Genomic DNA, 42,058 nt, shown 5'->3' with positions numbered 1-42,058 from the left:
CCGAGCGAGGTTCCCGCAGGAACCGAAGCGAGCGAAACAGGCTAGCCTGCGTACATTGAAAACTGAATAAAGAAGCAGATAGAACGAGAAAAAGAACTTTGTAAAGTTTTATTTTTAGTGAAATCTACAATTTCAAAGAACCAAGAAAAAACACATGGTCAAGCTACAAAGAGCGCAAGGGGAATGCCTTGGCACTGAGAGCCGATGAAGGACGCGACTAACTGCGATAAGCCACGGGGAGCCGTAAGTGGGCACTATATCCGTGGATTTCCGAATGGAGCAATCCGGCTGGAGTCATGTCCAGTCAACGTGCACTGAATTCATAGGTGTACGTGGGGAACCGCCTGAACTGAAACATCTAAGTAGGGCGAGGAAGAGAAATCAACCGAGATTCCGCTAGTAGTGGCGAGCGAACGCGGAAGAGGCCAAACCAGGGGTAGCAATACCTCTGGGGTTAGGACAGCAATATGTATGCAGCGATCTAGCAGAATGGTGTGGGAAAGCCAACAAGACAGTGTGAAAGTCACGTATGCGAAAGATCAAAGCAGCTAGCTGTATCCAGAGTACCGCCGGACACGTGAAACCCGGTGGGAATACGGGGGGACCACCCTCCAAGCCTAAATACTACTCAGTGACCGATAGTGTATAGTACTGTGAAGGAAAGGTGAAAAGGACCCCGGAAGGGGAGTGAAAAAGAACCTGAAACCTTGTGCTTACAAGCACCGAGAGCCCGTCAATGGGTGATCGGGTACCTTTTGTAGAATGGTCCGGCGAGTGTGTGTAACCGGCAAGGTTAAGGACTTCAGGTCCGGAGCCGCAGCGAGAGCGAGTCTGAATAGGGCGAATGAAGTCGGTTGTACACGACCCGAAACCGGGTGACCTACCCATGTCCAGGTTGAAGTGGAGGTAAAACTCCATGGAGGACCGAACCGACTCCCGTTGAAATGGTAGCGGATGAGGTGTGGGTAGCGGAGAAATTCCAATCGAACCCGGAGATAGCTGGTTCTCTCCGAAATAGCTTTAGGGCTAGCCTCGTATTAGATTACTGGAGGTAAAGCACTGAATGGTCTAGGGGCCGAGAGGTTACCAAAACCTATCAAACTCAGAATGCCAGATAATTGATGTACGGGAGTCAGACAGTGTGAGATAAGTTTCATTGTCGAAAGGGAAACAGCCCAGACCCACAGCTAAGGTCCCCAAATACTGTTAAGTGGAAAAGGATGTGGAGTTGCACAGACAACCAGGATGTTGGCTTAGAAGCAGCCACTCATTAAAAGAGTGCGTAATAGCTCACTGGTCGAGTGACTCTGCGCCGAAAATTTAACGGGGCTAAACAGTATACCGAAGCTTGGGATTCCGAAAGGAATGGTAGGAGAGCGTTGAACGAGGGGTGAAGTCATAGCGGAAGCGGTGGTGGACTTCGTTCAAGTGAGAATGCCGGAATGAGTAGCGCGAAATGTGTGAGAATCATATTGGCCGAATATCTAAGGTTTTTGGAGGAAGGTTCGTCCGCTCCAAGTAAGCCGGGAGCTAAGGCGAGGCCGAAAGGCGTAGTCGATGCACATACGGTGGATATTCCGTAGCCGCCAAAAGATTTAAGATGAGTGACACCCTGAAAAGGCATGACCCGGGCGATGGTAGCCCCGGGCGTAAGGGACCGAAATTAGAGTAGGGAAGCATGCTGGATCGGGGGCGAGAAAAGCTCATGGTACATCTGAGGCGCCCGTACCGCAAACCGACACAGGTAGATGGGAAGAGAATTCTAAGGCCAACGGGAGAAGGGTAGTTAAGGAACTCGGCAAATTGGTCCCGTAACTTAGGGATAAGGGACGCCACGGAGACGTGGCCGCAGTGAATAGGCCCAGGCGACTGTTTAGCAAAAACACAGGTCTCTGCCAAATCGAAAGATGACGTATAGGGGCTGACACCTGCCCGGTGCTGGAAGGTTAAGAGGAGATGTGCAAGCATTGAATTGAAGCCCCAGTAAACGGCGGCCGTAACTATAACGGTCCTAAGGTAGCGAAATTCCTTGTCGGGTAAGTTCCGACCCGCACGAATGGTGTAACGATCTGGGCACTGTCTCAATTACCCGCCCGGCGAAATTGTAGTACCGGTGAAGATGCCGGTTACCCGCGACAAGACGGAAAGACCCCATGGAGCTTTACTGCAGTTTAATATTGGGTTTTGATAATTTATGTACAGGATAGGTGGGAGACTGGGAAGTCAGCACGCCAGTGTTGGTGGAGTCAACCTTGGGATACCACTCTTAAGTTGTTGAAATTCTAACCTGCGGCCGTGAATCCGGCCGGGGGACATTGTTAGACGGGCAGTTTGACTGGGGCGGTCGCCTCCAAAAGAGTAACGGAGGCGCTCAAAGGTTCGCTCAGCACGGACGGAAACCGTGCCTTAGAGTGCAAACGCGTAAGCGAGCCTAACTGCGAGGGTGACGGCCCGAGCAGTAACGAAAGTTGGAGTTAGTGATCCGGCGGTATGAGAGTGGAATTGCCGTCGCTCAACGGATAAAAGCTACCCTGGGGATAACAGGCTGATCTCCCCCAAGAGTCCACATCGACGGGGAGGTTTGGCACCTCGATGTCGGCTCATCACATCCTGGGGCTGTATTCGGTCCCAAGGGTTCGGCTGTTCGCCGATTAAAGTGGTACGCGAGCTGGGTTCAGAACGTCGTGAGACAGTTCGGTCCCTATCTGTCGTGGGCGCAGGATATTTGAGGAGAGCTGTCCTTAGTACGAGAGGACCGGGATGGACGCACCTCTGGCGCACCAGTTGTTCCGCCAGGAGCACAGCTGGGCAACTATGTGCGGAACGGATAAACGCTGAAAGCATCTAAGCGTGAAGCCGACTCCAAGATAAGATATCCCATAGCGTAAGCTAGTAAGGCCCCTTGAAGACTACAAGGTTGATAGGCTGCATGTGTAAGCATGGTAACATGTTCAGCTTGGCAGTACTAATAGGCCGAGGGCTTGACCATATTTCTTGGTTCGAGACCTTTTTCAGATTTCGTTCTTTCCTGTATATCTTTATTCAGTTTTCAGTGTATGACTGAGTTTAAGACCCATCCAATTGGATGGGTCTTTTTTGATTTCTGTATCATAAAAAACATGTGAATGATATTGGCAATCTATAGACAGATGAGCGAAATTAATTTATATTTGTAATAACAGATGAGCGAAATTAATTTATATTTGTAATAAAAGAAGCGAATATATTGAAAGACAGAATAAGGAGGAAAAAATGTGCTCCCTCATGTTGACATCAGGTTACGATTTTGAAGGCTATAATATTGTTGAATATTTAGGATTCTGTTCAGGAGAATGTGTATTGGGTACAGGTTTTTTAAGCAATTTGGAAGCGGATATTTCTGATATACTTGGAATAGGAAGTACTTTCTATAAGGAAAAATTAGCAAAGGCAAAAGGATTTGCAGCGCAGAATCTGGAGCAGCAAGCCTTATCGCGTGGTGCAAATGCAGTTATTGGGGTAGATTTGGATTATACAATGTTTTCTTCTAATATGATCGGTGTTATGATGAACGGAACCGCAGTTAAAATAGAACGGGTGGAAGCTTCCTATAGAGGGAAGCTATTTGAAATCTATGTAGATACTTATAATCAAAACCTACCGTTTCGTTTTTTGAAAGTCGAAATCAGAGAAGATAAAAAAATGAGAGTCTTTTTTACTCCTTTTAAAAAGTATAAAATATCGGCGTTACATTTGGACATCTCGTTCAAAACAATATTTGGAGATATTGTCACCATTTCAAATGTGCCCTTTATAGATATTGATACCACAGACCAGATTTGTATGACTGAATATTATAAGGCGAATTTTCCCGATGAAGTTTTTGGACAATTTCGATCGGCGTCAATCCATGTGCGAAGGTATGTCATGAGTGAAAAAGTCTATTCTTCTAATGTACCGGATCAGATAATTGCAATGTCGGAATCTCATTTACAAGGGCTGCGCGCCTTATATGGGCAGGATGTAGTCGGTGTTTTTAGCTCCAATGTTCATGTATGGACATGCCTGTGCGGAAAGGAAAATAATTTGGCAGTGTCAAAATGCACGATGTGCGGCAGAGAAAATGATTCGCAGAAGATGCAAGAAAAAGGAAATACATATGAATTTTTAATGAATGTCTTTATGCAAAAAAACTCAGCTAGAGAAATTTATGAGTATCTGACGATATATAATGAAGAACACGACCATATTTTGCCTGAAGCAATATTAAATTTGGTCAAAGAGTCGGTTTCCCTTGAAAGGCTGTATGGCAATCAAAAAGAAAGTTGTATAAAAAAGATAAAAGAATATGCAAAGAGGTAAGAAAAGTCAATATAACTCGTATTTAAAAAGCGTAGGATCTGTTTTATTTGGAGGGGTTGTGTTATGAGTTATCTGAAAATGCTCTTTCAAAAGTTTTTTGATTACTACCACGGGAATCCGTTTATTGCAGCGATTGCTCCGCTTCTGATCCTGATTTCCTTCAGCTTTCCCGTTGGTTCTATCATTCGATACGTTCTGGTTGCGCTTGCCTTCGGCCTTTTCTGCGGCCAGAGCTTCAGGGTCCGCGAAAGATATGGAGAAGAAACGCAAAAAAAATGCTATCCCTTTGTTTCCTTTATTCCGCTGGTTTTGCTTTTGGCTTTTTTGCTCACCGGAGCGGTTTACTATTTTATTCTTATTGCGGCGGGGATCGTTTTTCTGTATGATATCGCCAGAGTGTATGTCATGGAGAAGCGGATCACAAAAGAGGATGAGGACGACGATCCGGGAAGTTTTGAAAAGCCGTAACACTAAAACAAATAGAAGCACAAAACCCTGAGAAATCGGGTAATGCCTGTTTTCTTTGTGGTTTTGTGCTTTTTTAAATTGCAGGGTGAATTTTATTGGACAGGCGTTGACAATACAGAGGAAAAGAAAGACAATAGAGTTGGAAGAATGATGCCGTGATGAGAGGGAGGTCTTTGCAATGAAATGGAGGGAAAAACTCCGCAAGTGTTGGGATCGAAGCTGCCTCTATTATTTGTATCTTCCATCCATTCTGCTGGGGATTTCGATTTTCAATCCGCACCGCACGATAAAAACGGTTTTTATGATTTTAGCAATCGTAACGGCTCTTTTTGATCTGTTTCGATACTTTTATAAAGAAAGAAAAGAGAAGCGAGTTTCCAATAAGCAAGATGAAAGCGGAAACATATAACAGAAAAATAATAAAGCTGCTGATTGAGGGCCGCATATGGAAAAGGGGAAGAAGAGATGGGTTCCATTTTAATGACTCCGGGCGTTGATCTGAAGGGATATCATATTATCGAATATCTGGGCTGCTGTACAGGGGAAGTCCTGCTGACGGAAGGCGACCTGTCCGGCGCTACAAAGGCCGCGATTGAGCGGATGGAAGAAGAGGCCGCACGGGTCGGCGCGAATGGTGTGATCGGCATGAATATTCAATACTCCAACTTTCGTGAGAACATGACCTTCGTGGTCGCAAACGGGACGGCGGTCAGGGCAGAGCCGAGCCGACAGGAGGCGGAGGCGTCGCCGGAAATCCTCTATGCCCTCCCGGTCACCAATTACAATACGGAGCTGCCATTTCAAATGCTCAAGGTCCGCATCCGTTCCGACAGCGCGGTGCAGCTTCTCTTTGCGCCGATCAAAAACAGCCAAATCACGGCGCTGAGCGTGCATCTTTATTTTGTAAATCTGTTTGGGGAAACGATTCTATTCAAACAGGTGCCATTTCTCGAGATCAAGAATACGGCGGGGGTCTGTTATACAGAGGCCTGTAAGCTGGATTTTCCCTATGGCGTACTGGGGCAGTTTACATCCGCGGTGGTAAGCGTGCGGAAATATGTGCGGAATGGGCTGGTTTATTCCTGTAAAAAAGAGGACAAAGACATATCATTGGACAGCACCCGCCTGCAGGAGCTTCGTATTCAATATGGGCAGGATGTCGTCAGCGGATATGTTGCGGGCGTCAGCACCTGGACCTGTTTGTGTGGAAAAGAGAATGCCTATTCCGCGGCAGTATGTGCGCGCTGCGGCAGGGAAAAGGGCCTGTTCCAGGAGGAAGTCAAGGAGAACAGCCTGCAAACGGTATTGGAGCAGGCGAGGAAACTGAATTCCGTCAAAGAAATCTGGAACTATATGCTGGAATACCAAAAGGGAAATGGTAACCCGATTCCGAATTCTGTCCTGACTTTGGTACGCGACAGCGCCGCTTTGGAACGGCTGTATGGAAACCAGAAAGAAGACTGTATTCGGAAGCTGGTGGAGTTGATCAATAAATGATGAAGGGCGGACCTGCGGTCAGCACGGCCCGCCCTTTTTCTTTTCCGGGGTCGGGTCCGCGCAGGTGCGGGACGGAAAAGACCCGCTCCCAGGGCTTTTTTAACCTTGCAGGTTATTTCTTAGATGTGTTTTTCCGCTTTTCTGGACCTCCGGTCGGGACGCGCCTACGGCGGTAACCATTTTTACCTTACAGACAATTTTTAAAATATGTTCTTCTACGGTTCTAAAAAGCGGCGATGGTCGTTTGGAGCATCGAGCGAGGCTTTAGCCTCTAGCGAGCGTACCGACCGGAGGTCCTCTTCCGGAGAAGAGCGAGTGGGAACGAGTGATATGGTTCTTTACGAAGCAGGGTGCTGTCTTTGGGGCTTTTCTTTTTCCCCGGCTTTCGCCGGGGGATGCGTCGCTTTGAAAAGCGACAGCAAAGACTGTTTTACTTTATATAAAGTAAAACAAATTTTATCAAAACAATCTTTTTGCATTGCGAAATCAATGGGATTCTTTGTTTTTGCAAAACAAGCAAAATGCCTTTGAATCTGGCTGTGAAAGGCCATTTTCAAAGATATTTTCTCTTATGGAAGATCGTTTCTTTGTACAGTTTGCCATTACTATTTCATTTTGCAACGGCTTCTGTTTTTCGATTTCCTCAAGTTTGCACTTGACAAAATGCGGGAAGCGCAGTATATTTTAATTACAGACAAGTGTATGTGCAACAGACGTTTTATTGTGTGAGGTGAAACAATTGAAAAAGCTGTCGGAATCCGAATTGGACGTCATGCTGGTGATCTGGAACGCCGAGGAGGCGCTGGACACCGGGGAGATTGTCCGCCGACTCGCGCCGCAGTACGATTGGAAGCTGCAAGCGGTACAGGTGTTTTTAAGCCGGCTGGTCAAAAAAGGCTTTCTCCGCTGTGAAAAGCTGGGCAGGCTGAATTACTACGCGCCTCTTGTTGCGGAATCGGCGTACCGTGCCCACGAAACCGCCTCCTTTGTGGAGAAGTTGTACCGCAATTCGCCCAAATCTTTGATCACCGCACTGGTGCAGTCCCAACCGTTGAGTGGGGAGGAGTTGCAGGAAATTCGGGAACTGTTGGACCGGGAGGAGGAAAAAGAATGATGGAAACTGTTTTGATCGGCGTGCTGGATGTTTCGCTGCAAATGTCGCTGCTGCTTTTGCTGCTGTTTGCGGCGGACAAATTTCTTTCCAAGCGTGTTTCCGCGCAGGCGAAATGCTGGATCTGGGCGATCTGTGGCATTCGCCTGCTGGTTCCGGCGACGTTTTCCTTCTCTGTGCCGCAGTCCGGTATAGTGTATGCACAGGAAACAGTAAACGCGGCGGTTCCCACGGCGGCAGCAGAAGCAGTAGCACAAGCGGTCTCCGCCGCACCTGCTGTGACGGAACCCGCCGCCTTTTTCCAGGCCCCGGTGGAGCGCCTGTATGCGCACATCACCGTGCTGGAGGTCCTTGCGATTGTCTGGATAGCGGTTGCCGTTGTTTTTTTGCTGGCGCATCTGGCATTGTATCTCCTGCAGGCCCGGTTTCTCCGGAAAAATGGAAAAGCGGTGGTGGACGGGGAGATTCTTGCCCAACTGGAACAGGTCAAAGCCGAATTGCATGTGACTCGCTCAATCCGATTGTTGGTATCCGAAAAGGCTGAAAGCCCCATGCTGATCGGTCTGTTTTGCAGCTCTTTAGTTTTGCCGCGGCTGGAGTTTACGCCGGAACAACTCTCGATCATCCTGCATCACGAGCTAGCGCACTGCAGGCGGTGCGACCTCCCCGTGAAGTGGCTGTTTCTGCTGGTGCGAAGCGTCCACTGGTTCAATCCGCTGGTGCACATTCTGGCAAAAAAGGCGGACTTTGATCTGGAGAGCGCCTGCGATGACACGGTGCTGCGGGGGAAAGACAAATCGTACCGGAAGCAGTACGGGAATACCCTGCTGCATGTGCTCGCGGCGCGGGGAAGAGGCCCGGCGCTGTCCACCCGGTTTTCCGGCAATACAAAGGAGATCATCCGGCGGTTTCAAAATATTGTGAGCGTTGAGCCGAAACGGAGGGGGATCGTTTTGCTCTGCTGTGTGCTGGCGGGAGCAGTGGTGCTCACCAGCGGTCTGAACCCGGCGACGGCGCGGACGCTGAGCGCAAATTTATTGTCGCAGGTACAGGCGGCGGAGTCCACGCCGCAGGAGCTGGCGGCGCTGAAGCAGAAGCTGGCGCTCTGTGTAAAAGACTCTGTCTTTGAAAGCTATCGTCCGTTCCGCGACTTATCTCTGGACGCGGAAGCGTATCAGCGATGCGAGCAGGCGGAAGCAGCCTACAGGGATTTGCTGTTACAATATCGTGAGGGCTGGCAGACGCGGGAGTTTGTGGAAAACGCTTTTTTTCTCGCGGTGGACAGCAACGCGCAGGGGCCGGTAACAACGGGGATATTCTGCTGCCAGAATGATAACCAGATGGAGGACGAGGACATCACGCTGATCTGGCTGGACTTTTCAAATGCAAACGATTTACAGGTTGTGGATATCGGCCACGTTTATCCGGGTGGAAACCATCTGAATGAAAAATTAAATGGCATGCAGGCAATCCAAAGAGAACAGAAACAGATTGCAGAAGCCTTCCAAATTGATTTATCTCAGTACGAAAAAGCGGATTCAGGCGTATATCCCATCGTGATTCGGAATCAGGCGTTTTTCATCAAATCATCGATTGAAAAACAATTGATGACAACCGGGCGGTATCAATTTGAGAAGTTCCATGTAAACCACGCGCGGGTGTATCTTCGGAAAGATGAAACAGGGGGCGTCCTGTTGAATCTGGACGACAATGGAATGTATGCGCACTTTTTTGCATTGGAATCCATCGATAGAAGAAACAGAAGAAAAAGCACGGAGAGCCAGTATCCTATTACAGAAAACCGCTGTATCTCCTGAAAAATCGGGATTTGCGCGGCGGTATACAAAGGAAAGTCCCCCGGCAGATGTGTGTATCATTCACATTTCCGCCGGGGTTTTCCATGCTTGTCCTTCTATTTCGGGAGCGTCTTGCGACTGTCCCGCCCCACCGGTTTATTTCATTTCCTGTCAGCTAATGGGCGGGCCGTGTTTACAGGTTCAACCTGTTTTCACAAAATCCATTGTTTTCTTCTTGACAAAACGGCGCGCAGCACGTATTATTGTATTAACATACTAGTACAAAGTGAGGGGTAGTTATGAATTATTACAGTCCAACGGAAGAAATGATCATTGCGCAGACGATGACGTTTATCATGACCCTGATTTTCGCCTGCCTGCTTTCCGTGGCGTCGCAGATTTTGCTGGCGTTTGCCACCTACAACGACGCAAAGGCGCGCGGCAATAGCGACCCGGTCATGTGGGCATTGCTGGTGGGCATCCTGGGATGGATTCCCGGCATTGTCTATCTCTGCCTGCGCAACAATACGGCAAACCGCCTGATGACCTGCGCGAAGTGCGGCTTCACGCACCGCATCGCGGAGCCGTTCTGCCCGCAGTGCCGGTCGGAGAACCCGTACAGCGCGCCGTTCCACAGCCCGCTTGCGCCGCGGCAGGCGCACAACGCGAAGTTGCTGCTGATCTGGGGCATCGTAACGTTTGCGGTTGCAATGGTGCTGATCGTCATCGGCGTGGTCGCGCTGGTCAATGGAATCATTATGGCGGGCGCATATTAATCAAAGAGAAAGCGGAAGCCGCCCGTGCTGCCGTGGCGCATAACGGGCGGCCCATAGACACCTGTGGGTGGGAGGGAAAACAATGCTGCAAGTAACGGATCTTTCAAAAGTGTATCACAATCTGGTGGCGAATGATCACCTGAATTTTACCGTCGAGCCGGGCGAGATCGCGATTTTGCTCGGGCCCAACGGTGCGGGTAAATCGACCGCCATCAAGTGCATCGCGGGGCTGCTGCGTTTCCAGGGAAATATTCAGATCTGCGGCCATCCGAATAAAACCAAAGAGGCAAAGCGTTGCTTCGGCTATATCCCGGAAATGCCCTCCCTGTATGAGGCGTTGACGGTGCGTGAGCATCTGGAGTTCATCGCGCGGGCGTACAAGGTGGAAAATTGGGAAAAGCGTGCCGACGAACTGCTGGTTCGCATGGAGCTGGACGATAAACAAAAAAAGCTGGGCAGCGAACTGAGCAAGGGCATGCAGCAGAAGGTGAGTATCTGCTGCGCGCTGCTCCCCCGGCCAAAGGTGCTCATGCTGGATGAACCGCTGGTTGGCCTGGACCCGCACGCGATCAAGGAGCTGAAGCAGATGCTTCTGGAGCTGCGGGACGAGGGCTGCGCGATCCTGGTCAGCACGCACATGCTGGACAGTGTGGACGAGTTCTGGGACAAGGCGCTGATCATGATGAAGGGCCGTATCGCCGCCGTGCGTACCCGCAGGGAAATTGAGGCGAGCGGCGAGGACCTGGAGCAGCTCTTCTTTTCCATTACGGAAGGCGGGCGGGACGGAGGCACGCTATGAGTGCGATCCTGTATATGGTCCGCAAGGACTGCAAAAACCGCATTTTAGCGCTGCTCCGCCATCCGGCAAAGCTGATCATGTATCTCTTTTTGGCAGCGTTGCTGGTCTTCTCGCTGCTTAATGTCGCGCTTGCCCCTATGCCGGAGCTCGGCGAGACCTTTGCGGACATTCGCATCCTGCACGGGGCGTATTTTGGTATCCTGCTGTTTTTCATGGGCATGCTGGTTCTGAACGCCCTGCAAAAGGGTACGACCTTTTTTGGCATGGCGGACGTCAACCTGCTGTTTGTCTCGCCGCTGTCGCCGCGTAAAATTCTGGCGTACGGGCTGGCAAAGCAGATGGGCCGCACACTGCTGATGGTCTTTTTCTTTTTGTTCTACGGCGCGATGCTGGCGCAGACCTTTGGCATCGTATGGACGGATACGCTGGCGCTGGTGATTGGGTCGGCCGTGGCGCTCTTTGTGGTGCAGCTGCTCTCGCTTTTGCTTTACAATGTAACCAACGGGTATCCGGGGCGGATTCGCACCGCAAAGGGCATTTTGTATCTGTATTTTGCAGTTGTGGTGGGCATCATTGCGCTGGAATTCATGGCGGGCGGGTCCACCATGGAGGCGCTGCTGGCGGGTGTTTCCTCCCCCAAGCTGGAATACCTGCCTCTGGTGGGCTGGATCAAAGCGGCGTGCTTCGGCTATATCGACGGGGACATGGGCAAGATGCTGTTGTATATCGCCCTGACGCTGTTGGCGGCGGTTCTGTGCATTGTGGTATTTGTGCGCGGCAAGGTGGATTACTATGAGGACGTGCTGCAAACGACGGAGCAGACGCAGGCGCAGAAGGACGCCATCAAGAAGCAGGGCAACGCCGGCATGGTCAACATGCCCGGCAAAAACAAGAAGCTCAAGGTGACGGTCACGGGCCTGAACCGGGGATGGGGCGCAAACGCGTTCTTTTACCGCCATCTGTGCGAGGCGCGCCGCAGGAGCAAGTTGGTGTTTGTGGATTCCACCACGGCGCTGATGATCGCGATCAATCTCGGAATGGCCTTCTTTTTGGGGCGCGTGTGGGAGGCCGACGGTGAAAAGATGGCGTCGGGCATGATGCTGTTGATCGCCACACTGTTCAGCACGTACCTGCTGTTCTTCTTCAACATGGCGGGGGCCTGGTCGCGCGAGCTGCTCAAGCCATACCTGTATCTGGTGCCGGAAAGCCCGTTTGCCAAGCTGATCTGGGCGGCGATGACGACGCTGCTCAAACCGGTGGTGGACGGTGCGATCCTGTTTACAGTGATGTGCGTATACTTGAAAGCAAACCCATGGACGGCGCTGCTGGGATTCCTTCTCTATGCCAGCATGGGTGCGGTATACATTGCGGGCGACGTACTGGCGGAGCGGGTGATTGGAAAGTCCGCGAACCGCGGCCTGATCATGATGCTCTACATGCTGTTCCTGATCCTGCTGATCCTGCCGGGCGTGGTGGTTTCCATTGTCCTGCTGGTGTTGTTCCTCGACGTGGCGCCGGCAATCCTGCTGGTCCTGCCGGCGGTGGTCTGGAACCTGATCGCATCCGCGGGCGTGTTCTATTTCTGCCGCAACATGCTCGACAACTCCGAGTTCATCAACGAGCTCTGACCTCCGGTCGGGACGGCGCGGGCGGACGTTGGGCAAAACGAAGTACCACGGATATCCGCGACGGAAAGGACTTGCTCCCGGACCTGCGGTCGGCGCGGGACCTGCGGTCGGCACGGCCCGCCCCATGGCTTAGAACAAATCGCTGCCCTGCGGTGGCGGGACGGAAAGGACTTACTCCCGGGGATGTAGAGACAGCGGCATACCGGATGATAAAAATAAGCTCCTGTTGGAGGACAGACAGATACGATCCCCCCGGCGGAAAATCCGCCGGGGGGATTTGTCGTTTAAAACGGATGCTATTCTTTTGCTGCGCCTGCATTTTGCCGGTACCAGCTCGGTGTGATGCCCTCGTAGCGCTTGAACGCGCGTGTCATTGTGACGGCGTTGGTATACCCGACCATCTCTGCGATGTCTCCAATGTTATACTTGGTGCCGCAGATCAGCTCTTTGGCCTTTTCAATGCGGCAGCGGTGCAAATAGTCCAGGAAGCCGAGGTCCAGTTCCTTTTTAAACAGATTGGAGAGCCATGGAAGGCTGATGTTGAAAGACTCCGCGATCATCCCCGCGGAAAGGTTTGGATTCTGGTAATTCTCCTGGATATACTGTGTGATCTGATGGATTTTACGCTTTTTGAGCGGGTCGTTTTCCTCCGCCTTCTGCGCGTTGCTCAGAGCGGCGCACAGCTCCCTGCACAGGTCGTCCAGGCTCTGTCCCTTCATGGCGTCCTGCCATTCCGGAGGCTGGACGCCCTTCCGCTCCGAAAGGTACAGGTGGACGGTATCGAAGATATAGCGGATGCGTTTTTGCATCGCAACAGCAGCATCCGGCTCGTCGGCGGGCAGCATGCGGAAGATATGCTGTACACATTGAACGGCTTCCGAATCATTCTCCGCTTGCAGGCAGTTGTCCAGTTTGCGCACATCGTTTAAAAAGGCGCTGGAGGAAGAGCCGCCGGACAGGCGGTGGGAACGCTGGTATTGCCGCACGGTGCCCAGCTCGCCGGTAAGCAGGTTGTATTCCAGCGTTTCGGAAGCCTCGCGGTAGGAGTCGTTCCATTCGGCGGATGAGGTGTGCGTCTTGCTCAGGACGATGGTGAGCGGGAAGCCGAGCGCTGTCTGCAATTCCTCCTGCAATTGGAGCAGCAGGGTTTTTGCGTCGCCGTCGGATGCGGTGGAAACCGCGCCGAGAAGCAGGCCGCGATATACGATGAAGCAGGAGGACCAGCCGTGCAGGGAAAGAAAACGGCTGACCCGCTCCTGCAATTCCTCCAGGGTGGGGGCCGGCCTCCTGGCATCCGGTTCCTCATTGTCAGGCGGCTCCGGCTGGAGCATCAACACGGCGAACCGGGCTTCCAACCGGAATCCGGCGTTGGAAAAGGCGTCTGCAACTTCGTCGGAAAATGGGATTTCCCCCTGTAACAGCCGCAGAAGCAGGCTGTCCGCCAGCAGGCGGTTCTGCTGTGCCAACCGCTGTTCATAGCTCTGGGCCTGCTGATAGAGCCGGTGCACGGCGGTGGTGACCACTTGAAACTCGTGCGGATCGCTTTTGTCGACGTCCGGCATGGGAAGGTCGCTGACCAGCTGGCCGATGGGGCGGTAAAAGCGGGACGCAAAACCATATGAGAAGCTGCCGCCGATGACCAGCCAGCAAAGCAGGGCAAGCAGGATTAAATTTAAGATGACCTGCATCTGTCCGTCCCGGATTGTATCTGGGATAAATACGGCTTGCTCAATACTGCCCTCCGCAAGGGGCGTATGGTAGAGGAAATAGGGCGTGCCGTCCAACAAAACGGTCTGGCGGCCCTGCGCGCCGGCGACCTGTTGAAATGACACGCGGTCCACCAACTGGGCCTTGTTTTCGGCGGAAGAAATCGAACGGTCATTGCCGGTCAAGAGAATGGCCTGCGCGTGCGGAGGAAGATAAAAATTTTGCAATGTCTGCTGAATGTTAAAATCGGTGATGCCCGCCAGCAGCACCACCTCCGGATAAATTTCCTTGGAAAGCATCAGGCGGCCGAAGGTCATCTGCTCTGTTTTCAGGCAGAAGGCGCGTGTTTGCGCATCCGCACCGGTCAGATACTGCCACTGTTCCTCCGACAAGCCGAAATCTCCGGTCATCTCCCCGCTGGCGTACGGGTCTCCTTCGGAACTGCCGAGCCCCATGGTTCTTCCGCTGCGGCGAAAATAGACGCAGGCCACATTTCCCGCGCCGGACATGGAGGAGTGGTATACGGAATCAAAACGGGTCCAGAACTCCTGCGCCTCCCGCGTCTCCGTGGGAAAGGAATCCGCCTGGGCCAGCGGGTCAATCTCCGGAATTTCTGCAATCATATCCGCGATCTGGTAATAGCCGGCGACCATGCCGGGCGCGGAATGCAGCGCTTTGTCGGCCATTTCACCGTACGAGGCTTCCGTGGCGAGGTTGTCCTGGTTCATAAAATGCAGCGTTACGGCGACAATCAGCGCGGTAAACAGGAAAATCACCACAAAAAACGCGCCCATTAACTTATAAAAGCTTATGCCCCGGTAGGATGTCTGCGTTTGCTTTTTCATTTCTTTCGCTCCCCCTCATCCTGGTTCTTGTATAAGTATAACATAAATTGAAAAAAGTTGAAAAAGTTAATGGGAACTATGTTGCAGGATAAAACAGGCGAATTTTATAGTCCTGGTGATACTTTTATACGGTTTTTTAATAAATGCAGTGAAATTGGCGGAAAAAGGGACTCTTTTTCATGTAATGCGTTTTTTAGATTGCGCCGGTAAAAATTGAAATTTAGGCGGAATCAAAAATCCCGCTTCTTGCGACGGGCTGGGGCCGGGTGTATGCTCAGCACAGCGAAACATAAGAGATCCAATGCAGGCAAGTGCGCACGCTGTCTGGGCAACGGATGAAACAAAATTGTATGGAAAAGGGGTTCAGAATCAATGATGAAAACACAGAAGCAGCGGAAATCGCTACGCAAGGTGTGTGCGTTTCTGCTGGCGTCAACCATGATGCTTTCTTCAACTGTCACCGCGTTTGCGTTTGACAAGGACACGGTCCTGCAGGAATCCACAAAGGCATTTACCAAACAGACCACCAAACAGCTTGCGGACGAGGGCATGGTCCTGCTGGAAAACGAAGAGAAAGATGCCGCGACGGGGGAAAGCGCCGGTAAACCCGTCCTGCCGCTCCAAAAGGGAAGCACGGTTTCCGTCTTTGGCGTGGGGCAGAACAAATGGAGCACAGGCAGCTTCTACGACGGCCTGGATGAAAACTTTATAGACATCATGGAAGGCCTGGATGCCTGTGCGGATTTGCAGGTCAACGATACGCTCCGGGACTGGTATGCGGACGTCAATAAGGACGGCACGATTCCGGAGGAGGTTTTACAGCAGGCGGCGGAGAATTCCGACGTGGCGCTGATCGTCTTCTACCGGAAAAACGGCGAGGGGTCCGAGGGAAAAGCCAGCAAAGGCGGCTATTACCTGACGGACGAGGAAACGGCGATGGTAGATTCCGTGAACGCCGCGTTTGACAAAACGGTCGTCGTGTTCAATACGGGCTACGCCATCGATATGCAGTGGGTCAAGGACAAGCACATCGATGCGTCCGTTCTGGCGGGCCTGCCGGGCAACGAGGGCGGCAACGCGCTCACGGATATCCTGACCGGCGCGGTCAACCCCTCCGGTAAGCTGGTGGACACCTATGCCAGGGACTGGGAGGACTATCCGTCCTCTTCGCACTGGGCGGACTCCGACGGGACGGACGAGGACGGCAATCCGGTTGTTTACTATACGGATGATATCTACGTGGGCTACCGGTATTTTGAGACATTCGACGTGCCGGTTACCTATGAATTCGGCTATGGCCTGTCTTACACCGACTTTACCTGGAGCGATTATGAGGTAGCCTCCGACAGCAAGGGCACGGTGACCGCGACCGTCAACGTGGAGAACACCGGGGACACGGCGGGCAAGGACGTTGTGGAGCTGTATTTCTCCTACCCGACGGACAACGACAGCATGGACGGCGTGGACGTACCCGCCATTCAGCTGATCGGCTACGGCAAGACCGAACTGCTGGAACCGGGCGAGTCGCAGGAGGTCAGCATTTCGTTCGATTACAGCGACCTTGCGATGTACAATGAAACCGCATCCGCCTATTACCTGTACGCGGGCGCGTATAAGATCAAATTCGGCCATTCTGTGCGCGACATTGAAGAGGTAAAAACCTTTACCTGCAACGCAACGCAGGCCACGGACAACGTGGGTCACTATATGGTCCCGCAGGAGCCGATCGACGTGCTGGAGGGAACCACAAAAGAGGAAGCGTTTGAGGCGGAATTCGGCAACGTGACCAGGCGGTTTGACGCGAAGGCGGATTCCACCAACGCGGGCGCGCTCCGCACGGAGGAAACCGCGGTTCCCGTGGACGCGGATGCGATGGAGGCGAACGCCAAGGGCTATTCCTTCAATGACGTCGCGTCCGGCAAGATCACGCTGGATACCTTTATCGACGACATGACGCTGGTCGAACTGGGCGCGATGTGCTCCGGCTGCCCGGACGTGGAGAACTTCGGCAAACCGACGCTGAACGGCGAACCGGTCATGGAGGTCAACACGCTGACGGACCGCCAGGTAACGGGCCGCACCGCGGGCATCACGTCCCGCGATATTTACGGCATGACGATGGCGGACCGTCAGGAAACCATTGGCTACTACAATGAATCCCCGTGGGGCGGCGGAGTTGGCAGCTGCGGCTTCCAGGTCTATCCCAGCTCCACCGTAATCGGATCCACCTGGAACCAGGACCTGATCGAGCAGTACGGTGAATCGATTGGCCGCGAGTGTGTGGACGGCGGCATCGACTTCTTCCTTGCGCCCAGCATGAACATCCACCGCAACCCGATGGGCGGACGCAACAGCGAATACTTCTCCGAGGATCCGGTGCTTTCCGGATACTCCGCGGCGGCGGTCGTGAACGGCGTGCAGTCCAACGGCATTGGCACAACGCTCAAGCATTTTGCTGGCAACAATCAGGAGACCAACCGCCAGCAGGTCAACGAGTACATCTCCGAGCGCGCCCTGCGCGAAATCTATCTCAAGGGATTTGAGATTGCCGCGAAGAATTCAAACCCGTGGGGCATGATGACTTCTTACAACAAGATCAACGGCGCGTATTCCCCGGAAAATTACGATATGCTTCAGCACATCGTCCGCGATGAATGGGGATTTGACGGCCTGTTTATGACGGACTGGGGCCACACGGCCGACATGAACCTGTCCTTTGCGGCGGGGAACAACCTCTGGATGGCCAGCATCAGCGATTTTGATTCCTTCTATAATGATATTCTCAGCGGTATCATCCCGCTGGACGTCATCAAAGAGAATGTAAAGGGCACGCTGAACATCCTCCTGCGCTCGCAATACTACGCGGATATCGAGCCGGAAGAGCCGGATGATCCGGTGGTGGACGAAGCGGACAAGACACTGCTCAACAAAGTGATTGCCTATGCGGAGGAGCAGCAGAAATCCGAGGCATACGGCGATGTCATTTTAGATGTAAAAGAAGGATTTGAAAAAGCGCTGGCCGAGGCGAAAACCGTCCAGGCCGATCCGAAGGCCACGGAGGAAGCGGTTTTGAACAGCTGGACCGGTCTGGTGAAATGGATTCACGCGCTTGGCATGCAGAGCGGCGACAAGACCCTCCTGCTGCAAACAATCACCGCCGCGGGCGCCTATAATCTGGACAATTATATCGATGCGGGGAAAGAGACGTTCCGGAACGCTCTGGCCGAAGCACAGGACCTGTATGAAGATGACTTTGCCACGCAGGCCCAAATCGACGAGGCGACCGAGTCCCTGATGGACGCCATTCTGGAACTGCGCCTGAAGGCCAACAAGTCCAATCTGGACGCGCTGCTGCAAAGCGCGAAGAAGATCGATCTATCCAAGTACACCGCGTCCACTGCGAAAGCGGTAAGCGAAGCAATCGAAGAAGCGGAAACCATGATGGCGGACGGGCAGCTCAGTGAAGACGATCAGCCCGCGGTCAACGCCATGGAGAAGAAGCTCCGCACAGCGGTCAATGGGCTGAAGCCCAAGAATACCGGCTCCAGTACGGCAGGCAGCTCCGGCAAAAAGAGCACGGGTTCCGGCAACAGCTACGGCGCCGCGGGAACCGCGGTGGTTGGCGCGGCACAGTCCGCACCGGTACAGGCCAGAGTGGTTTCCGATACGACGGTAAACTTTACCCTGAAGCGGGGTGCGGCCTACTGCTTTAAAATGACGTTGGTGAACGGCGAAAATCAGATTCCGACTTTCACCGTTGGAAACGGCAGCGTTCTGAAAACCCAATTTGTGGCGAAAATAGGCAGCGACTATTATTATCGCGTGTATGCGGTGGGGGCTCCGGGCCAGAGCACAGGCGTGTATACCACACTGGCGGGCGCCGCGCCGGTTCAGCACTGCACGGTGACGGTTGGCTGAAAAACAGAGAACCGGACCGAAAAGATTGCGCAAGGCACGTCCGCGCGGGAAACGATGCCTGCTTTTTAAGGAACAGCAACGGCAAACAATGACAGAAAACAGCAGCGACAACAAAACTTTATTAAAATCATATCAAACAAGAACGCCCGGCGGATCATTCCGCCGGGCGCTCTTTTGGTGCAGCATCTATATAAGAGGTTGGTTTGGGCAGGGAAAACAGCAGGTCACAGGGGTCGCCCAGGAGCAGCGCGTCCAGCGTTACCCCGTAGCAATCGGCGAGCAGCACCAGCTTTTGCAGGGGAGGGTCAGTGCAACCCCGCTCGTAGCAGGAATAGGTGGAGCGGTCGATTTGCAACACCGCCGCGACTTCTTTCTGCGAAAAGCCGCAGAATTTGCGCAGCAGGCGAAGATTTTGACCGATACGGGGACTGCTTGATTTCATAAAAGCGATCCTTTCAAATATATTTTTGTCCCTGCTAGTACGTTCGAGAGGTACTATGCAGAATGGTTGCTCGGCGGAGATTGGTTATGTATATCTGTATCCGTATCTGATATTGCAGATGCCTTTCCGGCTTCATACCCGGCGGCAAAAGCCAATATCTGCATCATATCGGGTGTATCCAACTTATCAATGAGCTTTGCCAGTACAGCCCGGTTATCTGACTTAGTGTTCATTTTGCACCTCCATGATTTGACTTAATCAAAGTATATATCTGACTGAGTAAAATGTCAACATAATTATAGTTTGACTTAGTTTTATTTTTATGATACACTTCTTTATAGAACTGAGGTGATAAAATAATGACGTTGGGAGAACGGATGAAAACAATCCTATCTGAGCGCAACATGAAGCAAACAGACTTTGCGACCTCACTGGGTGTTAGTGCCAACTATATTAATCAATTGGTAAACGGGAAGAAAACAAGCATTTCAGATACCTTAGCCAAGCTCATAGAAGAAACTTATGGTTATTCCGCACAGTGGGTTATGACGGGTGAGGGTGAAAAAAATTTAAATTCTCCATTGTCGGCGGTCAAAATTCAATTTATGAAAAAACTTAATAAGATGCCGGATGATGAGATTGCCGCACTGCTGGCGTTTGCAAATTCTCTGGATAGTGTGAAAAAAGCTTTGGGAATGAAAGTCGAGTAAATCCGTGCCGTGGTCAGCGTGGAAAGATTGACCGCCTGCCAAGTTTCGCTGATTGAAGGCACCATCGAAGGCTTTATTCGCAATAACCCGGTGTAAAACAGGCAAAACGGTGGTATACTCTATAAAAGAAAGCGGCAAAAAGACAACGGTTTCCTCCTGTAATTCCCACTCTGGCGCCGCCTTAAAAAAATTTCAAAAAAACGGAAAATAATACTTGCATTTTGTCAGAGCCTGTGATAATATATAGAAGTCGCCGGTGAGCAACTCACCCGGCAAACTGAATAGTTGGTGTCGATGACGATGAGGGTCCACCCGTTCCCATCCCGAACACGGAAGTTAAGCTCATTAGTGCCGAAGATACTTGGCTGGCGACGGCCCGGGACAATAGGAAGACGCCAACACCAAAAGCAGTCACCCAATAGGGTGGCTGTTTTTATTTTATCCGGAAGATTTTCCGGCAAAACCTCTTGCTTTTTTGCAAATCTTCCGTATAATAGTATTTAGCGCTTTAAAGCATAAAGTAACAAAAGTATGGGAGGAACCGCCATGATTATATTGATGAAGCAAACCTCTACCCAGCAGGATGTAGAGAAAATCATAGACATATTGAAGGAACACGGACTGGGGGCAAACTTGTCCAAGGGTGCGCAGGCGACCATCATCGGCGTGCTGGGAGACAAGACCCGGCTTGCCAATGTCAACCTGGAGCTGATGGACGGCGTGGAAAAGTGCGTGCCCATCATGCACACCTACAAGCTCGCCAGCCGCGAGATGTGCCCGGATGGGCGCATTGCCAAAGTGGGGGGGCGTCAAGGCCGCGGGCGCGACCTTCCTGCGCGGCGGCGCCTACAAACCGCGCACGTCTCCTTACGCGTTCCAGGGCATGGAGGACGAGGGGTTCAAGCTCCTGCGCATGGCGGCGGACGCAACCGGCCTGAAGGTGGTCAGCGAGGTTGTCGCGCACGACCAGATTGAGACCGCCGCCAAATACTGCGACATGTTCCAGATCGGCGCGCGCAACATGCAGAACTTCCGCCTTCTGCGCGAGGTCGGGCGCTCCGGCGTGCCGGTGCTGCTCAAGCGCGGGCTGGCTTCCACCATCGAGGAGTGGCTCGACGCGGCGGAATACATCATGAGCGAGGGCAACTACAATGTCGTCCTCTGTGAGCGCGGCATTCGCACCTTTGAAACCGCGACCCGGAACACGCTGGACGTCGGCGCGGTGGCGGTGGTCAAGGAACGCAGCAGCCTGCCGATCATCATTGACCCGTCGCACGCCGCGGGCAAGGCGCGCTATATCGAGGCGCTGTCCCTTGCGGGAATTGCCGCGGGCGCGGACGGCCTGATCATCGAAGTGCATCCGAACCCGAAGGCCGCGATGAGCGACGCGGCGCAGCAATTGCCGATCCCGGTCTATGCCGACCTGTTTAACAAGGTTCGCACCGTGGCGCAGGCGGTGGGAAGAGAGCTGTAAAAAGGGCATTCCCGGTCAAGCATGCGGGCGGCCTCCCGTGGTATCCTATGGACAAAGGAGGCGTTAAAAATGCACGCATGGGAACAGATTCAAAAAACGGTGGACTATATCGAAGAACATATTTCCGAAGAAATTTCGATGGAAGAACTCGCCGGGCTGGCGGCGCTGTCGCCGTTTTACTTCCAGCGGTTGTTCAGCCGTCTGGTAAAAAAACCGGTGATGGAGTATGTGCGCTTGCGCCGGATGGCGCGCGCGGCGGAGCTTCTGCGGGAAGACCGGCGGATTCTGGACGTCGCGCTCGACGTGGGGCTTTCATCGCATGAGCACTTTACCCGCACCTTCAAAGAAACGTTCGGCATGACACCGGAGGAATACCGCAAAAATCCGGTCACGCTGAACCGCATGACAAAGCCGCAGCTTGCCCTGCACTATACGATGATCGACGAGGGCGTGCCGCTGGTGACAGACGGCATTGTGCTGGAGATCGGACGAAAAACGCTGGCGGAGGCAGAACGGTTCCTTGGGCACACGGCGAGGATGCCGGTCGGGTTTGTCGACGGGCTGGGAGTGGATTCCGGCGTGGACCCGCTGGAAACACTCTGGACGTCCTTCCATGCGGAAAAGGAGGGGCTTTCCGCCCTGCTGCCCGGCGGCGGCGAGCTGGGGGTATCCTACCCGGACGAGGAGGGCGGCTATTTCCGCTACTTCGCGGGCGGGCAGGCCCAGGGCGATGCGCCGGAGGGGTTCGATTGCTGGGAGCTTCCCGCGGGAAGGTATATCGTCTGCACCTTCGAGGCGGAACACTTTGAAGCGCTGGTCATGGACGCGCTGTACAAGGCGCAGCAGTACCTGTTCGGCGTGTGGCTGCCGCGGCACGGCCTGACCACCGCGCCATTCTGTGTGGAGCGCTACGCCTCACATGGGCAGGGCACGACGAAAATGGAAATCTGGGTGCAGCCGCTGGAGGGCGGGAATAAAAGGTGAATCAATCAAACGCCCCGATGAATCTGATTTCAGGTTTATCGGGGTGTTTTGCGTTTGGTTGACAAAGCGGGCGTTTAATGGCTGGAGTTTATAAATCTGCATCGGCAAGTTTGGTTTTTATATCTTTTAGACAGGAGATACAGATAGGCAGTCCTTGAATAGGACGTTCTACGTCTGTTTTGAGGCAAAGAATGCATCGTTGCGTTTCTTCTGTGAACAAAACAACCCTGTCACCATTTACGGATATACGAATTTGTGTCTGTTCTGTAATCCCCAATGATGTTCGTATTTCTTTTGGGATAACGAATCGTCCCAAATTGTCAACGCGCCGAACAATTCCTGTGCTTTCCATGTTTTAGCCCTGCTTTCTAAAAATAATTGACCTATCGACTTTTCGTGTGCCAACGGAAGTGAATCCATTCCAGTTAAATTAATAACTGCTACGCTTTAATTTTAGCTCAGTTCAAATTATATGTCAATAATGCTCTTGAATCTCCGAATACTTAGATTATAAATCTCATATAACTAAAATTGCGATATTATACATATAACGCAATAGAGAGGGAGATGAGAAAATGAGTTTCGGAGATGTACTGGCAGAGCTGCGGAAAGATAACAACATGTTGCAAAAGGATTTAGCTGAGTATCTGGATGTAAGCGTAAGTACCGTATCAAACTATGAAACGGATGCTCATTTTCCCGATATATTGACGCTCTTAAAAATTGCAGACTTATTTGATGTGCCTACTGATTACTTGTTGTGCAGAACCAGACTGCGACTGCGTCTGTCTGACTTTAATAAAGAAGTGAAAGAAAATGTAACAGTTGGGGACATTTTAAACGGTATGTTGTCTTTGGACGATGAGGATTCCCGTTTGTTGGTGGAATTTCTTGACCTGTTAAAATTGCATAGTAAAACAAAAAGAGATGAAAATTTCAGGAAAAACAAGCGTTAAGGTTGATTTGAGGACCTTAACGCTTGTTTTTTGGGTAGAAAAATACTGGCTGATGCAGGTGGCTTGTTGAGAAAACAACCTTGACAGCTTCTGGAAATGCCGCTATAATAAACCTATTGTAAACCTTGTTTGATAATTAAAGTTGACAATTGGGGAGGAAAACAGGATGTCCAAACAAACTGCTGTTAAAGAAATGGTGCTCTGCGCGCTGTTCGTCGCGCTGACCGTTGTGCTCTCGCAAATCGCAATTCCGGTACAGCCGGTGCCGGTCAACCTGGCGACGCTTTCCGTCATGCTGGCGGGCGGCGTACTCGGTGCGAAAAACGGCGCGGTCAGCCAGGCGGTCTATGTGCTGATGGGCGCGATCGGCCTGCCCGTGTTTTCCTCCTTCAGCGGCGGGATCGGCATTGTGGCGGGGCCGACCGGCGGCTATATCATCGGCTATATCGCGGCGGCGTGGCTGATCGGCCTGCTGGCAAGCAGATGCGGCGGCAAGGTCTGGCAGTTGGCGTTGATTATGGCGGCGGGTGAAGCGCTTTGCTATCTGTTGGGGACCGCGTGGTTCATGTTCTCCACCGGGACGGGCCTGCTGGAATCCCTGTTGCTCTGCGTGGTGCCGTTCCTGCTGGGCGATGCGGCGAAGATCGCTGTGGCCTCCCTGCTGGTCCCCGCGCTGAACCGGGCACTTGGCCTGCGCAAAAAGGTGGGGGCGGCGTGAGATGGAAGAGCGAATGACCCTTCGCCCACACCATGGGCTGTGCATCCGCCACTTTACCGGCAAGGGGTACAGCCCCGGTTTTGTGGAAAACATGGCCCGGGTGATTACACAGTTGCACGATACACCGGAACAGGAAATCTGCCTGCGAATGCGGGAGGACATTCTCTGCGGGAACTGCCCGCACAACGAACCCGGCGGCTGCACTTCCGGGCAGAAGGTGCGCCGGTACGACGCGGCGGTGTTGGCGCTCTGCGGGCTGGAGGACGGGGCAGTCCTGACCTGGGGGGAGTTTGAGCGTTTGGTCGAAGAACGGATTCTCTCCGCCGGGCTGCTGGAAACAGTCTGCCGGGGATGCCAATGGCTGGCGCTGTGCCAGTCAATTTATAGTCCCAAGAGTAATTTTGCAGATAATTAATACGAGTTGTAAATATAGAAAACATACAGATTGTATATTGTGTAACTAAATATACAAATAGAAAAGCTGTTGCTAAATATAATGATGATACAAAATCGTATAAAGAAACAGATTCGTATAAGAGAAAATGCCTTTGAAGGTGGCCGTTCACAGCCAAATTCAAAGGCATTTTCATTCGTTTTTCTTAGAACGATTAGCAAAGAGCCTTAATCCCCAGCCTTCGCTGGGGAAGCAAGAAAAGCCCCAAAAGCAGTTCACTGCCTCATAAACAGCAATATCACTCGTTTCCACTCGCTCTTCTCAGAAACAAGAGTTTCGTTCTCTGCGGAGAACGACCAAAGGCCCTGCCTTTGGAAACCGCCGCTTTTCAGAAAAGCGGGAAAACGCGTTTTGACCATTACCAGTCAGATAAGAAACAACCCTCGCCGTAGGCGCGTCCTGACCGGAGGTCCGCGTCCTGATCGGAGGTCTGCGTCTTGACCAGAGGTCTGCGTCACGACCGGAGGTCCGGTTCCTTTTGCAACTTTAAATAGGTTTGGTACATCAGATCCTTGGCGACCAACATGGCGTCCTCCATGGAGTAGTGATAGCGCTCTTTGATCTCCAGCATCAGAACGCGGAATTTTTCCTCATAGGCCGCGCAGTCCACCTCCTGTTGGTAGGTGGCGAGAATCGGGCAGACCTGTGTCCAGTCGATGTTATAGCCGCCATCCGGGGCCGGCTGCATGACGATGGACGGCGCTTTGCTCTCCGTCAGCAGGGTATTCAGGTCGGTTTGCAAGGCTTCTGCCAGCCGGGGCAGCTTGGCGGTTTCCGGCAGGGCAAGGTCGGATTCCCATTTGGAAACGGTTTGCCGCGTCACGTCCAAAAGTGCCGCAAGCTGGTCCTGCGTGAGGTTGGCAGCCTTCCTCGCGCGGGCAATTTTCTCTCCAATTTGCATATTCGCATCTCCTTTATACAGAACGTATTGTGGCTTGGGCCTCTTTTTCCATTTGAAGTCCATTATAACAGGATGCTAGACGGAACGGAACCAACCCGCCGGTTCTTCCTGCAACCTGACGGTTGCGAATCCAAATTCTTTACAGTGTTGCAACCTCTCTTGCGTTTGAGGTCTATTGGTGATAGACTTAAATTGGTCGATAAAGAATAGACCCAAGGAGGAACGGTTATGAAAATGTATCAATTGGCGGAGGGCGAGCGGAAATTTGCGGAACTGATCTGGCAGTATGAGCCGGTCGGCTCCGGTGAGCTGGTCCGGCTGGCGGAGGAGTCCTTGCACTGGAAAAAGTCTACCACTTATACCGTGCTGAAAAAGCTCTGTGATCGGGGCCTGTTCCAGAATCAGAACGCGGTCGTCACCTCGCTGGTTTCCAAAGAGGCCTTTGCGCAGGAAAAAAGCAAGCAGTTTGTTGCGGAAACATTTGGGGGTTCGCTGCCCAAATTCCTGACGGCTTTTATGGGGGGCAGGAAGCTGAGCAAAGCGCAGGCGGAAGAGCTGCAAGCGCTGATCGACGCGTATAAGGAGGAATAGGCATGGAGAACACATTTCTCACGGTTTTCAATATGAGCCTGACCGCCAGCTATATTTTTCTGGTGGTGCTGTTGGTTCGTCTGCTGTTAAAGCGCGCGCCACGCCGCTACTCCTATTATCTGTGGGGCGTGATGCTGTTCCGGCTGGTGTGCCCGTTCAGCTTTGAAAGCGTTCTGAGCCTGTTGCCATCCGCCCGCCCGGTAGTCCCGGCGGATATTGTCTACCAGGCGCAGCCGCAGATTCACACGGGGATTCGCGTGCTGGACAACGCCGTCAACGCGTCGCTGCCCGCCGCAACGCCCGCGGTCAGCATGAACCCGATGCAGTTGGTGCTGGCGATCGCCGCCGTGATCTGGGTGGTCGGCGTCGCGGGGATGCTTCTATATGCGGTTATCTCCATCTGGATGTTAAAATGCCGTATACTGGGCGCGTCGCCTCTGGGGGACAATCTATATGAGCTGGAAGGGCTGGAAACGCCGTTTGTCTTTGGGATTTTTCGCCCGAAAACGTACCTGCCCGCCGGATTGACGGAAGAAGAACAACGGTACGTCCTGTTGCATGAGGAAGCACACCTTCGGCGCGGGGATCATCTGATAAAGCCGCTGGCGTTTCTGGTGTTGTGCGTCCACTGGTTCAACCCCTGCTGCTGGGCCGCCTTTTTCCTGATGGGGAACGACATGGAGCTTTCCTGCGACGAATACGTGCTGGAGAAATTGGACGGAGAGGGGCGGAAGGCGTACGCTTCCTGTTTGCTCTCGTTTGCGACAGGCCGCCGCATCCTCAACGGAAGCCCGCTTGCGTTTGGCGAGGGCGGCGCGGCCCAGCGGATTAAAAACGCACTGAAATACCGGGAACCCGCCGTTTGGGTGGTGGGCTTCGCGATCACAGCGCTGCTGTTTGCGGGCTTTGGATTAATGGGGAACCCGCAGTTGCCGCGCTCCACACTGGCGTGGGCGCAAAATTTGCGCGCCGGCGAGGTGGAGCAGATCGAGCTGTTGGTAGATCCGGGAACGGAGGGACGGCAGTACCGGCTTTTTACACAGGAGGAGATTCCGGAGGTCGTCCGCCTGCTCAATGAAAGCGACGGCAGATACGCGGAGCAGGCCGAGGAATTGGAAGGCGAGACAAAGACCCTGTACATCCGGATGAAGGACGGCGGACAGCACATGGCGTCCAATATCGGAAATACCTATCTGGAGATCGACGGGGACTACTACCGCGCCGCTTACGGGTGGCTGAGCGGCTGGAAGTATGAGGGGAACGCCGTCCCGCCCGTGGGTTTTGCCCGGCAAGCTTCGACCGCGCCGCTGAAAGCGCTGACGGATTCCGTCGTGTACGACCCGCAGGCGGAAGAGCTCCGCTTTACGATCCCGCAGAAGCTGGAGCGGGGGACGCGTTTGTCCCTGCACGTCAGCGGTCGTTTGTTAACGAAGGACGGGCAGGGCATGAGCTGGCACGCCTTTGAGGAAGAAAGCGAGTCGGGAAACTGGGAGCCGGGGAAGACCTACCGCGCGCAGATCGGCGTGGACGCGATGGATACGGTGGAATTAGACGCGGCGATTTTGTCCGAAACAGGCGATATCCTCTCTGAAGAAACCATTCAAATCAGCGGAGTCGGCGGAACAAAGGCAGACGAACCGGCGGCAAATCAGCTGGAATTGCCGTTTTCGTTGAGCGGCACGCCGGTGGAGCTCTTGGGCGGCGGCACGATTGAGCTCCAGCTGGTCATGACCGAAGGGCGTATATGGAATTCCAACGACCCGGATTTCATTTACGGCGGCTATTTTCAGGACGGCGACAACTACGTGGGTCGGTTTGTCCTCCAATCCGTGCGCGACGGAACGGTGATTTCGCAGATTCCCGTAAATTTGGGAACCGATGAGGACATTTGCTTTTACGGCCCGGTTGCCCTACAGATTGCCGACTACAACGGTGACGGCAATCCGGACTTTGCGCTCGGAAGCTGGCTGTGGAGCGGCGGAAATTCCTACAATATATATAGTGTCAATAAAGATGGGATTCTTTCCCAAATCGGGCAAATCGAACGACACGATTCCCGCGAGTCCTCAGTGCTGTTGGAACAGCCCGCGGAAGGGGAAATTGCGGCGAAAATCTGGAACCAGGCGACAGGGGAGGAAGAGACCGTCCTTTATACTTGGGATGGAACGTCTTTCAATGCCAATTAAAATTTTGATATAACATTGCGCATGCAACAATATATTATAGCTTTGTCATGAAGTGAAATAACAGGTTAAAAAATGTTGCGTATGCAATAAATATTCTAGTGATTTCTGAAAGCGAAGACCCCACGGTTTTCGCAATGTAAAAAATTGTTTTAATAAAATTTGTTTTACTTTTTAAAGTAAAAAGTCTTTGCTGTCGCTTTTCAAAGCGACGTATACCCCCAGCGGAAGCTGGGGAACGGAGAAAAGCCCCAGAGGCAGCACCCTGTCTCACAAAGGACAATATCACTCGTTCCCACTCGCTCTTCTCAGGAACAAGAGTCCCGCTCCTTGCGAGGAGCGGCAAAGGGCCCTGCCCTTTGATCCCGCCGCTTTTCAGAAAAGCGGAAAAACGCGTTTTAATCATTACCTGCGAGGTGAAAAAGGCCCCGGGAGATTGTTCCGACCGTCCCGCCACTGCGCGGTTCCGACCCCGGAAAAAGAAAAGGGCGGGCCGTCCCGACCGGAGGTCTGTTACCAGTTGTCCAAGTGGGCGCGCTGTAACGCGCCCATTGTCTTCGCCCGCAGGTCGGGGAACCGCTGTTCCAGCTCCGCAATCAGCCCGGCGGTATCCTGCCGGCTGGTCGCGCCGTCGACCGGGCAAGCGCTCTTGACCACGGGCAGCGCGTGTCTCCGCGCGGCGGAACGCACCGCGCTTTCCTCCGTGAATACCAGGGGGCGGATCAGCCATAAATCCTTCCGGGAAAGATAGCTTTTCGGTGAGAAGCAGCCCAGCTTCCCGCCATAAAATAGGTTCATATAAAAGGTCTGCACCGCGTCGTCAAAATGATGGCCCAGCGCCAGCTTGTTGCAGCCCGCTTCCTTTGCCATGTTGTGCAGGATGCCCCGGCGCATCCGGGCGCATAAACTGCACGGGTTGGACTCCTTGCGCTCCTCAAAGATGATCTCTCCCAAACGCGAGCGGCGCAGGCGGTATTCCACGCCCAGCTCCCGGCAGAGCGACTCCACCGGCGTATAGTCCGTCTGGACGCCGCCAAAGCAGGGGTCCACCGTCAGCGCCACAACCTCGAACGGCTGTGGATAAAACGCCCGCAGCTTTGCCAGTGCGGTCAAAAGTACAAGCGAGTCCTTTCCGCCGGAGACGCCCACCGCCACGCGGTCCCCCGGCGCGACCATCTCATAGCGCTCCATTGCGGCGCGCATTTCTCCCAGTATCTTCTGCATGATCGGTTTCCTTTCCATTATATATAGAGTTCTATCCGTCCATTATACAGGAAGGCGCGCGGATTGAAAAGGACAAAGAAGGTGCCCGCTTTTGTGAAGGCGGGTGGTTCTCTTTTTTGCGCGAATGAAAGGGAATGCACTGCTTGTGAAAAAATAAATTATTAGAATGACGGGCCAGCCAGAGGGAGATAATAAGCCAAAAAGGCGTGAAAACAGAAGCATTTGCCAAAGTAAATTAAAAATTCCGAATTTGGGGGTTGACACGCCTGTTCCCGTTGTGGTAAGATCAGTACTGCACTGAGAGTCTATCCCCGAATAAATTGCCGCAACCGCGGGTTTATTGAGGGATAGGCTCTGGAAAAAGAATACCGAAATTCAGGAGGTAAACGCTATGTCCACTTATATGCCCAAGGCCGGCGAAGTCGACCGCAAGTGGTATGTGATCGACGCGGCAGGGAAGCCGCTGGGCCGTGTTGCGGCGCAGGCTGCCGTTCTGCTGCGCGGCAAACACAAGCCGACCTTTGCTCCGCATGTCGATTGCGGGGATCATGTCATTATCATCAACTGCGCGCAGGCAGTTCTCACCGGCAAAAAGCTGGAGAAGAAATTTTACTATCGTCACACCGGTTACATCGGCCATCTGAAGGCTGTCCGGTACGACACCCTTATGGAACAGCGTCCGACCAAGGCGATGGAGCTTGCTGTCAAAGGCATGGTTCCGGACACCACCATCGGCCGCGCCGCATTGACCAGACTGCGTTTGTTTGACGGCGCCGAGCACAAGCACGCCGCCCAGAAGCCCGCAGTTTGGGAACTTTAAGGGAGGGAGACTGAATTATGTACGAGAAAGCGCCTTATTTTTACGGAACCGGCAGAAGAAAGAGCTCCGTCGCGCGCGTGCGCGTATACCAGGGAACTGGTAAGGTCACCATCAACGATCGTGACATTGACGATTATTTCGGTCTGGACACCCTCAAGCTGATCGTGCGTCAGCCGCTGGTGCTCACAGAGACCAATGAGAAATTTGACGTTGTCTGCCGTGTGGCAGGCGGCGGCGTAACCGGCCAGGCCGGCGCGATCCGTCACGGCATCGCCCGCGCTCTGCTCCAGTACGATTCCGAGAACCTGCGCTCCACGCTCAAGAAGGCCGGGTTCCTGACCCGCGACCCGAGAATGAAAGAGCGTAAGAAGTACGGCCTCAAAGCCGCACGTCGTGCGCCGCAGTTCTCCAAGAGATAATTTTCCCATTTGGGAATTTCTCGAAGCGCTTCATCATGCAAAAGAAAGAGATGTTTCCCGCAGAACGATCTGTGGAAACATCTCTTTTTCTGTTACAGGTTCAATTGCTGTGGTTTAAGCGCGTTCAACCGCTTCGTTTTGAAGGGGTTCTCATTCCAACACACCCAATCGTTTGAGAAGCCAAACACAATCTTTTAATCCCTGTTGGTAAACATACTGTTCCTCTTGCCCGTCAACGCTCAAAATCAGCGCAAAACAGTCTTCAGCAAAATCCTTTTCCTGCTTGGCAAACATCGTATCGCAATTGCGGTCCATTTGCGCCAGCTGTTCCTTTAACAGCTGGTATTCTTCCGTTTCCCTGAACTCCGCGACGGCCCTTGCCAAAAGCTGTTCTATAAATTGCTGGAACTCTGCTTCGTTTGTCATATGGCACATCCCTTTCATCATCGTTCCCAACAACAACTTGAAAGAAATAACGGCCCATGGTATAATATTTAGACCATCATAGCCTTTGGCTGTTGTTGGGTTGTGGGAAGCGGCGTTACTTCTTTGCGAGAGGGCGCCGCTTCTTTCATTTTTTCTGTTCCAGGTCGGCGATCGCTTCCCGGACGCCATCTGCACGCGTCAGCCCTTTTCGCTGGCAGTACTCGTCCAGAATTCTCGCCTCGTTGGCGTGAACGCGGACGGTCAGTTTGACGCATTTGGGGTTTTCCGAGGGCCGCCGACCTTTCTTTTTTGTGTCTGACAAGGTGATCATTCCTCCTTTCACTGTCGACACTTTTAGTATAGTTTGCCGACAATGAAAAAGCAACAAGAAAATTCATAAGGAGAAAAAATTTCACCTAAATTTGGAAAAAACGACTGACAAAAAGGGAGAACCGGCATCAAAACGCCGGATCTCCCTTTCCTTATATATAGTTGTTTCATCTGTGCGAAAACAGGTTTCGCAGAGTGGCTCCCCGTTTGATGCAGAAGAACGCAATATTATTCGGGATCAGCGCCGCCTTTCGGACCGTTTTGGAATCCAGTATTTCCTTTACAATATAAGGCGTCACTTCCAGGCCGTATGGTTCCAGATGATCGCGGCAGTCCGTTCCGTACAGGCGGCAGTGATCCATTTGTCCATCATACCGTAGACAGTCCTCCACAGAAACGATGCGTGCATCCTCCACGGTTTTCTGATTAGAACACACCGGAAACGAGAGGATCAGGGTGCCGCCGGGCTTGAGACAGCGCTTCAGATCAGAGATTACGCGGGCTTCGTCGGTAACGTGCTCCCGTACATGGTTCATGATGATATAGTCGAACATGCCATCTTCAAACTGCATAATTGTGACGTCCACAACATACTTCGCCCTTTCTGGCATAATATCTCCGGTATAATACTGGCACAGCTTGTTCTGTTCCATCCGCTTTGCAATCTGGTGTTCCGGCGCGATTTGCAGGGCGGTGCAGTGTCCTTTGTAAGATGGCGGTATGCTGTTCGATCAGGTAAAAGGACCATGGAACCGGTCGTGAGACCGGCAATAGGGACAATCGAAGTCTTTGTGCACGCCGCCTCCAATGATATGCAGTTCTTTGAAGACCTCGCTTTTGTGGCTAAATTTGTAAAAGAATGCGGCGTGCAGGCGGCATTAATTGCTGGACCTCCGGTATCGGAACCCGGGTCCCCGGATCAAGCTTTTAAAACCTGTCATCCATTCTTCCTCCCACTGTACAAACAAAGCTTTTCTGCATAGTATCTCAGAAAACAGCGTTTGTTTCGGTTTTAAAAGAATGATTCCGCAAAGAAGCTTCCATTATCTTGTTTTCCCCACTTTCCACAGCGTTTTCCTTTTCCACTGTGGAAAACTCAGTGGAGATTGTGGAAAGAAGGCTGGAAATCGTGTAAAAACCCCAATATCTATGATGCCACCGATAAAAAGCACAAAAATAGGCCTTTTTTGTGACTTTGCATGGTGAATGATATCGACATTTTTTGACGATTCTTTCGCGCTGTGGAAAGTCTGCCTCTGGTAAAAACGGAATCATGCGGATAGACTGATCCGACTGGCTTGGCAAAGGGAATTCTGTACGCATTAGACAAGAAGCGGTTCTGTTCCAGAATCCTGAAAGGGAGGAATATTGTGGATAACCCGTTGAAAACCGTGGAAAACCCTTGCGCCGCAGGGGAAAACACCGCAAGCGAACAGGAAAAAATTCCACACGCCTGTGGAAAAAATCCCCGGCGGACGGATTGCATTCCTGGAAAGAGGCTCATACTATCAATAGGAAAAGACAGGCGGTAATTCCGCGGCCAACCGGTTGGGCGCGTCCGGCCTCTCAAAGCCGGTGAAGACAGGTGCGGGTGGGAAAATCCGTCAGCCGCACAGGAAGAAAGAACCGGGAGCCGCAGAAGGGGATAATGCCTGGAAACCCAGCGTACAAGCCGTTTTTTGTTGTTTTCGGAAGGGGATGCAATGCAAATTTATTTTCTTTTGCGGCTGAAAAAAGGCATAAAATACAGAGGTGAAATCTTTGTAACAAGTTTGTAACCATTAAATTCTTGCATTGTGCACAGAAAACCCATTCGGCGTGCATCCAGCAAAACCGAAAAAAACCGCAAAAAGGCGGCGTATCATGGGAACATGGTAAAATACTATTTTTCAATTTGTTCATAATGCCCAAAATCCGATTCGATGGAAATTTGACAATGTGCGATTGGATGAATATAATACGGACGTTGACACAAATCCTAATCACGATGACGCGGCGATCAGGGGGCTCCCCCCTAAATGTAGTAGCTGTATTACTTTGTCAATGTCTTTTTATCGCTCAACAGGAGGGCGGCAAAAAGTGATGGCCAAACCGAAACTGCCGCAGCAAAGGAAAAAGGTGAAACAATGTTCAATCAGAAAACGAAGCAGATTCTGGAGACAGGAAAGCGCTTCCTATGTAGAACCCCGTTTAAGAGACTGACCGCTCTGCTGGTCATGACGCTGATCACGGTCAGCTCCGTCATCACCGTTATGGCGGCGACACGCGACGTCAATCTCACGTACAACGGGGAATTTTATGCGTTCCAGACCACGAGCGGCGGGACGCAGGACATCCTCAAGCTGGCCCGGGCACAGTACCCTGAGATCGAGGTCGGCAAGGACGACAATATTACCCGGACGGAAAACGACGAGGCGATCAATCTGACAGTGGTCAGCGCATATGACGCGGCAATTCTGGCAGACGGCGTCACCCACCACGTTTTGGCGTATTACGGGGAAGATGTTGCGGATGTGTTGGATAAAGCGGGCGTCACGCTGGGCGTGAACGATGTGGTAGAGCCTGAGAAGAACGAAACGGTCACCGAGGATACGGAAATCGTCGTGACGCGAAGATATGAAGTTTCCATCACGGCGGACGGAGAAACAGAAGAACTGCTTGCGCCGTCCAATACGGTGGCGCAAACCCTAGAGGACCAGGGAATCACGCTGGGCCCGGATGATGAGGTCAGCGTGAATTTGGACGAACGTGTCTGTGATGGCATGCAGATCGTCGTCGCGCGTGTCCGGTATCAGGAGGCGACCGTCACGGAGGAAATTCCGTTTGAGACGACCACCAAGACGGACGCGGGTATGGACAAGGGCAAGAAGGTCGTGGATGTGCAGGGTGTACCCGGCAGCCAGACCGTTGTAAAACGTCAGAAATATGTGGACGGGCAGCTCGCGGAGGAAACGGTTCTCAGCACAACTGTGGACGTGGAACCTGTGACGCAGGTAGTGCGCGTCGGCTCCAAGCCGAGAAGCGCCACAACGGCGATCGTCAACGGCGACGGAACGCTGGTTGACCACAAGGGCAATACCGTCAATTACAGCAAAGTCATTACAGGGCGTAGTTCCGCCTATACCGGCGGCGGCCGCACCTCTACGGGCAAGCCGGCGGCGGTGGGCCTGGTTGCGGTCAATCCGAAGATCATCCCGTACGGCACAAAGATGTATATTTGTTCGCCGGACGGCAAGACCGTCTACGGCTATGCCATCGCGGCGGATACCGGCGGCGGCGTCAAGAGCGGGCGCATCGTGGCAGACCTCTATTACGATACGTACCAGGAGTGCATGAACTTTGGCGTGCGCAATATGAGCCTGTATATTTTGGACTGATGAAGCTCTGATTTTTTAATTTTGCAGAGGACCGTTCCGTGAAGCGCTGCTTCCGGAACCGCCCTCCGCTCGGCTATACCATAAACACATCCAACAGACAAGAGCCCGCGTTTCATGCGCGGCTCACACAACATGAGAACGATCCCCCTGCCATCGGCGGGGGGATCGTTCTGTTCCACGGGCTTTCACGGACTTTGCCTGTGAGAATACAGGCTTGCGTTCGATTTTTGTTCGAAAAAACGCTTGCACAAGCAGAACGTCTGTGTTATTATAAACACAGACAGAACATATGAGCGCTTTCGGCGTCGGCGTCGGAGCGGCAGGAGGGCGGAACAATGAACGAAGTGATGGGAATTTTATGGATTTGCGGCGCGTGCGCGCTTTTTGTCAAATACCGGCCGCGGACGGAGGAAAGCCGGGTGCTGTGTATTTTGACCGCTGTGATGGGTTTTGCGGCGCTGACAGCGGGGGAAGGAAACGCGTTCTTTACGGCGGTGCAGACCGTGCTGATGCTGATTACGGGCCTGTGCTGCCTGATACAGGTGCGCCGGGAGTATTTGTGCCGGAGACGGCGGCAGCAGCGGCTGCGTGCCCTGCGGCGGGGCAGATACAGCGGTTCGCCGGTGCGGCCCGCACCGTGGTTGACAGAACCGGACGCGCGGGGTATACTGAATGCAAAAGCGGAGGGCCGGCGGACGGCCTGACGCAGCGGGTTCAGAAAGGGCTAAAGCGATGATGGAATATATTTACGCGGGTATGTGGTTCCTGGTAGGGTTGATTCTGATTTTTCGGTTTGGCCGGGAAAACCGGATCATGTATGCGGCGGGCGGATTTTTTCTGATTATGGGCGGCTGGTGGGTTGCCAATACAATGACGTCGATAGACCTGTTTACCGGTGTATGGGGATGGGTATTCCGCGCGATTGCGGCGGCGGCGCTGATCCTGCTGTGCGCGGCGTACTATAAGGACCGGAAGCGGCAGATTGCCGAAGGACAGGATAAGGACGCGCATTCGTAATTTCTCAGTACATGATAAAATCGCGGAAAAGGGGGACAACATCCTCCTTCCCGCGATTTTTATTTTAGAAACCTTGGATTTATGCAGACCATTTTCCCGCGAGCCGCATACAATAAAAGTGCGGGGCGAATATATTTAAACCGCTTCATCATAGATTGTCCGGTAGTGGCTCGCCCCGCTGCCGGGCTTCCAGCCGGGACAGCCGGCGCGAAGCGGCGTGCGGTGAACGACCCGGGCGTTCGCCGGACGGGAAGGACAAGCTCCCGGACCTGCGGTCGGCAAAGCCCGGACGTGCGACGTCTTACGCGCCTCCGGCGGCTTTCCCAGTAAACTTACATAATAAAGTAATAATCTTTTATATCCCACCGTACAAGGTGTTTTTATCCCTAACATAAATACCGCTGTGGCGGGGCAGACAGGACAAGCTCCCAAGGCTTTTTTTATTTTGTGGGTTATGCCCCCAACGTGTTTTTCCGCTTTTCTAAAAAGCGGCGGGATTAAAGGGCGGCGCCCTTTGCCGTTCTCCGCAGAGAACGGGACGTGCAACGTCTTTCGCGGACCTCCGGTCAGGACACGCCTACGGCGAGGACCATTTTCACCTTGTGGCAATTCTTTACATTTGTCTTTCTACGTTTCTAAAGGCGGCGAAAACCATTTTTACCTTGCAGACAATTCTTAAAATATATTCTTCTACGTTTCTAAAAAGCGGCGATGGTCGTTTAGAGTGTCGAGCGAGGCTTTAGCCTCTAGCGAGCGTCCCAACCGGAGGTCCTCTTCCTGAGAAGAGCGAGTGGGAACGAGTGATAGGGTTCTTTATGAGGCAACATGCTGCCTCTGGGGCTTTTCTTTGGATCCCCGGCTTGCGCCGGGGGTGTACGTCGCTTTGAAAAGCGACAGCAAAGACTGTTTACTTTAAAAAAGTAAAACAAATTTTTATCTTTCAAAACAATGGGATTCTTTGTTTTAAACAAGCAAAAGCAAATTTTCACATTGCGAAAACAACGGGATTCTTCGCTTTAAGAAAGCAAAGAAATATTTGTTGCACAAGCAATATTTCTGTTACGGCTTTTATTTCATAACACAATTACAGCGGAAATTTTTGCAGGGACAATCTTATATCAAAAAGCAAAATTAAAAACACTTTACATGAAATAAGCAAATTAATTGCACGTGCAATCTTGTCCCTTTTTACGCTTTTGAAAAAGCGGGAGAAAACCGCTGGTTGCCCTCATGCCGGGCGGCACCAACTTTCGGTCTTGCCACGAAAGTTGGACAAAGGCACGCGTAGGGGGGGCGCGAGAGCTGGGCTCCGGATGACTTCGACTCACGCCCCCCTACACCCCCGGTATCCTCATTGGAATTCTTTGCTCAGGGCTACCAAGGTGCTCTTCATTGCCGGCGAAGCTTTGGTTTTCTCCGCTTATGGGGATGCTCGGCCCAGGGTCGACTGGGTGTTTTTAATTTTCAACAAGAAAATTTAATCAAGTTACTGGCTAAGATGCCACACGGGAGTTGGTTCTTTCCGTCGCGGGCATCCGTGGTATTTTGTTTTGCACAACGTCCGCCCGCGCCGTGCTGACCGCAGGTCTAGTTGAAAAAAAGAGAGAATTCAGGTACAATAAACAGGAAACGAAACCGCCGTAAGGCGAAACATAAAAGGAGGCCGCAGCCATGTTGATAGCGCCGTCGATGCTGTCTTCGGACTTTGCGAAATTGGGAGAGGAAACCGCACGGATGGACCGGTCCGGCGCGGACTGGATTCATCTGGATGTAATGGACGCGCATTTTGTGCCGAACCTGACGTTCGGCGCGCCCGTGATCGGGGCGATCCGCGGTTATACCAAGCTGCCGTTTGACGTTCATCTGATGATCAGTGACCCGCTCCGCTATGTCGGGGACTTTTTAAAGGCGGGCGCGGATGTGATCTCGTTCCACCTGGAGGCCGACAGCAGCATTCCGGATACCATTCGCGCGATTCGTGACGGCGGCGCGAAGCCCGCGCTGGCCATCAAGCCGAAAACCCCGGTAGAAGCGGTTTACCCCTACCTCGACCAGGTGGACATGGTGCTGGTGATGACCGTGGAGCCGGGGTTCGGCGGACAATCCTTTATGGAACCGATGATGGAGAAGGTTCGCGCGCTCAAAAGCCGCGGCGTCTATGTAGAAGTGGACGGCGGCATCAATCTGGAGACCGCGCCGGTTGCAAAAGCCGCGGGTGTGGACGTCTGCGTTGCAGGGACCAGTGTGTTCGGCGCACCGGACGCAGCGGCGGCGATCCGCGCGCTGCGGGAAGGGAACGGGGTGATCCTTTGACCCTGTTTCCGCGCGGCGTCCGGCTGGAGCCGCACAGGGACGCACCGCTCCGGCAGGGCATCCAGTCCCTGCCCGCGCCGCAAAAGCTGCTGGTTCCGCTGCCAGGCTGCGCCCGCGCGGCGGACCGGACCGTTGTACCGGGCACCTGGGTTCCCAAAAACGCACCGCTTTCCGCGCCGCAGTTTGCCGCACCCGCCTTTGCGCCTGCCGCGGGGAAAATTGAGGAAATCCAGACGGTCAACCATCCGTTGCTGGGCGAGACGCCCTGTGCGGTGCTCATCCCGGACTGGGACAATCCCGGCGAGGAGATGCAGCCGCCGGAACACGGGCACCGGGAGCAGATCATTGCGGCGGCGGCTTCAGCGGGCATTGTCGACGAGTTCGACGGGCAGCCGCTGTATAAAAAGCTGAAACAATTCCGCCGGCGCGGCGTGGATCTGCTGCTGGCGAACGCCATCGACGACGATCCCTACGTGTCTTCCGCTATTGCGACGCTGCGCGCCTGCCCGGATCAGGTGCTTCTCGGACTGGAAGCAGCGGCGAAGGCCTGCGGGGCGGCGGATTGCCAAATTGCGGCGAGCTCCCGCGCGGAGGTCCGCCTTTTGCAGAGGACCCATGCAACCGCTTCCTGTGTGGCGGTGGAGACGCGGTACCCCGCCCGCGCGATGCTCAAACGCAAGCTCTACCGGGAGGGGAAGAAAACCGGCTTTATCGGCGTGCAGGCCTGCGCCGCATTGGAGCGGACGCTGCGCACCGGCCTGCCTCAGACAGAAACTCTCGTCACCGTCACCGGGGACGCGGTTCTCAATCCCTTTAACCTGCGCGTTCCGCTCGGTACGCCGCTCCATAGCCTGCTGGATTTCTGTGGGACGGAGCAGGCGCCGGGGGCCTGTTTTATCGGCTCCTCCGTGACCGGCCGGCGCGTGACGGACCTGGGGACGCCCGTCACGGCGGATACCCGCTGCCTGATCGCACTGAAAAAAGCGCCGGTCCCCAGAGGCTTTCCGTGTATCGGATGCGGCCAGTGCGCCCGTGCCTGTCCCAAAAGCATTGTTCCCTGGGCCGTCTATGAGGAGATGTCCCGGGAAAAGCCGGACCCACTCCGGCTGACAAACGTGCAGCACTGTATTGCATGCGGTGCGTGCGGGCTGGCCTGTCCCTCAGAGATTCATCTGACGGCCGCCGTGCTGCGCGCAGCGGAATACAAGGGAGGGGGCGCGTAGGATGAAGAAATCGGTCTGTTTGAAAAAAGAGCGGACGTCCCGCTCCATGCTGGGCAGTATGCTCCTGGCGCTCTGCACGCTGCTGATCCTGCCCACCGTCTATTTCGGCTGGGGCCCGCTGCTGACCACGGCCCTGACCGTCGGACTGTGCTGTCTGGCGGAGCTGGCGTTCTGTCTGGTCAGCAGGAAGCCCGTCAGCCTCTCTGATCCGTCGATTCTGGTGACGGGCCTTGTGATCGCGCTGCTGATGCCGGTCGGTGTGCCGTATTGGGTGCCCGCCATCGCCGCACTGTTTGCGGTCTGGGTGGCGCGCGGCCCCTTCGGCGGCACGGGACACAACCCGTTTAATCCCGCGGCGGCGGGCGTGGCATTTGTCACGATCTGCTGGCCGCAGCGGGTCTTCGCGTATGCCGCACCGGTCGGCTGGCTGCCGCAGTGGCTCGGCCACAGCGCGCTGATTCCCGCCAGCTCGCCTGCCGCGGTGCTCAAAGACCATTTAAAACCGGACATTGTTCCGTTTGAAATGCTCTGGGGCAAGTTCCCCGGGCCGGTCGGCGCGACTGCGATGCTGATCATCGGCGCATGCGGCCTGTACCTGATCCTGCGGCGCGCGGCGAATTGGGAAGCGCCGCTGTTTTTCCTGCTGGTCGCGGCGGGGATCGCCGCCGCTGCACCGCGCATCGCGTGCAGCCCGCTGACCTCGGTCAAATATGAACTGATGTCCGGTTCGCTGCTTTTCTGCGCCGTCTTTATGATGACGGACCCAGTGACCGCGCCGCGCACGTCGATAGGGCGCTGTCTGTATGGGGCATTCGGCGGCGCGGTCATAATGGCGTTCCGCCATTTCAGCACCTATGAACAGGGCGCGTGTTTCGCCGTGCTGGCGTGCAACGCCATTGCGCCGCTGCTGGACCGTGCGGTCCTGCGGGCGCGCGCTTGGGGAGGGAAACGCATTGAAACGTAAAACAGCAGAAAAAAGACGCCCCGGTTCCCTGCGGGAAACCCGCACCATCTTTTTCAACGGGCTGTTTCTCAAAAATCCTGTGCTGATCGGCGCGCTGGGCCTCTATCCGGTGGTTGCGGCGGGCTATAACCTGCGTATGGCGGTGCAGCTCTCCCTGCTGATGCTCTTTATCTCTCTGCCGACGGGCGTTATCTTCTGCCTGGTCGGGGAGTTCCTGCCCGGCTGGCTGCGTCCCGGCGCGGTTTTGGCCGTGAGCGCGGCGTGCTATCTGCCCGCCGCGTGGCTGGTCAACCAGCTGTTTCCCGGATCGCTGAACACAATGGGAATTTTCGCGGGACTGATGATCTGCAATTCCATGGTGCTCTCACGCTGCAACGATTACGCTCCGGCGCATCTGCTGCGTGCGGTGCTGGCGGATATCCTCGGCTGCGTGCTGGGGTACTCACTGGTGCTGTGTGCCGTGGCCTGCCTGCGCGAATACCTGCAGCGCGGCAGCGTGTGGAACGGCAGCACCGGGCTTTACATCCCCGCCGACAGGGGAACGGCGCTGCCCTTCTTTGGCTTTATCGTGTTGGGCTTTCTGGCCGCGCTGGTGCAGGGAATCAACCTGCGGCGTGAGAAGAAGTCCGGAAGGGAGGCGCCGCGTACATGAGTGAGTTTGCCAAGCTGTGCCTGGCCACGCTGGCGGCCGTGGCAGCGGAAAACGTTCTGTTTTCCGGCGGCGTGGGGTTCAGCCGCGTCCTGCGCGCCGCGCGCAGGCCCGGCCTGATGGGCCTGTACAGCTTTTTTGTGGGGCTGTTCTCGCTGTTCACCCTGCTTCTGGCGGGGGCGGTCGGTCCCATTCTGGCTGCAAACAGTACGATTTTGTTTCTGCGGCCCGCGATCTATGCAGTATGCGCCGCGCTGATTTATCTGGCTGCCGCGTTTTTGTGCCGGTTCCTGCTGCCGAAGCTGTACCAGAAAATTGCCCCGGTGCTCGCGCCCGCGGCGGTCAACTGTATTGTGCTTGCCATGCCGTATGTGCAGCGCCGGTTCAGCTATACGGGCTGGGAGGCGGTTGGCTTTGCCCTGGGGACAGGAATCGCGTTTTATCTTGCGTCACTGGTGCTCGCCGAGGCGCAGGCGCGCTGTAAAAAGGGCTGTGTGCCGCGCGCGTTCCGCAATCTGCCCGCGACCCTTTTATATGTGGGAATTCTGGGTATGGTATTCGCCGCGTTTACAGGCGGTAAATTGTTTTAACAGGACATCAAATAAAAGAGAAAACTCCTTCGGATGATCATCCGGAGGAGTTTTCTCTTTGCCCCAAAAGTTACAGGACAATTTACCATGATAACAGGAAAATAATACCTAAATATAGCCAATATTTTTCCGAAAAGCATTCAATTATAGAAATGGAATGCTATAATGTGAATAACATGTAAAATATGGGAATATTATACCCATTTTGCGTTGGCGCCCATGCCGCTGGAGCGGCTAAGATACATATTAAATTAAAAAGATGTGGAGGAAGCAACATGAAGACGAAAAAAAGCAGGATCCTTTTGTCTGTGGTATCCGTCCTGCTGGTGTTCAGCCTTCTGGTCGGCGGAACAATGGCATGGTTTACCGACACGGAAAAGGTGGACGCAAACTTTACGGCGGGTATC

At 53.5% G+C, this 42,058-nt stretch carries 38 protein-coding genes, 2 rRNA genes and 1 pseudogene (1 of these 41 cut by a window edge); 32 read left to right on the top strand and 9 right to left on the bottom strand.

Going from position 1 to position 42,058, the window contains the following annotated elements:
* Positions 1-156 precede the first annotated feature (156 nt).
* From BN2106_RS15420 to BN2106_RS15370, 11 genes are all read left to right on the top strand, one after another.
* Positions 157-2,989, top strand: a 23S ribosomal RNA gene (locus BN2106_RS15420).
* Positions 2,990-3,252: 263 nt separating this feature from the next.
* Positions 3,253-4,341 (top strand): YbjQ family protein, encoded by a 1,089-nt coding sequence (locus BN2106_RS15415; protein ID WP_050699434.1) that lies wholly within the window; start codon positions 3,253-3,255, stop codon positions 4,339-4,341.
* A 63-nt stretch (positions 4,342-4,404) separates the two neighbouring features.
* Positions 4,405-4,809, top strand: coding sequence for a hypothetical protein (locus BN2106_RS15410; protein ID WP_050699433.1), 405 nt, complete (start codon positions 4,405-4,407; stop codon positions 4,807-4,809).
* A 178-nt stretch (positions 4,810-4,987) separates the two neighbouring features.
* Positions 4,988-5,218 (top strand): hypothetical protein, encoded by a 231-nt coding sequence (locus tag BN2106_RS15405; protein ID WP_050699432.1) that lies wholly within the window; start codon positions 4,988-4,990, stop codon positions 5,216-5,218.
* Positions 5,219-5,274: 56 nt separating this feature from the next.
* Positions 5,275-6,306 carry a YbjQ family protein gene (locus BN2106_RS15400; RefSeq protein ID WP_050699431.1) on the top strand — a complete coding sequence of 344 codons (1,032 nt, stop codon included), beginning with the start codon at positions 5,275-5,277 and terminating at the stop codon, positions 6,304-6,306.
* A 315-nt stretch (positions 6,307-6,621) separates the two neighbouring features.
* Positions 6,622-6,837: a hypothetical protein gene (locus BN2106_RS16325; RefSeq protein ID WP_154666559.1), complete on the top strand. Its 216-nt coding sequence runs from the start codon at positions 6,622-6,624 to the stop codon at positions 6,835-6,837.
* A 208-nt stretch (positions 6,838-7,045) separates the two neighbouring features.
* Positions 7,046-7,420 (top strand): BlaI/MecI/CopY family transcriptional regulator, encoded by a 375-nt coding sequence (locus tag BN2106_RS15390; RefSeq protein ID WP_050699429.1) that lies wholly within the window; start codon positions 7,046-7,048, stop codon positions 7,418-7,420.
* The gene (locus BN2106_RS15385) at positions 7,417-9,234 is read left to right on the top strand and encodes a M56 family metallopeptidase (RefSeq protein WP_050699428.1); all 1,818 of its coding nucleotides are present in this window, start codon (positions 7,417-7,419) and stop codon (positions 9,232-9,234) included. Before BN2106_RS15390 ends, BN2106_RS15385 begins: the two co-directional genes overlap by 4 nt.
* A 278-nt stretch (positions 9,235-9,512) precedes the next feature.
* Positions 9,513-9,989, top strand: a complete 477-nt coding sequence (locus BN2106_RS15380; protein WP_050699427.1) for a hypothetical protein — start codon at positions 9,513-9,515, stop codon at positions 9,987-9,989.
* 82 nt (positions 9,990-10,071) lie between these two features.
* Complete coding sequence (locus BN2106_RS15375) at positions 10,072-10,788, top strand: ABC transporter ATP-binding protein (protein ID WP_050699426.1); 717 nt, start codon at positions 10,072-10,074, stop codon at positions 10,786-10,788.
* Positions 10,785-12,416 (top strand): putative ABC exporter domain-containing protein, encoded by a 1,632-nt coding sequence (locus tag BN2106_RS15370; protein ID WP_050699425.1) that lies wholly within the window; start codon positions 10,785-10,787, stop codon positions 12,414-12,416. Before BN2106_RS15375 ends, BN2106_RS15370 begins: the two co-directional genes overlap by 4 nt.
* A 296-nt stretch (positions 12,417-12,712) precedes the next feature.
* On the opposite strand, the gene BN2106_RS15365 is transcribed toward BN2106_RS15370, so the two are convergent.
* On the bottom strand, positions 12,713-14,968 hold the full coding sequence (locus BN2106_RS15365) for a helix-turn-helix domain-containing protein (protein WP_050699424.1): 2,256 nt from the start codon (positions 14,966-14,968) through the stop codon (positions 12,713-12,715).
* Positions 14,969-15,340: 372 nt separating this feature from the next.
* Between BN2106_RS15365 and BN2106_RS15360 the strand changes: the two genes are divergently transcribed.
* Entirely contained in the window at positions 15,341-18,886 is a 3,546-nt protein-coding gene (locus tag BN2106_RS15360; RefSeq protein WP_050699423.1) for a glycoside hydrolase family 3 protein, read from the top strand.
* Between the two features lie 154 nt (positions 18,887-19,040).
* Here BN2106_RS15360 and BN2106_RS15355 read toward each other — a convergent pair whose 3' ends face one another.
* Both BN2106_RS15355 and BN2106_RS15350 read right to left on the bottom strand, forming a co-directional pair.
* Positions 19,041-19,328 carry a helix-turn-helix domain-containing protein gene (locus BN2106_RS15355; RefSeq protein ID WP_074017538.1) on the bottom strand — a complete coding sequence of 96 codons (288 nt, stop codon included), beginning with the start codon at positions 19,326-19,328 and terminating at the stop codon, positions 19,041-19,043.
* A gap of 53 nt (positions 19,329-19,381) precedes the next feature.
* Positions 19,382-19,561, bottom strand: coding sequence for a hypothetical protein (locus BN2106_RS15350; protein WP_050699422.1), 180 nt, complete (start codon positions 19,559-19,561; stop codon positions 19,382-19,384).
* 126 nt (positions 19,562-19,687) lie between these two features.
* Here BN2106_RS15350 and BN2106_RS15345 point away from each other — a divergent pair, with 126 nt between their 5' ends.
* From BN2106_RS15345 to BN2106_RS15330, 4 genes and pseudogenes are all read left to right on the top strand, one after another.
* Positions 19,688-20,038, top strand: a complete 351-nt coding sequence (locus tag BN2106_RS15345; RefSeq protein WP_050699421.1) for a helix-turn-helix transcriptional regulator — start codon at positions 19,688-19,690, stop codon at positions 20,036-20,038.
* Positions 20,039-20,322: 284 nt separating this feature from the next.
* Positions 20,323-20,439: ribosomal RNA gene (gene rrf / locus BN2106_RS15340) — 5S ribosomal RNA — on the top strand.
* Between the two features lie 145 nt (positions 20,440-20,584).
* Positions 20,585-21,512 (top strand): annotated as a pseudogene (gene aroF, locus BN2106_RS15335) (3-deoxy-7-phosphoheptulonate synthase).
* Between the two features lie 69 nt (positions 21,513-21,581).
* A complete protein-coding gene (locus BN2106_RS15330) occupies positions 21,582-22,496 on the top strand; it encodes an AraC family transcriptional regulator (RefSeq protein ID WP_050699420.1) in 915 nt (304 codons plus the stop codon).
* A gap of 88 nt (positions 22,497-22,584) precedes the next feature.
* On the opposite strand, the gene BN2106_RS15720 is transcribed toward BN2106_RS15330, so the two are convergent.
* Positions 22,585-22,848 carry an AbrB/MazE/SpoVT family DNA-binding domain-containing protein gene (locus BN2106_RS15720; protein WP_074017537.1) on the bottom strand — a complete coding sequence of 88 codons (264 nt, stop codon included), beginning with the start codon at positions 22,846-22,848 and terminating at the stop codon, positions 22,585-22,587.
* 223 nt (positions 22,849-23,071) lie between these two features.
* On the opposite strand from BN2106_RS15720, the gene BN2106_RS15325 reads away from it, so the two are divergent.
* From BN2106_RS15325 to BN2106_RS15315, 3 genes are all read left to right on the top strand, one after another.
* Positions 23,072-23,452: a helix-turn-helix domain-containing protein gene (locus tag BN2106_RS15325; protein WP_050699419.1), complete on the top strand. Its 381-nt coding sequence runs from the start codon at positions 23,072-23,074 to the stop codon at positions 23,450-23,452.
* 166 nt (positions 23,453-23,618) lie between these two features.
* Positions 23,619-24,170: a biotin transporter BioY gene (locus BN2106_RS15320; RefSeq protein WP_074017536.1), complete on the top strand. Its 552-nt coding sequence runs from the start codon at positions 23,619-23,621 to the stop codon at positions 24,168-24,170.
* 1 nt (position 24,171) lies between these two features.
* Positions 24,172-24,585: a DUF1284 domain-containing protein gene (locus tag BN2106_RS15315; protein WP_050699417.1), complete on the top strand. Its 414-nt coding sequence runs from the start codon at positions 24,172-24,174 to the stop codon at positions 24,583-24,585.
* A 493-nt stretch (positions 24,586-25,078) separates the two neighbouring features.
* On the opposite strand, the gene BN2106_RS15310 is transcribed toward BN2106_RS15315, so the two are convergent.
* Positions 25,079-25,525, bottom strand: a complete 447-nt coding sequence (locus BN2106_RS15310; protein WP_050699416.1) for a helix-turn-helix domain-containing protein — start codon at positions 25,523-25,525, stop codon at positions 25,079-25,081.
* 228 nt (positions 25,526-25,753) lie between these two features.
* Between BN2106_RS15310 and BN2106_RS15305 the strand changes: the two genes are divergently transcribed.
* Positions 25,754-26,116, top strand: a complete 363-nt coding sequence (locus BN2106_RS15305) for a BlaI/MecI/CopY family transcriptional regulator (RefSeq protein WP_050699415.1) — start codon at positions 25,754-25,756, stop codon at positions 26,114-26,116.
* A gap of 2 nt (positions 26,117-26,118) precedes the next feature.
* Complete coding sequence (locus tag BN2106_RS15300) at positions 26,119-28,302, top strand: M56 family metallopeptidase (protein WP_050699414.1); 2,184 nt, start codon at positions 26,119-26,121, stop codon at positions 28,300-28,302.
* 510 nt (positions 28,303-28,812) lie between these two features.
* Here BN2106_RS15300 and BN2106_RS15290 read toward each other — a convergent pair.
* Complete coding sequence (locus BN2106_RS15290; protein ID WP_050699412.1) at positions 28,813-29,523, bottom strand: tRNA 2-thiocytidine biosynthesis TtcA family protein; 711 nt, start codon at positions 29,521-29,523, stop codon at positions 28,813-28,815.
* A gap of 391 nt (positions 29,524-29,914) precedes the next feature.
* On the opposite strand from BN2106_RS15290, the gene rplM reads away from it, so the two are divergent.
* Together rplM and rpsI are read left to right on the top strand one after the other, a co-directional pair.
* Positions 29,915-30,343, top strand: a complete 429-nt coding sequence (gene rplM, locus BN2106_RS15285; protein ID WP_050699411.1) for a 50S ribosomal protein L13 — start codon at positions 29,915-29,917, stop codon at positions 30,341-30,343.
* A 17-nt stretch (positions 30,344-30,360) separates the two neighbouring features.
* Positions 30,361-30,762, top strand: a complete 402-nt coding sequence (gene rpsI / locus BN2106_RS15280; RefSeq protein WP_050699410.1) for a 30S ribosomal protein S9 — start codon at positions 30,361-30,363, stop codon at positions 30,760-30,762.
* Positions 30,763-30,912: 150 nt separating this feature from the next.
* On the opposite strand, the gene BN2106_RS15275 is transcribed toward rpsI, so the two are convergent.
* The 3 genes from BN2106_RS15275 to BN2106_RS15265 form a co-directional block, all read right to left on the bottom strand.
* The gene (locus BN2106_RS15275) at positions 30,913-31,188 is read right to left on the bottom strand and encodes a hypothetical protein (protein ID WP_050699409.1); all 276 of its coding nucleotides are present in this window, start codon (positions 31,186-31,188) and stop codon (positions 30,913-30,915) included.
* A 145-nt stretch (positions 31,189-31,333) separates the two neighbouring features.
* Entirely contained in the window at positions 31,334-31,510 is a 177-nt protein-coding gene (locus tag BN2106_RS15270) for a hypothetical protein (protein WP_207641730.1), read from the bottom strand.
* Between the two features lie 175 nt (positions 31,511-31,685).
* Complete coding sequence (locus tag BN2106_RS15265) at positions 31,686-32,171, bottom strand: class I SAM-dependent methyltransferase (RefSeq protein ID WP_050699407.1); 486 nt, start codon at positions 32,169-32,171, stop codon at positions 31,686-31,688.
* 1,473 nt (positions 32,172-33,644) lie between these two features.
* Here BN2106_RS15265 and BN2106_RS15250 point away from each other — a divergent pair.
* From BN2106_RS15250 to BN2106_RS15210, 9 genes are all read left to right on the top strand, one after another.
* The gene (locus BN2106_RS15250) at positions 33,645-34,895 is read left to right on the top strand and encodes a 3D domain-containing protein (protein ID WP_050699404.1); all 1,251 of its coding nucleotides are present in this window, start codon (positions 33,645-33,647) and stop codon (positions 34,893-34,895) included.
* Between the two features lie 335 nt (positions 34,896-35,230).
* Positions 35,231-35,599: a hypothetical protein gene (locus BN2106_RS15245; RefSeq protein ID WP_050699403.1), complete on the top strand. Its 369-nt coding sequence runs from the start codon at positions 35,231-35,233 to the stop codon at positions 35,597-35,599.
* 28 nt (positions 35,600-35,627) lie between these two features.
* A complete protein-coding gene (locus BN2106_RS15240) occupies positions 35,628-35,912 on the top strand; it encodes a hypothetical protein (protein ID WP_050699402.1) in 285 nt (94 codons plus the stop codon).
* 1,671 nt (positions 35,913-37,583) lie between these two features.
* Positions 37,584-38,225 (top strand): ribulose-phosphate 3-epimerase, encoded by a 642-nt coding sequence (gene rpe, locus BN2106_RS15235; RefSeq protein WP_050699401.1) that lies wholly within the window; start codon positions 37,584-37,586, stop codon positions 38,223-38,225.
* Positions 38,222-39,448, top strand: a complete 1,227-nt coding sequence (locus BN2106_RS15230) for a 4Fe-4S dicluster domain-containing protein (protein ID WP_050699400.1) — start codon at positions 38,222-38,224, stop codon at positions 39,446-39,448. Before rpe ends, BN2106_RS15230 begins: the two co-directional genes overlap by 4 nt.
* A gap of 1 nt (position 39,449) precedes the next feature.
* Entirely contained in the window at positions 39,450-40,412 is a 963-nt protein-coding gene (locus BN2106_RS15225) for an RnfABCDGE type electron transport complex subunit D (RefSeq protein ID WP_050699399.1), read from the top strand.
* Positions 40,402-41,064, top strand: coding sequence for an Rnf-Nqr domain containing protein (locus tag BN2106_RS15220; protein ID WP_050699398.1), 663 nt, complete (start codon positions 40,402-40,404; stop codon positions 41,062-41,064). The genes BN2106_RS15225 and BN2106_RS15220 overlap by 11 nt, the downstream gene beginning before the upstream one ends.
* Positions 41,061-41,651, top strand: a complete 591-nt coding sequence (locus BN2106_RS15215; protein WP_050699397.1) for an Rnf-Nqr domain containing protein — start codon at positions 41,061-41,063, stop codon at positions 41,649-41,651. Before BN2106_RS15220 ends, BN2106_RS15215 begins: the two co-directional genes overlap by 4 nt.
* A 275-nt stretch (positions 41,652-41,926) precedes the next feature.
* Positions 41,927-42,058 carry the beginning of a TasA family protein gene (locus BN2106_RS15210; RefSeq protein ID WP_050699396.1) on the top strand. The gene runs 2,085 nt beyond the window's last position, so 132 of the gene's 2,217 nt are visible here — the first part of the coding sequence; it begins with the start codon at positions 41,927-41,929; the stop codon falls past the right edge of the window.

The organism is Anaeromassilibacillus senegalensis, from assembly GCF_001261775.1.
Taxonomy (GTDB): Bacteria; Bacillota; Clostridia; order Oscillospirales; family Acutalibacteraceae; genus Anaeromassilibacillus; species Anaeromassilibacillus senegalensis.
Note: the sequence above shows the minus strand (reverse complement) of the source record. Positions and strands in the feature narration are given on the sequence as shown.

What these genes read in the sequence shown, in the direction of transcription:
- BN2106_RS15380 (WP_050699427.1), top strand. Translation starts at nt 9,513, where the DNA reads ATGAATTATTACAGTCCAACGGAAGAAATGATCATTGCGCAGACGATG.
- BN2106_RS15305 (WP_050699415.1), top strand. Translation starts at nt 25,754, where the DNA reads ATGAAAATGTATCAATTGGCGGAGGGCGAGCGGAAATTTGCGGAACTG.
- rplM (WP_050699411.1), top strand. Translation starts at nt 29,915, where the DNA reads ATGTCCACTTATATGCCCAAGGCCGGCGAAGTCGACCGCAAGTGGTAT.
- BN2106_RS15355 (WP_074017538.1), bottom strand. Translation starts at nt 19,328, where the DNA reads ATGAAATCAAGCAGTCCCCGTATCGGTCAAAATCTTCGCCTGCTGCGC.
- BN2106_RS15365 (WP_050699424.1), bottom strand. Translation starts at nt 14,968, where the DNA reads ATGAAAAAGCAAACGCAGACATCCTACCGGGGCATAAGCTTTTATAAG.
- BN2106_RS15370 (WP_050699425.1), top strand. Translation starts at nt 10,785, where the DNA reads ATGAGTGCGATCCTGTATATGGTCCGCAAGGACTGCAAAAACCGCATT.
- rpsI (WP_050699410.1), top strand. Translation starts at nt 30,361, where the DNA reads ATGTACGAGAAAGCGCCTTATTTTTACGGAACCGGCAGAAGAAAGAGC.
- BN2106_RS15310 (WP_050699416.1), bottom strand. Translation starts at nt 25,525, where the DNA reads ATGCAAATTGGAGAGAAAATTGCCCGCGCGAGGAAGGCTGCCAACCTC.
- BN2106_RS15315 (WP_050699417.1), top strand. Translation starts at nt 24,172, where the DNA reads ATGGAAGAGCGAATGACCCTTCGCCCACACCATGGGCTGTGCATCCGC.
- BN2106_RS15400 (WP_050699431.1), top strand. Translation starts at nt 5,275, where the DNA reads ATGGGTTCCATTTTAATGACTCCGGGCGTTGATCTGAAGGGATATCAT.
- BN2106_RS15720 (WP_074017537.1), bottom strand. Translation starts at nt 22,848, where the DNA reads ATGGAAAGCACAGGAATTGTTCGGCGCGTTGACAATTTGGGACGATTC.
- BN2106_RS15360 (WP_050699423.1), top strand. Translation starts at nt 15,341, where the DNA reads ATGATGAAAACACAGAAGCAGCGGAAATCGCTACGCAAGGTGTGTGCG.
- BN2106_RS15275 (WP_050699409.1), bottom strand. Translation starts at nt 31,188, where the DNA reads ATGACAAACGAAGCAGAGTTCCAGCAATTTATAGAACAGCTTTTGGCA.
- BN2106_RS15375 (WP_050699426.1), top strand. Translation starts at nt 10,072, where the DNA reads ATGCTGCAAGTAACGGATCTTTCAAAAGTGTATCACAATCTGGTGGCG.
- BN2106_RS15215 (WP_050699397.1), top strand. Translation starts at nt 41,061, where the DNA reads ATGAGTGAGTTTGCCAAGCTGTGCCTGGCCACGCTGGCGGCCGTGGCA.
- BN2106_RS15330 (WP_050699420.1), top strand. Translation starts at nt 21,582, where the DNA reads ATGCACGCATGGGAACAGATTCAAAAAACGGTGGACTATATCGAAGAA.
- BN2106_RS15410 (WP_050699433.1), top strand. Translation starts at nt 4,405, where the DNA reads ATGAGTTATCTGAAAATGCTCTTTCAAAAGTTTTTTGATTACTACCAC.
- BN2106_RS15350 (WP_050699422.1), bottom strand. Translation starts at nt 19,561, where the DNA reads ATGAACACTAAGTCAGATAACCGGGCTGTACTGGCAAAGCTCATTGAT.
- BN2106_RS15325 (WP_050699419.1), top strand. Translation starts at nt 23,072, where the DNA reads ATGAGTTTCGGAGATGTACTGGCAGAGCTGCGGAAAGATAACAACATG.
- BN2106_RS15345 (WP_050699421.1), top strand. Translation starts at nt 19,688, where the DNA reads ATGACGTTGGGAGAACGGATGAAAACAATCCTATCTGAGCGCAACATG.
- BN2106_RS15240 (WP_050699402.1), top strand. Translation starts at nt 35,628, where the DNA reads ATGATGGAATATATTTACGCGGGTATGTGGTTCCTGGTAGGGTTGATT.
- BN2106_RS15385 (WP_050699428.1), top strand. Translation starts at nt 7,417, where the DNA reads ATGATGGAAACTGTTTTGATCGGCGTGCTGGATGTTTCGCTGCAAATG.
- BN2106_RS15265 (WP_050699407.1), bottom strand. Translation starts at nt 32,171, where the DNA reads ATGGAACAGAACAAGCTGTGCCAGTATTATACCGGAGATATTATGCCA.
- BN2106_RS15415 (WP_050699434.1), top strand. Translation starts at nt 3,253, where the DNA reads ATGTGCTCCCTCATGTTGACATCAGGTTACGATTTTGAAGGCTATAAT.
- BN2106_RS15300 (WP_050699414.1), top strand. Translation starts at nt 26,119, where the DNA reads ATGGAGAACACATTTCTCACGGTTTTCAATATGAGCCTGACCGCCAGC.
- rpe (WP_050699401.1), top strand. Translation starts at nt 37,584, where the DNA reads ATGTTGATAGCGCCGTCGATGCTGTCTTCGGACTTTGCGAAATTGGGA.
- BN2106_RS15405 (WP_050699432.1), top strand. Translation starts at nt 4,988, where the DNA reads ATGAAATGGAGGGAAAAACTCCGCAAGTGTTGGGATCGAAGCTGCCTC.
- BN2106_RS15245 (WP_050699403.1), top strand. Translation starts at nt 35,231, where the DNA reads ATGAACGAAGTGATGGGAATTTTATGGATTTGCGGCGCGTGCGCGCTT.
- BN2106_RS15250 (WP_050699404.1), top strand. Translation starts at nt 33,645, where the DNA reads ATGTTCAATCAGAAAACGAAGCAGATTCTGGAGACAGGAAAGCGCTTC.
- BN2106_RS15225 (WP_050699399.1), top strand. Translation starts at nt 39,450, where the DNA reads ATGAAGAAATCGGTCTGTTTGAAAAAAGAGCGGACGTCCCGCTCCATG.
- BN2106_RS15320 (WP_074017536.1), top strand. Translation starts at nt 23,619, where the DNA reads ATGTCCAAACAAACTGCTGTTAAAGAAATGGTGCTCTGCGCGCTGTTC.
- BN2106_RS15290 (WP_050699412.1), bottom strand. Translation starts at nt 29,523, where the DNA reads ATGCAGAAGATACTGGGAGAAATGCGCGCCGCAATGGAGCGCTATGAG.